Below are 43844 nucleotides of genomic sequence, written 5' to 3'. Positions count from 1 at the left end.
CGAGCGACGCGACGAGCGACGCAGCGAAAAAGGCGGATAAGACGGGCAAGGCAGGCGACACCCACGAGGGCGCCGCCGGCAAGGTCGTCGACGACAAGGCCGACGAGGCCGGTAAGGGCGGCAAGGGCGACGAGACCGACGAGACCGACAAGGGCACCGCCGCCGACGCCCCGGTCGACCAGCCCACCGCCATCTTCAAGACCCCGCGTTCCGGGCCCGCCGTCGACCAGCCGACCACCATGCTGAAGCTGGGCGACGCCTCCCGGGCCCCCAAGGGCGCGGCCGCCTCCACGGACAAGGCCGACGCCGCCACGACCCCGGAGGGCGAGCCCGCCGACGCGGAGCCCACCCCCGCCGCCGAGCCCGGCACCGGCACCGGCAAGACGACCGAAGGCAAGACCGCACCCGGCCCCGGCGGGACCACCGAGGGCAAGACCGCCGCGGCTGCCCCCGAGGACGCCGAACCCACCGCAGCCGAGCCCGAGGACGCCACCCCGAAGGACGCCGAGCCCGAGGACGCCGCCCCGAAGGACGCCGCTCCCGAGGACGCCGGGCCCGAGGGGACGGCCTCCGAGTCCCCGCAGCGCCCTGCCCCCGAGTCCGACGCCGAGCGCACCAGCAAGTTCGTCGCGCTGAAGTCGCTCGACGACCCCGACGTGCGCAAGCCCAAGCCGGCCGAGTCGACGACCGTGCTGCGCAAGGTCACGCCCCCGGCGGCCCCGGCGGCCACCACCAAGACCCCCACGGCCCCCAAGACCCCCGCCTCCGCCTCACCGGCCGCCCGCGCCGAGGCGACCACCGCGCCGCCCGCCGTGAAGCCCGCCGAGGCGACGGCGGTCGTGCCGCAGGTCGGTCCCGAGCGGACGCAGCAGCAGCCCGTGCCGCCGAAGCCGCCGCTGGACCTGCTGGCCGAGCTGACGAACACCCCGCCGCCCCCGCCCACGCCCCTGCGCACGCTGGCCCGGCGGATCAAGATCTGGACGCCGCTGGTCATCCTGCTGGTGATCGTCTTTGCGATCGTGCAGGCCGTGCGGCCGCTGCCGAAGCCCGAGCTGACCCTGACGGCGAAGGACTCCTACACCTTCGAGGGCGGCAAGGTGCAGCTTCCCTGGCCGGGCGAGGGCCAGGGCTGGATGGACGTCGACGACGTCGGCACCGTGGACTCCTTCGGGAAGCAGACGCCCGTGCCGATCGGGTCCGTCGCCAAGTCCATGACGGCGTACATCGTGCTCAAGGACCACCCCCTGAAGGCGGGCGAGGAGGGGCCGGCCATCACGGTCGACGCGACCGCCGAGAAGGAGGGCGGCTACGACGCCGACGGCGAGTCCACGCTGAACACCGTCAAGGCGGGCGACAAGCTCACCGAGAAGCAGGCACTGTCGGCGATCATGATTCCGTCGGCCAACAACATCGCCCGGCTGCTGGCCCGCTGGGACGCCGGTTCCGAGGCCGCGTTCATCAAGAAGATGAACGACACCGCCAAGGCGCTCGGCATGACCGACACCACGTACACCGACGCCTCGGGCCTGAAGGAGACCACCGTCTCCACCGCCGAGGACCAGGTGAAGCTCGGCAACGAGCTGGTCAAGATCAAGGCGCTGACGGACATCACCCGGCTGCCCGAGTGGACCGACCCGTCGGGGCAGAAGTGGCGCAACTACAACACCCTGGTGCCGTACAACCACGCGATCGGCCTGAAGACGGGCAGCACCACCAAGGCCGGCGGCAACCTGCTGTTCGCCGCGACCGAGGAGGTCGGCGGGGAGACGGTGACCCTGGTGGGCGCCGTCCTCGGCCAGCACAAGGCGCCGATCATCGACACGGTGAACGCGGTCAGCAAGACCGCGATGCTGGCCGCCCAGGAGTCGATGACCGCGTCGAAGATCCTCAAGAAGGGCGACGTCGTCGGGTACGTCGACGACAGCATGGGGCACCACACGCCGGTCGTGGTGACCGAGGACGTCCCGGCGGTCGGCTGGGCGGGCCTCACCGTGAAGCTGTCGTTCGCCCCGGCCGACGACCTGCCGCACTCCGCGAAGGCGGGCACCCAGGTCGGCACGCTGACCGTCGGCGACGGCGACAGCGGCGCCGTGAAGGTGCCGGTGGCCCTGCAGAAGGACCTCACCGAGCCCGGCTTCACGGACAAGCTGACCCGGATCGGCTGACCCGGACCGCTGACCCGGAGCGCTGTCCGCCGTATCGGCCGACCAGCAGACGCGGCCCGTATCGGGCGGCCGCCGGGCCGGTCCTCCCGCACCCCGTCGGGGCGCCCCCACCGGGGGGCTGCCCGGCGGGGTGCGTGCTAGCGTCACGAAACGGGACAGGCCGGCGTGCGGGACGCCGCCGAACGCACAGGTCGACAGAAGAGAAGACGGGACGGGGAGTGCCTTCAGGTGGCCACTGCGGAGCCGACACGCGCCGACGACACCGGTCCGGGCCCGGGCACCGGCCCGCGAATACGGGTGCCCGCGGACGCTCCCGCACCGCCTGAGCCCGGGCGGCCCGCCACGGCCGCGCCGCCCGGCCGGTCCGGTTTCCGGGGCCGGCTGGACGCAGCGGCCGGGCTGGTCCGGCGCCACCCGGTGCTGTCGGTCACCGCGCTGTCCGGGGTGCTGCACCTCGTCTGGTTCTTCACGTTCGCGAACAGTGGCGGCGACCTCGCCGCGCAGGACGCGTGGGCCGAGTTCGTCGGCCGCCACCCCGACTCCGCGTACAACCTCGCCTGGTACGGCGGCATGCACCCGGTGTCGTACAGCGTGGTCTCGCCGTACCTGATGTCCGTCCTCGGGGTGCGGACCACGATGATGATCGCGGGGACGCTGTCGGCGGCCCTGCTGACGCTGATCCTGCTGCGCTGCCGGCCGGTCAGGAACCCGGTGTGGCCGGCCGTGGCCGGGGTGTTCGCCTTCCTGTGCAACGCCGCGTCGGGCCGGGTGACGTTCGGGCTCGGCACGGTGTTCGCGCTGGGCGCGGTGGCCGTCGTCTTCTGCTGGCCGCACCGCTGGCGCTACAAGCGGTGGGCGAAGGCGCTGTGCGCGGCGCCGCTCGCCGCGCTCGCCACCATGGCGTCGCCGGTCGCGGGCCTGTTCGTGGGCCTGATCGCGGTGGCGTTGTTCCTGCAGAAGCGGCGGCCCGGCGCGTGGGCGCTGGGGCTGGCGCCGGCCGCGGTGGTCGCGGTGTCCGCGTGGCTGTTCCCGTTCTCCGGCACCCAGCCGATGTCGTTCGGGTCGGCGTCGCTGCCGTTCGCCTACGCGGCGATCGTGTTCCTGGTGGTCCCGCGCGACTGGAAGACCGTGCGGATCACGGCGGCCGTGTACGGGCTCGCGGTGCTCGGGGTGTGGATCGTCAGCTCGCAGATCGGGTCGAACATCACCCGGCTGGCGATGCTGTTCGCGGGGGTGGTGCTGGTGTGCGCGCTGCCGTTCGCGGTGCCGCGCAGCCGCAAGTGGTACGTGATCGTGGTGGCGATCGCCGGGTTCGTCACCTGGATCGGCTTCAAGTCGGTCGACGACGTGGTGCGCACGACGCCGGCCGCGTCCTGGGCGCGGGAGCTGGCCCCGCTGGTCAACCAGCTCCAGGGGGTCGGCGCGGAGAAGGGCCGGGTGGAGGTCGTGCCGGCCCGCTCGCACCGCGAGGCGTCCGCGCTGGCGCCGTACGTGAACCTGGCGCGCGGCTGGAACCGGCAGGCCGACATGGAGCGCAACCCGCTCTTCTACGACGACACCCTGAACTCCGCCAACTACCACGAGTGGCTCCAGCGGTGGGCCGTGCACTTCGTGGTGGTGCCGAAGGACGAGCCGGACGGGGACGGCGGCGAGCGGGAGCGCGAGCTGGTGCAGCGGGGGCTGCCCTACCTGACGCAGATCTGGGGCGACGCCAACTGGCAGCTCTTCCGGGTGACCGACCCGGCGCCGCTCGCGGAGCCGCACGCGGTGGTGCAGCGGGCCGAGCAGGGCGAGTGGACGATCGACGTGCAGCGGGCGGGGCGGGTGCTCATCCGCATCCCCTACTCGCCGTGGCTGAGCATCGTCGACGCGCAGGGCAAGAGCCTGAAGGCGCCGGAGGAGACCGAGGCGTCCAAGCACCGCGAGGAGGGCGAGCCGAAGGCGTTCGCCAACCTGAACGGGTGTCTGTACGAGACGGACGAGGACGCCCAGGGCGACAAGTGGACGGTGCTGCTCGCGCCGAAGGCCGGGACGTACCGGCTGGCGGCGCCGTACCAGCTCCCGCGCGGCACTCCGTGCCCGGACGAACTGAAGGACGACGCCTCGCGGTAGGTCCTCCCCCGCCTCCCCCCAGGGTTCCTCACCTGTGCCTGACTTGTTCACACTGATGAACCGAGGACAGCGTGCCGAACATTTTTGCCTTCCCTTGACCTTCCGCTTACTTGTCGTGTTCACGCGGCCGCACCCACGATGAGCGCCGGGCTGAACCCTGGGAGGGCGCACATGAACGGTCTCGACTGGGCCGTGCTCATCGGCTATTTCGGCGTGATGGTCGCCATCGGCGTGTGGTCGCACAAGCGCGTCGACAACGTCAGCGACTTCTTCACCGCGGGCGGCAAGATGCCGTGGTGGCTGTCCGGCATCTCGCACCACATGTCGGGCTACAGCGCGGTGATGTTCACCGGCTACGCCGGCATCGCCTACACCTACGGGGTCACCTCGTTCGTCACGTGGTCCTTCCCCATCGCGCTCGGCATCGCCATCGGCTCCAAGCTGTTCGCGCCGCGCATCAACCGGCTGCGCTCCCGGCTCCACGTGGCCTCCCCGCTGGAGTACCTGAAGAACCGCTACGACCTGAGGACCCAGCAGGCGCTGGCCTGGTCCGGCATGCTGCTGAAGATCGTGGACGTGGGCGCCAAGTGGGCCGCGATCGCCACCCTGTTGTCGGTGTTCACCGGGGTGTCCCTCAACCAGGGCATCCTCATCACCGGCTGCATCACGGCCGTCTACTGCACGATCGGCGGCCTGTGGGCGGACGCGCTGACCGAGCTGGGCCAGTTCGTCATCCAGCTCCTGGCCGGCGTCGCGATGTTCGTCGCCGTGGTGCTGAAGCTGGACGACAAGGGCATCGGCTTCCTGGAGGCGTGGGACCAGCCGGCGCTGCACGGCCACGACAAGCCGCTGGTGGGGCCGTACGGGACGGTGTTCCTGCTGGCGTTCCTGTTCATCAAGCTGTTCGAGTACAACGGCGGCATGCTCAACCAGGCCCAGCGGTACATGGCCACGGGCAGCGCGCACGAGGCCGAGCGCTCCGCGCGGCTGTCGGCGGCACTGTGGCTGGTCTGGCCGGTGGTGCTGTTCTTCCCGATGTGGATGTCGCCGCTGCTGGTCGACGCGCAGAAGCCGGACGGCTCCGACTCCTACGGCCTGATGACCGAACAGCTCCTGCCGCACGGCCTGCTGGGCCTGGTGATCGTCGGGTTCTTCTCCCACACGATGGCCATGTGCTCCTCCGACGCCAACGCGATCGCGGCCGTCTTCACCCGGGACGTGGCGCCGGTGCTGTCGAAGCAGGCGCGGGCCTGGGGCGAGCGCAAGGGGCTGATCGCGGCCCGCGTCACCACGGTGGTCTTCCTTGGCCTGTCGATGGCGGTGGCGACGCAGGTCAACTCGCCCACGTTCAAGGACATCATCACCGTCGTCATCAAGTGGGTGGCCGGCCTGATGGGCCCGATCGCGATCCCGATGATGCTGGGCCTGCTGCGCCCGTTCCGCCGCTCGGGGCCGACCGCGGCGCTGACCAGCTGGTCGCTGGGCCTGCTGGTCTTCTGGCTGGTCAACTACCCGATCAACTGGAACGTCGACGGCGGGGTCCCGCTGCAGTACCAGGTCTCCGTGCCGCTCGCGGTCTCCCTGGTGCTGTACGTCCTGGTCGGCTACCTCAAGCCGGAGGACACCCCGGAGCGGCTGGCGGTCATCGAGCGCATCAACGGCGGCGGCGAGGGGGCGTCCGCGGCGGTCCCGGAGCCCCGGGAGGCCGTCCCGGCCCCGGTGAAGGACTGACGGCGCGGCACCCGGCCCGCTACACCGCCCTCGGGTAGCGGGCCAGCCAGCCCGGGGACGCGCCGGCGGGGCCGTGCAGGGCCGGGCCCTGGGTCATCTCCATCGCGAAGTCGTCGGCCAGCTCCAGGATCGTCGGACGGCCCTCCAGCTCGGCCAGCCAGGCCGGCGGGAGGGCCGTCTCGCCGTGCAGGGCGCCGAGCAGTCCGCCGGTGAGCGCGCCGACGGCGGCGGAGGCGGCGCCGTGGCCGACCGCGAGGCGCAGCCCGTGCCGTACGTCCTCGGCGACCAGGGCGCAGTACACGGCGGCGGCGAGCGCGCCGGGGGCGCGGCGGTCGGCGCCGGCCAGTTCCTCGACCCGGACCGGGGTGGGCAGGCCCTGGCGGACGGTGCCGAGGCCGCGCTGGAGGGCGTCGGTCACCGGCTCGTGGCCGGGCCGGGCCGCCATCAGGGCGAGGGCGCGCTGCACGGCCCCGTCGAGACTGTCGCCGCGCGCCAGGGCGTGGACGACCAGGGCGTACGCGCCCGCCGTGAGGCAGGCCGCCGGGTGGCCGTGGGTCTGCGCGGCGCACTCGACGGCGAGCTGGGCGACGAGCTGGGGCTCCCAGCCGACGAGCAGCCCGAAGGGAGCGGAGCGCGGGACGACCTCGGGGCCGGCGTCGGCGGGGTTCTTGGGGGCGTCGAGAGTGCCCATGGTGGTGTCGCCGAGGCCGAGGAGCAGGGCCCGGGTGGGCTCGCGGCGGGCGTACAGCCACTCCTCGCGGGCCAGCCAGCCGTCCTCGGCGCGGCGCTCGTCGGGGCCCCAGTCGCGCTGGGTGGCGGCCCAGCGCAGGTAGGCGCGGTGCAGGTCGGTCGGCGGGTGCCAGGCGCCGGTGTCGCGGCGGACCTGGGCGCGGATCAGGCCGTCGACGGTGAACAGGGTGAGCTGGGTGAGGTGGGTGATCGCGCCGCGCCGCCCGTGGGAGGGGAGCAGGTCGGTGACGCCCTCGGGGCCGTGCGCGGTCCGGATCTCCTCGGCCGACAGGGCGTCGACGGGTGCGCCGAGCGCGTCGCCGACGGCCGCGCCCAGCAGCGTGCCGCGCACCCGGCTGCGGAAGTCCTGCTGCTCGCTGCGGCCCCAGACGGGACCCGCTGTCGCACTCACCACGTCCTCCCGGGCCCCGTTCGCACGTACGACGGTTCGCCACTGTAATCGACCGCGAACGCGGAGTTGAGGTGCACCCGACATGGATCTGGCTCAATCCGTACGGGAGACGGCCGTACGGGCTGGGAATGACCTCTTCATGATCAGATCCAGCGCACCCGCCGCGCGCGGCGCACGCCCCCTGACCGTCACCGCCACCGCGCTCACGGCCACGGTCGCCCTCTACATGGCGCTGGTCGCCTTCGGGAACATCACCGACTTCGGCACCAACCAGCAGTTCGTCCGGCACGTCCTGGCCATGGACACCACGTTCAAGGACGACGACCTGATGTGGCGGGCGATCACCGGCAAGGCGCTCCAGGACACCGCCTACATGCTGATCATCGCCTGGGAGACGGCCGCCGCGCTGGTGCTGCTGGCCGGCACCTGGCTGTGGATCCGCCGCGACACCCCGCGCGCCCGCACCCTCTCCACGTACGGCCTGCTGATGGTGATGCTGCTGTTCGGGGCCGGGTTCATAGCCGTCGGCGGCGAGTGGTTCGCCATGTGGCAGTCCAAGGACTGGAACGGCCTGGACGCGGCGACCCGGGTGTTCACGCTGAGCGGTGTGGTGCTCCTCGTCGTGCAGCTCACGACGCGCGAGGAGCCGGCTACGGCACGACCCTGACGTTCGTCCCCGTCGCGCCGAAGGCCCACAGGGCGGTGCCGTCCGCCTTGTGCAGGCGGATGCCGCCCGTGGGGGTGCCGGAGGCGGGCGGCGGGGAGGAGCCGTCGACCGCGTTGGAGAAGGCGATGTTCACGCCCGAGGCCACCGTGAAGTAGACGATGTGCTCGATGTCCACGCCGTCGGAGCCGGTGGTGGCGTCCTTGCGCAGGGAGATCGTGTAGCTGCCGGGCTTGGGGTCGACCGTGCCCGGCCACACCGTGAAGGTGCGCCGGGCCTGGTCGTCGGCGTCCACCAGCCAGACCCGGTCCTGGTCCAGCGAGTAGACGATGCGGCGGCCCGTGCCCGAGCCGTCCGGGACCTCAGCCGCGGTGATCGCGGTCGGGGTGGGCTTCGGCTTCGGGGTGGCCGACGCCGAGGCGTGCGGGCGGGCGCCCGCCGCGGCCGACGGGTGCGTGCCCCCGTCGGCCTGTACCGCCAGGGCCACGACCGCGACGATCGCGCCGGTCGTCAGGCCGGTCACCCAGGCCCACGAGGGAAGCCGTCGGGCAGGCACGGGCACCCATCTCCTCAGTCTCCAGCCCCCGATGCCGGGGGTCGGATCATCGTACTCAGTCCAGGACCGGCAACAGGTCCGGCAGGTGCCCGTCGGACGCCTCGGCCGCCCGTACGCGCTCCTCGGGCACCTCCCCGTAGACCGTCGTGCGGGGCCGGGCCGGGCGGCCGGCCGCCTCGGCGACCGCGATCAGGTCCTTGACCGACTTGTAGGAGCCGTAGGAGGAGCCCGCCATGCGGGAGATCGTCTCCTCCATGAGGGTGCCGCCCAGGTCGTTCGCGCCCGAGCGCAGCATCTCCGCCGCGCCCTCGGTGCCCAGCTTCACCCAGCTCGTCTGGATGTTGGGGATCCAGGGGTGCAGCAGCAGCCGGGCCATCGCCGTGACCGCCCGGTTGTCGCGCATCGACGGGCCGGGGCGGGCGATGCCGGCCAGGTAGACCGGGGCGTTGGTGTGGATGAACGGCAGTGTCACGAACTCCGTGAAACCGCCCGTGCGCTGCTGGAGGGAGGCGAGGGTGCGCAGGTGGCCGAGCCAGTGGCGGGGCTGGTCGACGTGGCCGTACATCATCGTCGACGACGAGCGGATGCCCAGCTCGTGCGCCGTCTCCACCACCTCGATCCAGGTGGCCGCCGGCAGCTTGCCCTTGGTGAGGACCCAGCGGACCTCGTCGTCGAGGATCTCCGCCGCCGTGCCCGGGATGGTGTCCAGGCCGGCCTCCTTGGCGGCGGTCAGCCACTCGCGGATCGACAGGCCGGTGCGGGTCGCGCCGTTGACCACCTCCATCGGCGAGAAGGCGTGCACGTGCATCCCGGGGACGCGCTCCTTGACCGCCCTGGCGATGTCGAAGTACGCCGTGCCGGGCAGGTCGGGGTGGATGCCGCCCTGCATGCACACCTCCACCGCGCCCACCTCCCACGCCTGCTGGGCGCGGTCGGCGACCTGCTCCAGCGACAGCGTGTAGGCGTCGGCGTCGGTGCGGCGCTGCGCGAAGGCGCAGAAACGGCAGCCGGTGTAGCAGACGTTGGTGAAGTTGATGTTCCGGGTGACGATGTACGTCACCTCGTCCCCGACCGCGGACCGGCGGACGTCGTCGGCGACGCGGGCGAGGGCGTCCAGGGCCGGGCCGTCGGCGTGCAGCAGCGCCAGCGCCTCGGCGTCGGTGAGCTTCGTCGGGTCGTCGGCCGCCGTCGCCAGGGCCTGGCGCACGTCGGTGTCGATGCGCTCGGGGACCATCCCGGGCGCGGCCGCCTCGCGCAGCGCCTCCCAGTCGCCGTACACCTCGTCGAAGTCCTCACGCCGGTCGGAGGTGCGGCCCTCGGTGTCGATGGACGTGTGCAGGTCGGTGCGGCCGGTGGGGGTGAAGACCTCCTCCGGCTCCTGCCACGGGCGGCCCTCCACGACCGCGTCCTCCCGGGCGAGCCCGGTCTCCGGGTCGGCGAGCGCCCGCACGTGCGGCAGCAGCCGCGGGTCCAGCCAGGGCTCGCCGCGGCGTACGAACTCCGGGTACACGCAGAGCCGTTCGCGCAGCTCGAAGCCGGCCGCGCGGGAGCGCTCGGTGAGTTCCTCGATCTGCGGCCAGGGGCGCTCGGGGTTGACGTGGTCGATGGTCAGCGGGGACACCCCGCCCCAGTCGTCGATGCCCGCGCCGATCAGCCGCCCGTACTCGCCGTCGACCAGGTTCGGCGGGGCCTGCAGGCAGGCGCTCGGGCCCATGATGTGCCGGGCCACCGCGACCGTGGCGACCAGCTCGTCCAGTTCGGCGTCCGGCATCCCGCGCATCGCCGTGTCCGGCTTGGCGCGGAAGTTCTGGATGATCAGCTCCTGGATGCCGTGGTGCGCGCGGGCGACCTTGCGCAGCGCGAACAGCGACTCCGCCCGCTCCTCGTAGGTCTCGCCGATGCCGATGAGCAGGCCCGAGGTGAAGGGCACCGAGGAGCGGCCCGCGTCCTCCAGCACCCGCAGCCGTACGGCGGGTTCCTTGTCCGGGGAGCCGTAGTGGGGGCCGCCGGGCTCGGACCACAGGCGGGTGGCGGTGGTCTCCAGCATCATGCCCATCGACGGCGCGACCGGCTTGAGCCGCTGGAAGTCCGTCCAGCTCAGCACGCCCGGGTTGAGGTGGGGCAGCAGGCCCGTCTCCTCCAGGATGCGGACGGAGACGGCGCGTACGTAGGCGATCGTGTCGTCGTAGCCGTGCGCGTCGAGCCACTCGCGCGCCTCCGGCCAGCGGTCCTCGGGCTTGTCGCCGAGGGTGATGAGGGCTTCCTTGCAGCCGAGGGCGGCGCCCTTGCGGGCGATGTCCAGCACCTCGTCCGGGGACAGGAACATGCCGTGCCCGGCGCGGCGCAGCTTGCCGGGGACGGTGACGAACGTGCAGTAGTGGCACTTGTCCCGGCACAGCCGGGTGAGCGGCACGAACACGCTCTTGGAGTAGGTGATGACGCCGGGCCGGCCGGCCGCGTCCAGGCCGGCGTCGCGCACGCGGGCGGCGGACGCGGCCAGGTCCTCCAGGTGCTCACCGCGGGCCTGGAGCAGGACGGCGGCCTCGGAGACGTCGAGGGCGACGCCGTCCCGGGCACGTTTGAGAGCGCGACGCAGGGAGTTCTCGGTGGGGCCGGTTCCGGGGGTCGCGGGATTCGTCATCCTTCGAGCATACGGAGGGCTCCGCGGGGTCAGCCGGGAACGGGGTGGGCGGGGTGGGGGTGCGTGGTGGGGTGCGGGTGCGTGGTGGCTTTCGCGCAGTTCCCCGCGCCCCTTGAGGGGTGGGCTGGTGTGCGTTGTCCGGTGCCGGTCGTCGTCGTTTCTTGCGCAGTTCCCCGCGCCCCTTGGTCGGCTGCGTGCAGGTCCGCTCAGACGTACTCGGTGTACTCGTCCAGCTTGTGCAGGACCTCCCTCTCTCCCTCCGGCGGGAGCTGGACGACGACCTCCTCGATGCCCAGGTCCGCGTAGTGGGTCAGTTTGCCGGGGGTGGGGGTGACCGCGTAGGGGACGATCTGCAGGGCGGACGGGTCGCGGCCCGCCTCCGTCCAGGTCTCGCGCAGGCGCGGGACCGACTCGGTCAGGCCGCGGCCGCCGATCGGGAGCCAGCCGTCGGCGTACTCGGCGATGTGCGCGAACAGCTTGGGGCCCGCCGCGCCGCCGACCAGGGTGCGCGGCCCGGTCACCGGGCCGCGGGGCTCCTGTACGGGCTTGGGGTGGGCGAAGGAGGCCCGTACCGCGCCGAACTCACCCTGGTGGGCCGTCGGTTCTTGCGACCACAGGGCACGCATGAGGGCCATCCGGTCCCGGACCAGCTCGCGGCGCGTCCGCCACCGCACGCCGTGGTCGTCGGCCTCCTCGACGTTCCAGCCGAAGCCGAGGCCGAGGGTGAACCGGCCGCCGGAGAGGTGGTCCAGGGTGGCGATCTGCTTGGCGAGGTCGATCGGGTCGTGCTGGGCGACCAGGGTGATGCCGGTGCCGAGGCCGAGCCGCTCGGTGACGGCGGCGGCCTGGCCGAGGGCGACGAACGGGTCGAGGGTGCGGCCGTACTCGCGGGGCAGGTCGCCGCCCGCCGGGTAGGGCGTGGTGCGTTCGACGGGGATGTGGGTGTGCTCGGGCAGGTACAGCCCGGCGAACCCGCGCTGCTCCAGCTCACGGGCGAGGCGGACGGGGGTGATCGTCTCGTCGGTGAGGAAGATCGTGACGGCGATGCGCATACGGCTCTGCCTTTCGTGGGCCCTCGGTGGCCTGCCTGTCGGGTTCATCTGTACCGGTGAGGCGGACGCCTGTCCATACCGACCGGTCGGCATCCGTCGGTGGCGTCGTCGGCGTGGGCTGGGGCAGAGCCTTCCGCCCTGCGTCGATTCCCTTGCGGCCCACCGCAGTTCACGTCCGTCCGCCACACTGCCGGGCATGTGCGAGGACGCTCGGGACATCGGCAGGCGTGGGCTGTTCGTGGCGGGGGCCGCCGCCGCGGTCACGGTGGCGGGGGTGGGCTTCGCCGCCGCCGACGGCGCGGACCGGGAGACGAGGACCGTGCGGGGCACGCTCCCCACCGGCTCCCCCGACTTCGTGTACGTGCCCGTGGAGGTGCCCCGGGGCGTGCGGGAGCTGCGGGTGTCGTACACCTACGACCGGCCCGCCGTCCCGGCCGGCACCGCGGGCAACGCCCTCGACATCGGCCTCTTCGACGAGCGCGGCACCGGCCTGGGCGGCCGGGGCTTTCGCGGCTGGTCGGGCGGGGCGCGTGGCGAGTTCTTCGTCCGCGCCGACGACGCCACCCCCGGCTACCTCCCGGGACCGGTGCGGCCCGGCACCTGGCACGTCGCCCTCGGCCCGTACACGGTGGCCCCGCAGGGGCTGGCGTACGAGCTGACCGTCACGCTCTCCTACGGCGAACCCGGCGCCGCCGTGCGCCCGGTGTACCCGCCGGAGCGGGCCCGGGGGCGGGGGCGGGCCTGGTACCGGGGCGACTGCTACCTGCACTCCTGGCACAGCGACGGGCGCCGCACTCCGGCCGGGATCGGGGCGCTGGCGCGGGCCGCGGGGCTGGACTTCGTCAACACCTCCGAGCACAACACGACGTCCGGGCACGCCCACTGGGCGGACGTCGCCGGTGACGACCTGCTCGTGCTGCTCGGCGAGGAGGTCACCACCCGCAACGGCCACGTGGTCGCCCTCGGCACGGACCCGGGCACCTTCGTCGACTGGCGCTACCGGGCCCGCGACGACCGCTTCGGCCGGTTCGCGCGGCGGATCCGGCGGGCCGGCGGCCTGGTCGTCCCGGCGCACCCGCACGCCACCTGCATCGGCTGCGCCTGGAAGTTCGGGTTCGGCGAGGCCGACGCGGTGGAGGTGTGGAACGGCCCCTGGACGGCCGACGACGAGGTGGCCCTGGCCGCCTGGGACGCCACGCTGGTCGCGTCGGTGCGGACCGGGCGCGGCTGGCTGCCGGCGATGGGCAGCAGCGACGCCCACCGCGACCCGGACGTGGTCGGCCTGCCCCAGACCGTGGTCCTCGCCGACGACCTGACCCGTGGGGCGGTCCTCGCGGGCCTGCGCGCCGGGCGGTCCTACGTCGCCGAGTCCAAGGACGTCTCGCTGGTCTTCGGGGTGAGCGGCGGACGCGGTGAGCACGCCGGGATCGGCGAGCGCCTCGCGGTCGGCCGGGACACCCCGGTGACCGTCCGCCTGGAGGTGTCCGGCGCCCCGGGCTGCACCGTGCGGCTGGTCACCGACCAGGGCGTGCTGTTCACCGGCGGTCCCCTGCCCGCCTCGGGGACGGGCACCGTCGAGTGGCGGACGACGCCGGCGTACGCGGCCTACGTCCGCGCCGAGGTCCGCCACGGGACGACGGCCTCCGGCGCGCCGGGCGCCCTCGCCGCGTTCACCAACCCCGTTTTCCTGGGGCATGCTTGACGAGCCGTCAGATCCCGGTGGGGAACGCGAGGTCGGCGACGACCGCTGCGTGGTCGGAGGGCCACACGCCCTCCACGGGGCCGTCGCCCGCGCGCCGCACCGCCCGGACGTCCCCCAGGCCGTCCGGGCCGGGCGGGCCGACGTGGATGTAGTCGATGCGCACCCCGCGCTTGAGCAGGCTCGCGGTGTACGGGTTGGCCGGGTCCCAGGTCGCGGCGGGCGCCGTCGGGTCGGCGTACTCCCAGGCGTCGACCAGGACCTGGCCCGGCACGGCGGGCGCGGTCTTGTAGCCGCCGTGCAGGCGGATCTCGTCGGAGTCGGGCCAGGCGTTGAAGTCGCCGGTGACGACGGGCGGGAACGGGGTGCCGCCGCGGTGCTCGTGGACGAACTCCCCGAGCGCCCTGACCTGGTCGCAGCGCACCGCCGAGGCGTGCAGCGCGGAGGTCAGGTGGGTGGTGAAGAACGGCACGTCGTGACCGGGGGCGGCGAGCCGGGCGTGGAGCGCGAGGCGGCCGTCGTCGAGGTCGTCCGGGGCCGGCAGGCGCAGCACCCGCTGTTCGGTGACGGGCCAGCGGCTGAGGACGGCGTTGCCGATGTCCACGCCGGGGTCGCCGATGCGGCGCCGCCAGCGCTCGGGGGCCGGTGAGGGCGCCCAGGCGCAGTGCAGGCCCAGTTCGTCGGCCAGCCAGGCGGCGAGGTTCTCCGCGTCGGCGGCCCACACCTCCTGCAGGCCGACCACGTCGGGCCGCAGCTCGCGCAGCACCGCGAGGATCGCCTTCTGGCGCTCCTGCCACGGGCCGAACCGCCACCACAGGTTCCACGTCACGACCCGCATCCGAAGCCACCCGCTCTCGCCGCGCCCTGTCCGGTCACATTGAACCAACCGACCGCCCCGGGTGCCCCGCCGGGCCGTGCGGGAACGTCCGGGATCTTCGCCGGGGCGCGGGGGCTCAGCCCTGGGCCGGGTCGGGGGCGCAGCCGCGCAGGGTGGAGGCGATGACGTCGGTGAGGCCGTCCGCCATGGCCTCCGGGGGGAGGAAACCGCTGACGGCGAGGCCGGCGTAGCCGTGCAGGGCGGCGAAGACGGGGAGGGCGACCCGCTCCATCGGGCCCGAGCGGACCTGGCCCTCGCGCTGGCCCTCGGCGATCACGCCCAGGAGCAGGTCGGACCAGCGGTGCACGGCGCCGCCCAGGACCTCGGCCGCGTCGGCGCTGTGCTTGACCGAGAACATCAGGTCCAGGAGCGCGGCGTTGGTCATGGCGAAGTCGACGTAGGCGCGGGCGGCGGCGTCCAGCCGCTCGGGGAACGAGGCGCCGGCGCCCTGCTGCGAGCCCGCGATGACGTCCGCGAGCCGCTCGAACCCGGTCAGCGCCAGTGCGTCCAGGAGGGCCTGCTTGGTGCGGAAGTGCCGGCTGGGCGCGGCCGGGCTGACACCGATGTCACGGGCCAGCTCCCGCAGCGACAGCGCGCCCGCCCCCCGTTCGCGCAGGGTCTCCTCGGCGCGGGAGAGCAGCTCGGCGCGCAGGTCTCCGTGGTGGTAGGGGCGGCGGCTCGTCATGGGCCCAGCTTAGTGGCGGCGGAGAGCACCGATGTGAACGGTGCCGACATTGTGTGCAGCATTTACATTGTAGGCGTTGCATACATTGTGATCACCGCCTACATTGAAGCCATGGCCACTCACACGCCCCAGACCGCAGCCCGTCCCTGGACCGCCCAGGACATCCCCGACCAGACCGGCCGCACCGCCGTCGTCACCGGCGGCAACAGCGGCATCGGCCTCGCCACCGCCCAGGCCCTGGCCGGTGCGGGCGCCCACGTCGTCCTCGCCGTCCGCGACCCGCGCCGCGGGGAGGCCGCCGCCCGGCGCGTCGACGGCAGCGTGGAGGTCCGCCGGCTCGACCTGGCCGACCTCTCCTCCGTGCGCGCCTTCGCCGCCGCCTGGCACGGCGACCTGGACCTGCTGATCAACAACGCCGGCGTCATGAACATCCCCGAGGCCCGCACCAAGGACGGCTTCGAGATGCAGTTCGGCACCAACCACCTCGGGCACTTCGCCCTCACCAACCTCCTGCTGCCGCACCTCACGGACCGCGTGGTGACGGTGTCGTCCAGCGCGCACCGGATGCCCGGCAGCCCCCGCATCCACTTCGACGACCTCGACCTGGCCGGCGCCTACCGGCCGATGACCGCCTACAGCCAGTCCAAGCTCGCCAACCTGCTCTTCACCCTGGAACTCCAGCGCCGCCTCACCGCCGAGGGCTCCCCCGTGCGGGCGCTCGCCGCGCACCCCGGCTGGGCGGCCACCAACCTGCAGGGGCACGACGCCAGCCCGCTGCGCCGCCTGGCGCTGCTCGCGGGCAACCGGTTCCTCGCCCAGGACGAGGCGGCCGGCGCGCTGCCCACCCTGTACGCCGCCGTGCAGGACCTGCCGGGCGCGAGCTACACCGGGCCCGACGGCGCCTTCGAGATGCGCGGCGCGCCCACCCTGGTCGGCCGCTCCCGCGCCGCCTCGGACCCGGTGACCGCCCGCCGGCTGTGGACCGTCTCCGAGGAGCTGACCGGCGTGACCTTCCCGCGGCTCACGGTGGCGGCGGGCGCCTGACCCACGGCGCTCCCGCCCCGCACGGGGCGGACCGCCGCCCGCCGCACGGCGGGCGCGGCCGTGCGGAGAGGGTGTGGCGGATGTGTGAACTCCCGTCAGGCGTCCGGGCATCGGCCCGGGCCGGCCTGTGATCGGCGTCTCGCCCGGCTGCCGTTTCCGGCATGGACAGGGCAAACTGACCCCGATAGTCAGGACGCCGAGGGGGATCCGATGGACGACCACCGTGTACCGCGTGACGCGCGCGTGCCGGAGCAGCGGCGTCCCGCGTCCGCGGCGGCCCCGCGCTTCGGCGTGCTCGGCCCGGTGCGCGCCTGGCGCGGCGAGGAGCCCCTGCCCACCGGCTCCCCGCAGCAACGCGCCCTGCTCGCCGCCCTGTTGCTGCGCGAGGGCCGCACCGCGACGGCCGCCGAGCTGATCGACGCGCTGTGGGGCGAGGAGCCTCCGCAGCAGGCGCTGGCCGCGGTACGGACGTACGCCTCGCGGCTGCGCAAGGTCCTGGACGCGGGCGTGCTGGTCAGCGAGTCCGGCGGCTACGCGATCCGCGGCCTGCCCGACGGCGCGCTGGACCTGGCCCGGGCGCACCGGCTGGTGGCCGACGCGGAGAAGGCACGGGCGGCCGGGGAGCCGGGGCGGGCGCGCGAGGCACTGAACCGGGCGCTGGAGCTGTGGGACGGCGAGACCCTGGCCGGGGTGCCCGGGCCGTACGCGCAGGCCCAGCGGGTGCGCCTGGAGGAGTGGCGGCTCGGGCTGCTGGAGACGCGGCTGGACCTGGACCTGGAGCAGGGCTGCCACGCCGAGGCGGTCTCCGAGCTGACCGCGCTGACCGCCGCGCACCCGCTGCGGGAACGGCTGCGCGAGCTGCTGATGCTCGCGCTGTACCGCAGCGGCCGGCAGGGCGAGGCGCTCGCCGTGTACGCCGACACCCGGCGCCTGCTGGCCGAGGAGCTGGGCGTCGACCCGCGCCCGGACCTGCGCGAGCTGCAGGAGCGGATCCTGCGGGCCGACCCCGGCCTGTCCGAGCCGGCGCCCGCGGCCGACCCGGGGGTGCTCCGCGTCCGGCCCGCGCAGCTCCCGGCGACGGTCCCCGACTTCACCGGCCGGTCGGCGTTCGTGAAGGAACTCGGCGAGGTCCTGGCGGCCGCCTCCGGCGACGAGGGCAGCGTCATGGCCGTCTCCGCGCTCGCGGGCATCGGCGGCGTGGGCAAGACCACCCTGGCGGTGCACGTCGCCCACCAGGCCCGGCCGGCCTTCCCCGACGGGCAGTTGTACGTCGACCTGCAGGGCGCGGGCCAGCGGGCGGCCGAGCCGGAGACGGTGCTCGGCGCGTTCCTGCGGGCGCTCGGCACGGCCGACTCGGCGATCCCCGACTCGCTCCAGGAGCGGGCGGCGCTGTACCGCTCGGTGCTGGACGGCCGGCGGGTCCTGGTGCTGCTGGACAACGCCAAGGACGCGGCCCAGGTCAGGCCGCTGCTGCCGGGCACCGCGGGCTGTGCGGCGCTGGTGACGTCCCGGGTGCGGATGCTGGACCTGGCGGGCGCGCACCTGGTCGACCTCGACGTGATGTCCCCGGACGAGGCGCTGGCGCTGTTCACCAGGATCGTCGGCGAGGAGCGGGTCGCCTCGGAGCGCGAGGCGGCGCTGGACGTCGTGGCGGCGTGCGGCTTCCTGCCCCTGGCGATCCGCATCGCGGCGTCCCGGCTCGCGGCGCGGCGCACCTGGACGGTGTCGGTGCTCGCGGCGAAGCTCGCCGACGAGCGCCGCCGGCTGGACGAGCTCCAGGCCGGAGACCTGGCGGTCAAAGCCACGTTCGAACTGGGCTACGGCCAGCTCGAGCCGGCCCAGGCCCGCGCGTTCCGCCTGCTGGGGCTGGCGGACGGCCCGGACATCTCCCTCGCGGCGGCCGCGGCGGTCCTGGACCTGCCGCTGCCCGACACGGAGGACCTGCTGGAGTCCCTGGTCGACACGTCCCTGCTGGAGTCGGCGGCCCCCGGCCGCTACCGCTTCCACGACCTGGTCCGGCTCTACGCGCGTGCCTGCGCGGAGCGGGACGAATGGCCGCCCACGGAACGGGAGTCGGCGCTGTCACGGCTGCTGGACTTCTACCTGGCGACGGCGGCCGGGGTGTTCGCGCTGGAACGGCCCGGGGACCGGCTGGTGGACCACCTGGAGCCCACCCGCCACCCGGGTCTGACCTTCACCGACCGCCAGCGGGCCCTGGACTGGCTCTACTCCGAGGCCAACTGCCTGCTGTCGTGCGCCCGCCAGGCCCTCACCGGCGGACGGCTGCGCCGCGGCGTGGACCTGCTGTGGGCCGCGAAGGACCTGAGCGAGTCGGGCGCCAACTCCAAGCAGTACGAGTCCGCCGCGCTGGCCGCCCGGGACGCCGCGGTCACGGCCGGCGACCGGCGCGCGGAGGGCCGGGCCCGGACCGCGCTGACCAACGTGCACCTGGTCGCGGGCCGTTACGACGACGCCGAGGACGAGGCGTGCCGCGCCGTGGCCCTCGCGGGTTCGGTCGGCGACCTCATCCCGCTGTACTGGGCCAGCAACGACCGGGGCATCATCGCCCTGATCCAGGGCCGCAACGAGGACGCCGAGGGCCACCTGCTGTCGGCCATCGAGGGGTCGCGGGCCGACGGCAACCTCCCGCTCGAGGCGAGCGCCCTGTGCAACCTGTCCCGCGTCCACCTCGCCCTGGGCCGCACGGCGGAGGCGATCGCCCTGGCCCAGCAGGGCATCGACCTCTACGACCGCCTCGGGCTGACCCTCCGGCTGGCCAATGCCCGCTACGCGCTGGGACTGGCCCTCACGGAGGCCGGGCGGACGGCTGACGCGCTGGCCGAACTGACCGGGGCCCTGGAGATGTTCCGCACGGACCGCCAGCGCCTGTGGGAGGGGACCACCCACTTCCGCATCGCGCAGGCCCACTTCACCGGGCGGCAGCCCGCGAAGGCGGCCCAGCACGCCGAACAGGCCCTCGCCATCGGGTGCATCGGCGGCGACCGCATGCGGGCCAACGTCCTGACCGCGCTCGGGCGTTCACTGGAGGCGCTCGGCCAGGCCGACCGGGCCCGGGCCTGCTGGCGGGAGGCGCTCGCCCTCTACGAGCAGGTCGGCGCCGCCGAGGCGGACGAGGTGCGCGGGCTCCTCTCCCCCGCCCCGGCCGTCTGACAGCGGACCGACGGGGCGTTCATCGAACGTTTATGACCCGCTGTCATGCTCGGCGCACCGATCCGTCGCGTCGGGGGGCAGACGGGTCGCCGGGGCTCGGCCGCATAGGGTGAGCTCCCGAACGGCCCTTGTCCGGCAGCCCTCGGGGGAGCTGCCGGGCAAGGGCCCCACTGATCCACGGGACCCGGGGAGGGGCTCATGAGCGAAGACAAGAAGATCCAGGACGAGGAGATCGTCACCCTGGACAACCACGCGCCCGCGCCGCCGAAGGACGGCCCGGTCGTCGCCCTCGACAACCACGCGCCCGCGCCGTCCGCCGACACGGCCCTCACCACCATGGACAACCACGCACCGGCCCCGCCGGCCCTGGACCTCGGCGGCAAGTAGACCTGAATCGAGGGGGGAACGGCCGCGGTGGCGCCGAGGGGGAGCCACCGCGGCCGTGGCATGTCCGCAGCCGGGACCGGCAGGACCGCGGGCGTCAGCCCGCCGTGGCGTGCAGGCCGGCCAGGCAGTGGTCGGCCCGGGCCGCCGCACCCGGGCCGGACAGGCCCACCCGGACCGTCGCCGTGCCGTTCGCGGCGACGAACGCGTGGGCGGTGCGCCGCTCCACCCGGTTCGAGGCGGCGTCGAGGAAGTCGACCGTCACGGTGAAGGAGCCGCCCCGGCCGTTGGGGTTGGTGACCCGGACGGTCGCGTACGGCGTCTTCTCCGTGGCGCAGTCGAGGAGTTCGACGTCGGCGTCCCGCAGGGTGCCCGTCGTGGCCGTCGGCTGCGAGGAGCCGCCGGAGCCGCCGCCCGTGCCGCTGGCGTAGTAGTCGTCGTCATCGTCGTCGTGGTCGTAGTCGTGGTAGCGCGACCCGGACGTGCCGCCGGTGGACGAGCTGTCGTGGTCCTGGTGCGAACTGCTGCACCCGCCGCCCCCGCCGCCGTGGTGGCCGCCGTGGCCGCGGCCGGTGGAGAAGCCCGTGAGGGCCAGGACGACCAGTGCCGCCACCGCCGTGAGTCTGAGTGTGTGCCCTCGTCGTTCCATGACCCCCACCCTAGGCACACGCTGTCACGGTCATGTCACCGCGTGGCGACCGGCCCGTACCCGGCGTAGCGTCGGGGTGGAGAGCGGCCCGCCCGCCGCTCCCCCGCAGCGACGGCCGCCGTCCGGACCCCTTCCGTGCCCGGTGCGACGGCCGTCCCCCGCGTCCCCCCCGCGGTGTGCGTCAGGTGCTGCGCGCCGTCCCGGTGCCCTTCTCCGCGTCCAGCGCGTACACGCACCGGTCCTTGCTGCACGCGTACACCACCCCGTCCCTGACCACCGGGGAACCGGTGATCTCGCCGCCGGTGGCGAGCTTCCAGCGCAGCCGGCCGTCGTCGGCCTTCAGGGTGTAGAGCAGGTGGTCGGTGGAGCCGAAGTGGATGCGGCCCTCGGCGACGGCCGGGGCGCCCACGATGTCGCCGCCGGACTGGAAACGCCACTTGGGCGTGCCGGTGACCGCGTCCAGGGTGTACAGGCCCTTGCCGCTGCCCACGTGCACGTGCCCGGCGGTGACGAGCACCGGCTCGACGGAGGAGCGGGCCTCCGTCGCGATGCGCCAGCGGTCGCGGCCGTCGGTGGCGTCGAGGGCGTAGACGGTGCCGAGGTAGTCGGCGAGGTAGACCCCGCCGCCGGTGACGGCCGGGCCGGGCACGAAGGCGGGCGGGGACAGGAAGACCGCCGGCGCCTCGAAGTGCCAGCGCACCCTGCCGTTCCCCGCGTCCACGGCGAGCACGCGGGTGCCGGCGCTGACGTAGACGTGGCCGTCCGGGGCCGGGGTCACGCGCACCGGGACACCGCCGCAGGAGGCGGTGTCACCGATGGGGTACGACCAGCGTTCCTCGCCGCTGCGGGCGTCCAGGGCGCGCAGGCGGGCGTCCTGCCAGACGTAGACCGTGCCGTCGTGCAGCGTCGGTCCGGCCTCGGGGGACTCGAAGTCGGTCTGGCAGCCGGTGATCTCCCACAGCTTCTGGCCGCCGGACGCCTCCCATGCCTGGACGCCGCCGCCGCGGGTGCCGGTGACGAGCGTGCCCCGGTCGGCCTGGAGCGCGTACACCCAGGCGTCCGTCTGCAGGCGCCACAGGTCCCGCCCCTCGCGGGCGTCCAGCGCGAACAGCGTGGGTCCGTCCGAGGCGTGGATGCGGCCGTCCGCGACCGCCATGGACCAGGCCACGTCCCGGGTCTTGAAGCGGCGCCTGCCGGTGGCCACGTCGAGCGCGTGCACCTCGAAGGAGGTGACGTAGACCAGGTCGTCGGCGACGGCCGGGGTGCCCCACACGTCGTTGGACATCCGGAACCGCCAGGGGCGCCAGCCCGCGGTGGTCTCCGGGGGCGCGGCCGGCACGGCGGGTCCGACGGCGGAGTCGGCGCCGTTGACGCCGGGGCGCGGGCGGGTCCAGGTGGCGACCAGGCCGGGGTCGGGCGCGGGTGCCCTGACGGCGGCCGAGGCGCGCAGGTCGGCGACGCGCGGGCCGGGGCCGATCGGCACGGCCGCGCCGGCCAGCCGGACGGGGCCGGTGTCGGGGGCGCCGACGGGCACGGGGACGTGCGGCGCCGGGACGACCGGGTCGTGCGAGGGCGGCGGCGGGACCGCCGGGCGGTGGCCGGCGCCGCTGCGGCCCGCGGTGGGCGCCGGCTTGACGGCCGGGCGGCCGCCGCGGCGGGTCTCGATCAGGGTGACGGCCTTCTCGGGCAGCCACGCCGACGCCGTACCGCTGTCGTCGGAGCCGGACCCGAACAGGTGCGGGGCGAGCTGGGCCTGGAGGTCGGCCGGGTTGGGCCGGGCCGTGGGGTCCATCTGCATGCAGGACTCGATGAGCGGGCGCAGCTCCTGCGGCAGGCCCTCCAGGTCGGGGCCCTCGCGCAGCAGCATGAAGACCGTCTCGACCGGGTTGGCCCCGTGGAAGGGCGGGTGCCCGGTGGCGGCGAAGACGAGCATCGAGCCGAGCGAGAACACGTCGCTCGCGCCGGTCACGCTGCGGGAGTCCTTGGCCTGCTCCGGGGACATGTAGGCGGGGGTGCCGACGGCGACGTTCGTCATCGTCAGACGGGTGTTCGACACACCGGAGGCGATGCCGAAGTCGATCACCCGGGGGCCGTCCTCCACCACCAGCACGTTGGAGGGCTTGAGGTCGCGGTGGACCAGCCCGGCGCCGTGGATGGACTGCAGCGCCTCGGCGACGCCCGCCGCGAGCCAGCGCACCGCCTGCGCGGGCAGCGGGCCGCACTCGTTCACTATCTCCTCGAGGGAGGGGGCGGGCACGTACGCGGTGGCCAGCCACGGCACGGCGGCGCGGGGGTCGGCGTCGACGACGGCCGCCGTGTAGAAGCCGGACACCGCCCGGGCGGCCTCCACCTCGCGCGTGAAGCGCACGCGGAAGAGCTGGTCCTCGGCCAGCTCGGTGCGGACCGTCTTGATCGCGACCCGCCGGCCGGACGCCGAGCGCGCGAGATAGACCAGCCCCATGCCGCCGGCCCCCAGCCGTCCCAGCACCTCGAACGGCCCGATCCGGCGCGGATCGTGCTGCGTCAGCTGATCCACCACTTGCCTGCCACCTCCCCGTACGAGCCGCGTCACCCACTATGTGTACGCGACCGAAGTGCAGCGTCTCACCACCGCACCGCCGCGGCGGCACGCACCCCGATTCTTCCTGGCCGGGCCACCGGTTGCGAACCCGGGGAGAAACGGGGTGTCACCACACCTACCGGGACAATGCGCTCGACCGGGACACCGTCACCGCTCCAGCAGGGCGAACGACGCCCCCTGGTCGTCGGTGACGACGGCGACGGTCCCGTAGGAGGCGGTGAACGGCCCGGCCTGCACCCGCCCGCCGAGCCGGCCCACCGTGCCGAGCGCCGCCTCGCAGTCCTCGACGCCGAAGTGGACGACGAAGTGCGGCGGCATCTGCGCCGGGAAGACGTCGGTGACCGGGGCGCGGCCGAAGTCCGGCTCGGCGTCCGGCCCGAACAGGGCGTCGTGGAAGAGACCGCCGTAGAAGCCGTTGGCCCGCTCGGTGTCCCGGGCGTAGAGCTGGGCCCAGGCGAAGGCGCCGGGCCGGTGCCGGGCGCCGAAGCCCGGGTGGCGGCCGGCCTGCCACAGCCCGAAGACGGCGCCCTCGGGGTCGGTGACCAGCGCGGCCGTGCCCAGCTCGCCGACCGGGAAGGGGGCCAGGACGACCTGGCCGCCGGCCGCGTCGATCCGGCGGGCGGTGGCGGTCGCGTCGGGGGCCGCGAAGTACACCGTCCACACGGTGGGCATCCGGCCGTCCGCCTTGCGGGCGAGCGCGGCCACGGGCTCCCCGCCGAGGCGGGCCCACACCGAGCCGCCGTACGCGTCCTCGAAGGACCACCCGAAGAGCTCACCGTAGAACCGCTTGCCCGCGTCCACGTCGGGAAGCTGGGCGTCCACCCAGCAGGGGACGCCCTCTCCGTACACCGATGCCCTGTTTTCGGCCATGCGCCCAACGTAACGGCGACGGGCGCACCGCGCAGACCAGCGCAAGCGCCGCCACCGGCCCCCGCACCCCATTTGCAGTCGGCCGAATCGCGCTCCGATCACCCCTCGGTAAGCTGACGGCATGACAGGACAAGTGCGTACCGTCGACGGCCGCGTGGCCGGCCGGCGTGGGCAGGCGACCCGGCAGAAGCTGCTCGACTGCCTCAGCGAGATGCTCAGCTCCTCGCCCTACCGGGACGTGAAGGTCATCGACGTCGCCCGGAAGGCCGGTACTTCGCCCGCGACCTTCTACCAGTACTTCCCGGACGTCGAGGGCGCCGTCCTGGAGATCGCCGACCAAATGGCCGCCGAGGGCGCCGCGTTGGCCGGGCTCCTGGAGGGCCGGTCCTGGGTCGGCAAGGCCGGCTGGCAGACCGCGCAGGAACTCGTCGACGGATTCCTGGAGTTCTGGCGCAAGCACGACGCGATCCTGCGCGTGGTGGACCTCGGCGCCGCCGAGGGCGACAAGCGCTTCTACAAGCTCCGCATGAAGATCCTGAACTCGGTGAACTCCTCCCTGGCCGACGCGGTCGCCGAGTTGCAGTCCAGGGGCAAGGTCGACAAGGACGTGAACCCGGCCGCGATCGCCGGTTCGCTCGTCACGATGCTCGCGGCGGTCGCCTCGCACCAGAAAGGCTTCTCGGCCTGGGGCGTCAAGCCGCCCGAACTGCGCCCGAACCTGGCGCTGTTGGTGCACCTGGGCGTCACCGGCAAGAAGCCGTCGAGGTAGCCCCGGCGCGCACGCGCTTTCCGGGACGGTCGTCCCGGGTCCCAAGTCCTGTCCGGCCAGCGGCGGTCCACACGAGTGGGCCGCCGCTCGCCGTCTCACGCGGTCACGGCGCGACCCGCTCCGCCGGCAGCGGCCGGTCCTTGACCACGTGCTTCATCACCAGCGTGGACGTCAGCCGCTGTACGCCCGGCAGGGTGGCCAGCCGCTCGTCGTACAGGCGCTGGAAGGCCGCGAGGTCGGCGGTCGCCACCCGCAGCAGGTAGTCCGGTTCGCCGAACAGCCGCTCCGCCTCCAGCACGTGCGGGATGCCGGCCAGCGCGGTCTCGAACTCGGCGACCGTGTCCCGGTCCTCCTGCCGCATCGACACGAAGACCAGCGCCTCGAAGGTCAGCCCGACGGCGGCCGGCTCCACCACCGCCCGGTACCCGCTGATCGCGCCCGAGCGCTCCAGCTCCCGCAGCCGCCGGTGGCACGGCGAGACGCTCAGCCGCACCCGGGCGGCCAGTTCGGTCACGGTCAGCCGCCCGTCCTGCTGGAGCTCGGCAAGGATTTTCCGGTCCACGTCGTCCATGGGGGAAATCTTGCCCCGAACAGGGGGTGTACGGGCAAACTTCGGAAGCACTTTCGGGCCCTTCGCGCCTAATGTCACCTCCATGGACAGCACCACCCTCTTCTCCTTCCTCGCGCTCGACCTGCTGCTGGTGTGCGTGCCGGGCGCCGACTGGGCGTACACGATCGCGGCGGGCGTGCGCGGCCGTTCGGTGGCGGCCGCGGTCGGCGGGCTGGTCACCGGGTACGCCGTGCACACCGTGCTGGCCGTCGCGGGGCTCGCGGTCCTGGTGGCGGGCTCGCCGGCACTGCTCACGGCGCTGACCGTGGCGGGCGCCGGGTACCTGGTGTGGCTGGGCTGGAGCGTGCTGCGGCGGCCGGGGGTGCCGTCCGGGGAGCCCGGCGGCTCCGGCCCGGACGTGCTGCCCGGCGAGAGCGGGGGCCGGGTGTTCCTGCGCGGGGCGGCGATCAGCGGGCTGAACCCCAAGGGGCTGCTGCTGTACCTGTCGGTGCTGCCGCAGTTCCTGGTGACCGGCCGAACGGGGGGTGGCGGCGGTGCCCACCTGCCGGTGGCGGCGCAGACGGCCGTCCTGGGGCTGCTGCACATGGCGTGCTGTGCCGCCGTGTACGCCACGGTCGGCGTCCTGGCCCGCGCGGTGCTCGGCGCCCGGCCGGCGGCGGCGCGGGCGGTGACCCGCACGTCCGGGGCGGCGATGCTGGGCATCGGGACGTTGCTGCTGGTGCAGCACGCGCTGTGAGGGCCGGCGGCGGGTGCCGGGCGGCCGGGTGGTTCCGCTCGCCCGGGCCGGTGGTGCTTGGCCGGGACTGATCGGTCCGGCGGGGGCGGGGGAAGGGGCGTCTCGGTGGGCGGCGTTGCCCCAGAGACGCACGGACGCGCGCGGACGGGCAGGCGCTTGGGTGCGCGCGGACGACGACCGCTCGACGAACCCCTTGGAGGAGAACGAGATGGCACTGACCCGCGAAGAGCGTGAGGCGTTCCTGGCGGAGCCGCACATCGCGGCGCTGGCGGTCGACGGCGGGACCGGACGGGGGCCGCTGACGGTACCGATCTGGTACTGGTACGAGCCCGGCGGCGACGTGTGGATCATGACGGGGCGCACCTCGCGCAAGTACGAGCGCATCCAGGCGGCGGGGCGCTTCTCGCTGATGGTGGACCGGCTGGAGCCGACGATCCGGTACGTGTCGGTGGAGGGGCCGGTGCTGCGCACGGACCCGGCGACCCTCGAGGACCTGCGGCGGATGTCGGCGCGCTACCTGCCGGCGGACAAGGTGGACGGGTACGTGGAGTTCGCCTGGAAGAACCACGGCGAGCAGGTGGTGGTGCACCTGCGTCCGGAGCGGTGGGTGTCCTCGGACCTGGGCCAGGTGTGAGCGGCCCCGGGGCCCGGGTGTGACGATGAGGGCATGGCTGAGGACGGCAAGGCGGAGGAACGGGACCTGGACGACCTGCTGAGGTCGGTGCGCGTGTGGGCGCCGGGGGTGACGAGCCTGCCGGCGTTCGACGTGGGGGCGGCGCCCGGGGACCCGTCGGCGCTGTTCACGGCGTGGTTCGCGCAGGCCGTGGCGGCGGGTGAACGGGAGCCGCACACCGTGTCCCTGGCGACGGCGGACGAGGAGGGCCGACCGGACGTGCGGATCGTGGTGCTGCACGGCGCGGACGAGCACGGCTGGTCCTTCGCGACCCACCGCACGAGCAGGAAGGGCGGGCACCTGGCGGCCCGCCCGTACGCGGCGCTGGCCTTCTACTGGCCGGCGCTCGGCCGCCAGGTGCGGGTGCGGGGCCCGGTCACCGCGGCCCCGGCCGCCGAGGCCCGCTCCGATCTGCACGCCCGCTCCACCGGCGCCCTGGCCGCGGCCCTGACCGGCCACCAGAGCGAACCCCTCGCCTCCCTGGAGGACCTGCGCGCCGCGTCGGAGGCCGCCTGGGACCGCGCCCGCACCCACCCGGAGACCGAGTCCCCCACCTGGACCCTGTACCGCCTCACCCCGGAGGAGGTGGAGTTCTTCCAGGGCGAGGAACACCGCCGCCACGTCCGCCTGCGCTACTGGCGCGAGGCGGAGGGGACTTGGCGGCGGGGGTTGTTGTGGCCGTGAGGGGGGCGGGGCGCGCGCGGTGTCGCCGCCTGCGGGTATGGACACCGATCAGGCGGCGTGCTCCTCGAACACGACCGTGGGGTGTCCGTCGGCGACCACGTGGAGGTCCACCGTGACGCCCAGGGCGGTCGCGAGCCGGACGAGCAGATCCGCGGTGAGGGGAAGCATGCCGCCGAGTTCGACCGCCTCCACGTCGTCCACCGTCATGCCCAGCCGCTCCGCGAGGGCCGCCTGAGTGAGGTCGAGCGCGACGCGGCGGTCGTACACCAGTTGTCCCAGGGCGAGCGCCAACCGGATCTGCTCACGCTCGGCGACGACTTCCGCGGGCTCGACGTGGCTCACGCCACTGCTGCGGTCCCGCGACAGCTTCCAGCGGGTGTGGCTCACATGTCCTCCCGGAACTCACGAGTGAACTCGTAATGCGCGGGCCCGTGCTCGCCCTCACACACGTGCTTCGCCGACTGGGCGCGCTTGACCTCTGCCTCTTCTCTCATCCTCGTCTTCCGGAAGACGGTGAGCAGCACGATCCGCCGACCGGGCGCCAGCCAGTAGGTCACGCGCGTCGCGCTGCCACCCAGAACGAAGCGCAGCTCCCGCACTCCCTCCCCCAGGTTACGAGAGTGCGGCTCGCCCAGGGTCGTCGGCGACTGGGCCAGTAGGTCTGCCTTCTCCTCCACCTGTCGGTAGTGCTGCGGCGACAAGCCCTCCAGCCAGACGCGCACCTCTGGCTCGAGCTCGATCACATAGAGGTTGGTCACCGGACGAACGTTTGCCGGTGCCCCGGGCGCCTGGGCCCGGTTCCCTGCCGCGTTCACTCGTCCAAGGGCGGGTGCGGCGGTACCGCGGGACCCCCTCCCCGGCCGCCCGCGGTCACGGCTGGTCCGGGTCGCCCGACAGGCGGGCGTGGAGGTGCACGTCGCGGAACGTGTCCTGGCTGCCCGCCTCGAACATCGCCCCGCGCAGCGTCCCCTCGTACCGGAAGCCGCAGCGCTCCGCGACCCGGCAGGACGCCTCGTGGCCCAGGGCGTGGCCCAGTTCCAGCCGGTGCAGGCCGCCCTCGCCGAGCGCCCAGCGGGCCGCCAGGGTCAGGGCGCGGCTCGCCACGCCCCGGCCGCGCGCCTCGGGCAGGACCCAGTAGCCGACCCGTCCGCTGCGCGTCACCCGGTCGATCATGTTGACACCGAGGTGGCCCAGCACCGTCCCGTCCTCCGCGTCGGCGATCCGGAACGACACGGAGGTGCCCTCGGCCGTCTGCCACGCCTTGGCCCGCAGGGACTCCCGGGAGGTCGCGAGGTCCGTCACGGGCCTCAACGGCGTGTTCCACCGCAGGAACTCGTCGTCGGCCTGACCCCGCCACCACACCTCCGCGTCGGCGTCCGACTCCGCGTCCCAGGCGCCGAGCACCAGGCCCTTCCCGCGCAGGACGGGGGGTGCGCCGCCTTCATGGATCGTGTTCATCGGGCCATTCAAACGCCCGGCGCGGCACCGGGGTCAGCCGGGCCTCTCCCCACGTGTGATCAATCCGCAACCAATTGTGGTCTTGACCGAGACCCATCAATCCGGGGCGTGATTACGCTCGCGCTCATGGCCGACGACACGACTCCCGAGGACACCGCTTCCGACGGGCCCGCTCCCGCTCCGCAGCCCGCCGACCGCCCCGTCTACGTCATCGGCGGCGGGCCGGGCGGACTCGCCGCCGCGTACGCCCTGCGCGCACAGGGCGTTCGGGCCGTGGTGCTGGAGAAGTCCGACCGGGTGGGCGCGTCCTGGCGGGGCCACTACGACCGGCTGCACCTGCACACCACCCGCCGCCTGTCGGCGCTGCCGGGGCTGGCGATGCCGCGCCGCTTCGGCCGCTGGGTGTCCCGCGACGACGTGGTGCGCTACCTGGAGAAGTACGCCGAGCACCACGAGCTGGAGATCGTCACCGGCGTCGAGGTCTCGCGCGTCGAGCGCTCCCCCGACGGCACCGGCTGGCTGCTGCACGCGACCGGCGGCCGGCGGCTGACCGGCGCCGCGGTGGTCGTCGCCACCGGCTTCAACCACACCCCGCGCGTGCCCGACTGGCCCGGCCGGGACACGTACACCGGGGAGTTCCTGCACGCCTGCGCCTACCGCAACGGCACCCCCTACGCGGGCCGGGACGTGCTGGTCGTCGGCGTCGGCAACACCGGCGCGGAGATCGCCGTGGACCTGGTCGAGAGCGGGGCGCGGCGGGTGCGGCTCGCGGTGCGCACGGCGCCGCACATCGTGCGCCGCTCCACCGCCGGCTGGGCCGCCCAGTACACCGGCGTCCTGGTACGGCGCCTGCCCGTCGGCCTCGTGGACCGGCTGGCGCGGCCGATGGCACGGCTCAGCGTGCCCGACCTGTCGGCGCACGGGCTGCCCCGCCCCGGCACCGGGCTCTACAGCCGGGTCACCGAAGGGGCGATCCCCGTGCAGGACGTCGGCCTGATCGACGCGGTCCGCACGGGCCGGGTCGAGGTCGTGGCCGCCGTCGAGGGGTTCGAGGACGGCAAGGTGCTGCTCGCCGACGGCAGCCGGATCTCCCCGGACGCGGTGGTCGCGGCGACCGGGTACGTCCGCGCGCTGGAGGGCCTGGTCGGCCACCTCGGCGTCCTCGACGGCCGGGGCAGACCGGTCGTGCACGGGGCCCGCACCCCCTCGGGCGCCCCCGGCCTGTACTTCACCGGCTTCACCAACCCGATCAGCGGCATGCTCCGCGAGCTGGCGATCGACGCGCAGCGCATCGCGAAGGCCGTCGCCCGCGAGGGCGGCGCGAGCCTGTCCCGCCTGCCCGCGCAGGGCCGGCGGGAGCGCCCTAAGCGGTCGCCGGCACCGTGAGCGGCGGCGCCGGGCGGCGCCGGATCACCAGCGCCATCAGGGCCGCCGCGGCGCACAGGGCACCGGAGGCGTACCAGACGACGTCGTAGGAGCCGAAGACGTCGCGGGCGACGCCGCCGAGGAAGGCGACCAGGGCCGCGCCGACCTGGTGGGAGGCCAGCACCCAGCCGAAGACGATGGCGCTGTCCTCGCCGTACCGCTCACGGCACAGGGCGAGGGTCGGGGGCACCGTGGCGACCCAGTCGAGGCCGTAGAAGACGATGAAGAACAGCATCGGCGGGTGGACGGTGGGCGCCAGGAGCATCGGCAGGAAGAGCAGGGAGACGCCGCGCAGGGCGTAGTAGACGGCGAGCAGGCGGCGCGGCTCGAACCGGTCGGTGAACCAGCCGGAGGCGATCGTGCCGACCACGTCGAACACGCCGATCACCGCCAGCAGCGAGGCCGCCGCCGTCACCGGCATGCCGTGGTCGTGGGCGGCGGGCACGAAGTGGGTCTGCACCAGGCCGTTGGTGGAGGCGCCGCAGATCGCGAAGGTGCCGGCCAGCAGCCAGAACGGGCCGGTGCGCGCCGCCGACAGCAGCACCCGCACCGCGCGGCCCGCGGCGCCCCGCACCGGGGCCGGCTTGGGCACGAACTCCGTGGCGCCGTACGGCGTGAGACCCACGTCGGCCGGGTGGTCGCGCAGCAGCAGCCAGACGAAGGGGACGACGGCGAGGGCCGCGAGGGAGACGGTGACCGCGGCCGGGCGCCAGTCGTGGTGGGTGATCATCCAGGACAGCAGCGGCAGGAAGACGAGCTGGCCGGAGGCGGAGGCGGCGGTGAGGATGCCGCTGACCAGGCCCCGGCGCTCGGTGAACCAGCGGTTGGTCACCGTGGCCGCGAAGGCCAGCGCCATGGAGCCCGAGCCGAGGCCCACCAGCAGGCCCCAGCACAGCAGGAGCTGCCAGGCGGCCGTCATCCACACGGTCAGGCCCGAGCCGAGGGCGATCACGGTGAGGGCCACGGCGACCACCCGGCGGATGCCGAAGCGGTCCATCAGCGCGGCGGCGAACGGCGCGGTCAGCCCGTACAGCGCGAGGTTGACCGAGACGGCCGCGCCGATGGTGCCGCGCGACCAGCCGAAGTCCTCGTGCAGCGGGTCGATGAGCAGGCCGGGCAGGGAGCGGAAGGCGGCCGCGCCGATGATCGTGACGAAGGTGACGGCGGCGACGAACCACGCCCGGTGCACTCGGGTGCGGCGGGGTCCGGGGAGGGGGCCGGTGGCTCCGGCCGGCGGGGACACGTCGGTTGTCTGGGTCACGGCACGAGCTTGCGCTGTCCGCGCTCCGTCAACGAGTGGCCCGAGGGACAGTGTTCGTTAGGATCGGGCCATGAGCCGTGGCCCGCAGTCCCCGCCGCCGTTGCGGCCGCACCGCGTCGTCGTCCTCGCGCTGGACGGCCTGCTGCCCTTCGAACTGGGCATCCCGCACCGTATCTTCGGCCGCCCGAAGGACGCGCACGGCCGGCACCTGTACGAGGTCGTGACCTGCTCGGTCCGTCCGCCGGGCCCGGTCGAGACGGACGCCGACTTCGCGGTGCACGTCCCGCACGGGCCGGAGGCCCTGGCCACCGCGGACACGGTGATCGTCCCGGCGTCGTACGAGCTGGGCCCGGTGCACGACGAGGGGGTGCTCACCGAGGAGCTGGCCGCCGCCCTGGCCCGCATCCGGCCGGGCACGCGGCTCGCGTCGATCTGCACCGGCGTCTACGTCCTGGCCGCCGCCGGTGTCCTCGACGGACGCCCGGCGACCACGCACTGGGCGGACGCCGACCGGCTGCAGCGGATGTTCCCGCGGATCAGGGTGGACCCGGACGTGCTGTTCATCGACGACGGCGACGTGCTGACCTCGGCGGGCGTCGCGGCCGGGATCGACCTGTGCCTGCACATGGTGCGCCGCGACCACGGCACGGCGGTCGCCAACGAGGTGGCCCGCCGCACGGTCGTCCCGCCGCACCGGGACGGCGGGCAGGCGCAGTACATCGAGCGGCCGGTGCCCGATCCGCAGCAGGCGACGACCACGGCGGCGCGTGCCTGGGCGCTGGGCCGGCTGCACGAGCCGATCCAGTTGCGCGACATGGCCGCGCAGGAGGCGATGTCGGTGCGGACGTTCACCCGCCGCTTCCGTGAGGAGGTCGGGGTGAGTCCCGGCCAGTGGCTCACCCAGCAGCGCGTCGAGCGCGCCCGGCACCTGCTGGAGTGCTCCGACCTGTCCGTGGACCAGGTGGCCCGGGACGCCGGTTTCGGCACGGCCCAGTCCATGCGCCAGCACCTGCAGGCGGCGCTGGGGGTGACGCCGACGGCCTACCGGCGGACGTTCCGGGCGGCCGCGGTGGGGGCGTGAGCGCGGGGCTTCAGGCGACCCTGGAGCGCGCCGATCGCGCGCCCGGGCCGGGTTCCGGGACCTCGTCCTCGGTCAGGAACAGGTCCTCCTCCCCGAAGTCCGGGGCCTGGAAGGGGTTCGTCGCGGGACGGGGTGAGGCCGCCGCGGCGGAACGGCGGGGCTGCCCTTCCGGAGCGGAGAACAACGAGGTGGGTTCGATGAGAGGTCTCTCTTTCGGTACGGGCCCCTCGGGGGAGCCCGGTGGGCCGTGACCGGGCCCTGCGGGTGCTACAGCTTGGTCATCTTGGCGTACGGGCTCAGGATCCGCATCTGCGTCGATCCGAAGTCGACGAGCGCGGCGATGCCCTCCTCGACCCCGATCACCCGGCCGAGGCCGTGCGCGTCGTGGGTGACCTGGTCCCCCACGGCGAAGAACTTGGGAACGGGCACGACGGGCGCCTTGAAGGGGCTGGTCGGCAAATGACGCTTCGATGCAGCGGGTTTGGTCATCCCTCAGTATGAGCCCACCCGCACCCGCTGCGCTGTGGCCGTCGGCACAACAATGCCGGAGGCGACCGGGGACACACCGCTGACCTGGCCTTTCGCCGAGCCGACGCGGAGAAATTGCCCGGGCTCGACGGCCTTCCGTCCGGCAGGCGAAAGGTTGTCCACAGGCTGTGGACGACATGGTGGGCTTCCCGGCGCCACCCGTGCGCGGCGGAAGGGGCCGTTCGGCTGGCGGCGCGCCGGTGCTCGCCCCGAGCACGGCACCGCGCGCCGCCATCCGGCTCCGGCGTCCTCACCCCCGCTTCCGGCACCGCCGGAGCGGGAGCACCCCCCACCGGTTCCCGTGGACCCCGAGGGAACCTCCGCCGAATCCGCGATCCGCACTCGACGAGGGCTCCCGTCACCGAGCCCCTCGCCGTCCCCTCGCGGCGCATCGCAGACCACAAGCGTGATCAAACGGACACCTGTCCGTCAACACCCGATTGAAGGTTTGTTACCTTTTGCCGCTTTCGCCGGGCCCGCGCACGGAAGCACGCCCGGGCGCACGGCCCCGGCCGCCTGACGGGGTGTCGGCGCCCGCTGCACCGGCCCGCGCGCCCCCTCCCGCACGCCACCGCCCGCGCTACACCGCCTCGTAGGCGAACCCCTCGAAGCCGCCGTACGCGCCGTACGACCCGTAGGTCTCGAAGGCCGGCTCGGGGCACCGCGCGCCGTCCTGGTCCGCGCCCGCGTCCTCGGACGGGTCGCTGCGGTCCAGTTCGCACCAGATCCGCTTGCCCGCGCCCTCCACGCTCCAGCCCCAGCGGTCGGCCAGCCCGTCGACGAGCGCGAGGCCCCGGCCGCCCGTCGCCTCCCCGCCGGCACACCGGGGCACGGGTGCGCGGGAACAGGCGTCGGCCACCTCCAGGCGGACCGTCGCCCCCCCGGCCGTCTCCGGCTCCGGCAGCGACAGCCGCACCACCGCAGGGCACCCGGTGTGCACCACGGCGTTGGTGACGAGTTCCGAGACGAGCAGGACCAGCGTCTCGGCGATCGGCTCGTCGGCCCCTATGCCGGACCCGGCCAGGCGCGAACGGGCCCACTTCCGGGCGCGCCCCACCTCAGCGGGGTCGGGCCGGATCTCCAGCTGCACTTGAAGCACCTGCACCGCTACACCATCCGAACCGGCGGACACACGGCCGCACGGCACGCGAAGAACACGCGACGCACGGGCACCACGACGACGAGGGCCACGATCGTAGCCATTTTCCGCATGGCCAGGACAACGGCCACGGGGAGAGTGACGGACGGTGACTCCCGTACGGGACAGCTTGGTTGACGTTCCGTCACCCCAACAAGGGCTTCGGGCATATTCCCGCGCGAAGGAGTACCCGTGCGGCATACTGTGCGACGCTCACCGAGGGGAGTCGAACAGGCACCACCGGCGGGCTGCGCACCGGGAACCACTCGCATGGCGCCGACGGTACCCGAGCGCTCACCGACTGCGGGCCGTGACGGGAGGCGGGGACGTCTTCACCCGCCCCCGCCACACCTTCACGCTCCGTGACCGTCAACTGCCACGATCGGCGACATCGTTGACGCCCGCCGGTCCACCGCGCGCGGCGCGGCCCGCCCCCACGGCCCGCGAACTGCTGCGGCGCCCGGGCGTGTTGCGCCCGCGATCAGGCCGGGACCGTGAAGTAGCGGGCGAAGGCCGGGACGACGTCCGGCTCGCCGACCTTGCCGTCGCCGTCCGCGTCCAGCGCGCGGGCCGCCGCACGGGCCACGTTCTCGGGGACGCCGAGGGCCCGCAGGGCGCGCACGGTGTCGTCGACCGTGGCGGCCCCGTCGCCGTCGGTGTCGGTGACCGCGAGCGCGGCGTGCAGGAAGGGCCGGGCGATCTCGGCGAACCGGTCCGGGTTGTCGCTCAGGCGCTTGACCGCGCCGTTCACGAACTCCTCCCGGGTGATGCGCTGGTCGCCGTCGCGGTCCGCTATTCCGGCCATGCCCTGCCAGAACGCCTCGGCGCCGGCGTACAGCGCCTGCCCCCGGTCGGACCGGGCCGCCGTGGCGAACTCGGCGAGCAGCGCCTTGGCCGCGCCGCTGAAGTCCTCCCGGTCGATCCAGCCGTTGCCGTCCTGGTCGAAGGTGGCGAACCGGGCGGCGATCCTTCGCTCGTACTCGCTGCTGACCATGTCTTGGGCCGCCTTACGTCGTCACGTGGGGTTCCTCTGGCAGGGAGCGTACGTCGCGCGCGGCGCCCCGGGGGCCGTGGGGCGACGTCTGTGCCAGGACCGGGGGAATCCCGCGACGACGGCGTGGCACGGGGAGCCGTGCGTCCGCCCGGCTCAGGCCGACAGCGGCTCGGTGTCGTCGACCACCGCGTCCTCGATGCAGAGGTAGACGTCGAAGAGACGCCGTACGCCGAGCGCGCCGAAGACCCGGTTCACGTGGGAACCCTCGACGGCCCCGGCGGCCGGCAGGATCAGGCGCAGGCTGCCCTGGCAACTGCGCAGCAGACGGCGGGCGGAGATCAGTACACCGACCCCGCTGGAGTCGCAGAACCGCACGTCGGAGAGGTCGAGGACGAGGCTGTGCCGGCCGTCGGCCACCTCGTCGTGCACCCGCTGCCGCAGCCCGGGTGACGTCACCAGATCCAGCTCGCCCGACACGTGGAGCACGACCCATCCGCCCTGCTCGCCGCCGGTCACTTTGAACGCCACCACCACACCCTTCGCTCGCCGGGGAGGAAGCGGTGAGCGGAACCGGAAGCGGTGCTTACGCTTCCCTTCGCCTCCTTGCAGCGCCGCTGCCCAGCGGCCGTTCCCGGAAACGCCGATCCAGAAACGGGAAGGAAAAGAAGGAGGCTTGTTTCAGTCGTGACCGGTCCTGTTCGATCGGAAGCGGACACAATCGGGCACGCCAAAGAGCGGACGGAGGAGCGGACAAGGCCCTTACCATCCCTCACCACGCGAGGGGCGCACATTGCCACAAAGGGGCGTGCGTTCTTCGACGTGCCGACTACATTCGAGGTGACCGTGGGCGCAGGCTGGACGCGAAGAGACGGGTGAGGGGGCCGCATGGCGAAGAAGGACGCACCGCCCCGCTGGGACCGCAAGATGCAGCAGCGGCTCGCCCGCGGCGAGGCGGCGGCCCTCGGCGAGCTCTACGACCGGTTCGCCTCGCTCGTGCACGGGCTCGCCCACCGCGTGCTCGGCGACGAACGCGCCGCCGACGGCATCACCCGCGAGGTCTTCGTCCACGTCTGGGAACACCCCGAGTCCTACGACCCGAACCAGGGCCCGCTGCGCACCTGGGTCGCCGGCCTCACCCACCGCCTCGCCGTGCAGCGGCTGCGCGACACCGGCGCCGCCGCCCTGGCCCGCGGCGGCCCCGGCACCGCCGAGGAACTGGAGCACCGGGTCCGCCACGCCTCCGTCGCGGCCCGCGCCGACTACATCGTCCAGTCCATGCCGGCCCCGCTGCGCGCCGCGCTCGAACTGGCCTACTTCCAGCGGCGCGACTACCGGCAGGCCGCCGCCGACATCGGCATCACCGAGGAGGAGGCCCGCCGCCGGCTCCGCCTCGGCCTGCAACTGCTGTCCACGGCCCACGACGCCGCCTCCCCCGGCGCGCCGCCCGGGTACGGGGGTGCGGCGTGAGCGGGACCGACGGCTCCGAGGCGTACGACGGCGACGACGCGCACGACGACCACGCAGGGCGGGCCCCCGAAGGCCCGCGCGCGAACGGCGGCGGCGGGCCCGACCACCCGCACCGGCCGCCGCGCATACCGACGCCGCGCACCTCGGTGGAGGACGGCGGACTGCCGCTGCCCGCGGTGCCGGACAGGGAACAGGGGGAGGACGTGCAGGGCATGCGGGAGAATCTCCGGGAGAGCCTGCGGCAGGACCTGGACCGGCTCGGCGAGCTCGCCGGGACCGTGAGCCCGGCGCCGGAGCCGGCGCACCCGGTGCTCAAGTCGCTGCTGGGAGCGTGGGCGCTGGCCGCCTGCTCGGCCGAGGAGACGGCCGCCGTGGAGGCCCACCTCGGCGCGTGCGGCACCTGCGCCGACGAGGCGCGCCGGCTGCGCGAGGCGGTCGGGCTGCTCCAGCGCCCGGACAGCCTCGACCTCGACCCCGGGCTGCGCACCCGCGTCCTCGAACGCTGCCTGGAACGGCGCCCGCCGCGCATCCCGGTGCCCGAGTGGGCGCTGGCCTACGACGCGGAGACCGCGCGACTGGACGCGCTGCTGCAGGACTTCGGGGACTCCGAGTGGCACGCGCCCGTGCGGCTGCGGTGGTTCGGCGACGAGGGGGCGCGCAACCGCCGTACGACGGTCGCCGGGGTCATCGCACACCTGCTCGCGGTGGACGGGCTGGTCGCGGCGGCGCTCGGCCTCGACGACCCGCTGGAGGAGGGCGACGCCCCCGCACCACCGCAGGAGCGCACCGAACGGTACTGGCGCGACGCCCACTTCCCGCCCACACGGTCGGTGCGCGGACCGTGGCGCGAGCAGACGCACGCGGTGGTGCGGACGGTGTCGTTCACCCAGGGCACGGGGCTGCTCGGGGTGTCGTACGGCGGGTTCGAACTGCCCTTGCGGGACGCCCTGGTGGACCGGGCGTTCGAGTGCTGGGTGCACGCCGAGGACATCGCGGACGCGGTGGACTACCCGTACGAGCCGCCCGCGCCGCGGCACCTGCGCGGGATGATCGAGCTGGCGGTACGGATGCTGCCGGGCGCGCTCGCGCAGCGGCGGCGGGCAGGGCTTGCGGCGCCCGGCGGCGAGAGCCGGCACCTGGTGGCCGCGGGCCGGCCCGGGCGCAGCGTCCGCCTGGAGATCGAGGGGCGCGGCGGCGGCGAGTGGCTGGTGCCGCTGGACTCACCGGCCGCGGTGGGCTCCGCGGAGCACCAGGTGGCCCATGTGGCGCTGGACGACGTGGAGTTCTGCCGGCTGGCCGCGGGGCACGTGTCTCCGCGGGAGGCGGCGGCCGGGCAGGCGGGCGATCAGGGGGCCATCGGGGACGTGCTGTCCGCGGTGGCGTCGTTGAGCCGGTTGTAGGGGGTGGCGGGGCGCGTCGGCGGCTGCGGCCGGCCACGGACCACCCGCAGCCGCCGTCGCGACCGCACCCCCGCTCCCCTCAGGCGAACACCACCGTCCGGCGCCCGTTGAGAAGAATCCTCCGCTCCGCGTGCCACTTCACGGCCCGCGCCAGCGCCTGGCACTCCACGTCCCGCCCGACCGCCACGAGCTGGTCCGGCGTCACGTCGTGGCCGACGCGCTCGACCTCCTGCTCGATGATCGGCCCCTCGTCGAGGTCCGCGGTCACGTAGTGCGCGGTCGCCCCGATGAGCTTCACGCCCCGCGCGTGCGCCTGGTGGTACGGCTTGGCACCCTTGAAGCTCGGCAGGAACGAGTGGTGGATGTTGATGATCCGGCCGCTCAGCTCCTTGCACAGGTCGTCCGAGAGCACCTGCATGTACCGGGCGAGGACGACCAGCTCGACGCGCTCCTCGCGGACCAGCTCCAGCAGCCGCGCCTCGGCCTCCGGCTTGGTCTCCCGCGTCACCGGGATGTGGTGGAAGGGGAGGTTGTACGAGGACACCAGTTCCTGGAAGTCCGTGTGGTTGGAGACCACCGCCGCGATCTCCACGGGCAGCGCCCCGATGCTGGCCCGGAACAGCAGGTCGTTCAGGCAGTGCCCGAACCTGCTCACCATCAGCACGACGCGCATCTTCTCGTCGGCCCGGTGGATCTGCCAGTCCATGTGGAATGAGTCACCGATCGCCGCGAAGCTCGCCCGCAGCTTGTCCACGGTCACCGGGGACTCCGCCGAGAAGTGCACCCGCATGAAGAACAGTCCCGTGTCGTGGTCGCCGAACTGCTGGCTGTCCTCGATGTTGCAGCCGGTCATGAACAGGTAGCTCGACACGGCGTGCACGATGCCCTGCTTGTCGGGGCAGGACAGGGTCAGGACGTACTGGTCGGCGGGGGCCGCCGCGGCTCGGGTGGACTGCTCGTTCATGCAGCACAGGGTCCCACACACGGGCCCCGCGCCCCACCGTCGTCCCGCTACGCGGACCGGGTCATGATCTGCAGCACCTCGAGGGTGCGCGGCGGCTGGTCGGGGTCCTCGCCGTCGCTCACCGACATCCGCACGTGCGCGTCACGCGCCGCCCGGACCGCCTCCGGCCAGCCCGCGTGCTCCAGGTAGGCGGACACGGGCGCGTCCGGGCCGACCTGGTGCATGATCCGCAGCACCCGCAGCACCGCCGTGTCGACGAGCGCCGCCTCCTGGGAGTCCCGGAAGATCGTGCCGACGTACTTCTCCGCCGACCAGTTGTCCAGCCAGGTGTCCTCGACCAGGCGGTACACGGCGTCGGTGACGTCGCCGTACCCGTCGACGCCCGCCAGCCAGACGTTCCGCTGGAACACCGGGTCGGAGAGCATGTGCAGCGCCGAGCGCACGTTGCTGCGCCAGCGCCACCACGGCATGTCGTTCAGGGGCATGCCGCCCATGGTGGAGGAGCGACGGCCGCGACGGGAAGAGTTCTCCGAACCTTGCACGGTCATCGATCGTACGTTCCGCCCCGCACCCGCCTCACCGGCCCCCGCAATTCACCTGTGCGTCACCATCCGTCGACCCGCGGTCACTGCGGGGTTAGGGATGTGGCGGAAGCGTGTGGGGACATGACCGGCAGGCGACGTACGCGAAGCACCTTCCTCCCCTGGCACCACCGCTTCACCCGGCACGTCAGACCGTCCGCCCTGATCGCGGGTGCCCTGACCGCCAGTGCGTCACTCCTCGCCGGCTGCGGGGTCATCCCCGGTACCACGGGGGGTTCCGGGGACACCTCGATCACGGTCATGACGTGGGCGCCGGAGGACACCAGCGCCACCAACAAGCCCGGCATGCCCGCCTTCGCCCGCGCCTACGCGCGCTGGGTCAACGCCCAGGGCGGCCTCGGCGGCCGCTCGCTGAAGGTCCTGACCTGCAACGACCGCAACGACTCGGTGGGCGCCGCGAAGTGCGCTCGGCGCGCCGTGAAGGAGGGCGCCGTCGCGGTCGTCGGCTCCTACAGCCAGTACTCCGACTCGTTCTTCCCCACGCTGCAGGGCGCCGGCATCCCGTACATCGGGGGCTACGGCGTCACCAACGCCGAGTTCACCAGTCCCCTGTCGTACCCGGTCAACGGCGGCCAGCCCGCGCTGCTGGCCGGGCTCGGCCGGGAACTCTCCGGTGTCTGCGGCCATATCGCGCTGGTGCGCCCGGACACCATCGCCGGCGACGCCCTGCCCAGTCTGCTGGACTCCGGCCTGCACGCGGGCGGCCACGCCGACGCCACGGACCAGCCGGCGGCCGAGGACGCCACCGAGTACTCCGCCCAGGCCCGGCAGGCCCTCGCCGAGGCCGCCCGCGGCGGCGGCAAGGGCTGCGTGGTCCCGGCGCTCGGCGACCGCACCAGCACCTTCATGGACTCCTTCCGCCGCGACGGCGACGCGTCCTCGGTGCGCACCGCGACCGTCCTCGGCAGCGTCGACCAGACGGTGATCGACGCGACGGGCGGCGCGTCCGGCCCGTACGAGGGCGCGTACGTGACCGGCTGGTACCCGGTCGCGGGCGACCCGCGCTGGAACGGGATGAAGAAGATCATCAACGACGAGGCGTTCACCGACAACCGCATCGACGCCGACGACACCGGGGTGCAGACGACGTACATCGCCTACACCGTGTTCAAGAAGGTCGTGGAGTCGCTCGGGACCGGCCGGGTCACCGCGGACACCGTCCGCAGCGCCCTCGACGACGGGCTGAGGATCGAGACCGGCGGGCTCACGCCGGCGCTGCGCTGGCAGTTCGCCGACCGGCTCGGCTCGGTCGGCCTGCCGCGCCTGGTCAACGCCGACGTGAGCCTCCAGGTGGTGCGCAAGGGCCGGCTGGTGGCCGCCAAGAGCGGCTCCGTCGACGTGACCGCGACGCTGGAGTCCGCCAACCTCGATTGAACCGCCTGAACCGCCTGACCCGGCTGAGCCGCGCCCGCGCGGGGCGCGGCCCGGCCGGGTCAGAGCTGGGTCGGCTGACGCTGGGTCAGCCCGTACTTCTGCGCGATGCCGTTCCAGAGCTGCGCGGCCTTGGTCTTCTGGGCGCTGGCGGTGCCGCTCGCCCGGTTGCCGGCCTGGGTCTCCGGGGTCGTGCGGGCCTGGCCCTTCTTGCACGCCTTCTTGTTGCCGGCGATCTGGTCGGCCCAGGCCGCGTAGTGGTTGTCGGCCTCGGCGGACGCCTGCCACGCCTTGGTGAGCGCGGAGGTCAGCGCCGCGTGGTCGGGCAACCGGTCCACGGTCAGGCCGTCCAGCCGGGTCACCAGGTCGGTGCGCTGGCCGGCCGCGGCCCGCAGGTCGGTGGCGGCCTGCTGGAGGTTGGTGCACGCCTTGACGTCCGCCACCGCGCCGATCACGCTGGCCCGGCTGCTGCCGCTGTCCGCCAGCAGCTTGTCCAGCGCGACCGCCTGGTCCTTAGCCGGATCGGCGGCCGCCGACGCGGACCCCGACTGCGCGGGCGCCGACGCGGACGTGGGCGCGCTGTCGTCGCCGTCGTCGCCGCCGCCCCCGCCGGCCATCAGGGCGCCCGCGCCGATGCCGACGACCACGATGCCCACGCCGATCGCCGCGATCAGCGGCCACCGGGAGCCGGTCCGGCCGTTGCCGCGCCGGCCGCCGTGGTCGTCGGCGTCCTCGTGGACGGCGCGCCGGCCGCCGGGCGGGAGGAACGAGGGCGGCGCGGAGCGGGCCGCGCCGGCACCCGCGGGACCGCCCGGTCCGGGCTCGGTGAAGCGGGGAAGCTGCTGGGTGGAGCCGGCCGGGGACTCGCCCCGGAACAGGTTCGCGAACTCGGCGGGCGGCTGCCGGTCGCCCTCGGCGCCGCCGTACGGCGCCTGGCCCGGCTGTCCGGCGACGGGCGGTATGTACTGCGTGGCCTCGGCGTCGGAGCCGCCGGGCTGCCGCTGGTGGTGCGGCGCCGTGCCCAGGTAGTGGGTCGCCTCGGAGGGCGTCTCCGGCGGCAGCGCGCCCCCGCCGACCGGCGGCAGGTACTGGGTCGCGCCCTCGTCCGCGCGGCCGCCGCCGGGGGGTGGGTACGGCGTGCCCTGGTTCCCGTGCGCCCCGGCGACCGGAGGTATGTACTGCGTGGCGCCGTCGTCCGCCGCGGCGGGCGGCACCGGCGGGAGGTACTGGGTGGCGCCCTCGTCGGCGGGCGGCAGCGGCGCGCCGGGCACGCCGTGGCCGTACGACGGCGGCTGCGCGCCCTCGGGGGGCAGCGGGCCCGGGCCCTGCTGGGGCGCCGGGTGCCACTGGCCGGGGTCGGCGGGCTGGGCGCCGCCCCACTGCTGCTGCTGGTCGGCGGGCAGCGGCCAGGCGCTGCGGCCGGACGGGTCGGCGGGCGGCTGCGCGGCCGGCTCGTGCCGGTCGGGGCCCCATGGCCGGCCCCAGGTCTGGCCGGGGGCGGGCTGCGGGTCGCCGTAGGACGCCTGCTGCCGGTCGCCGTAAGGGGCCTGCTGCGGGGCGCCGTAGGAGCCGTGGCCCGGCTGGTGGGGGTCGGCGTAGGAGCCGTGCCCGGGCTGCGGGCCGGCGCCGTAGCCGCCATGGCCGTCGTCGCCCGGGTGGGCGGGGCCGGCGTGCCGGCCGCCGTACGGGTCGTGCTCGGGGTGTCTGTCCTCGCCGCTCGTCGTGCCCGGCAGCAGAGGCGCGCCGCCGTCCGAGGGCAGCACGATGCCTTCGCGCGGGGACCGCGCCGAGGGCTCCTCGCCCTGTCCACTCTGCGTCACCGGGACTCCTGTGAATGGGGGACCTTCGGAATCGTCGGCTCACGCTACCGGCTCCACGGAACCCCGTGCCACGCAGCTCAGGACGTGACCTCCTTCCCTGTGACGTCGCTAACAGACGCGTGACACAACGGGGGCGCCGTGCGCTGTAGTTGGCCCGCCCGCGAGCCCTTCCCGGGACCCTCCCGCGCGGGCCCCGTGCGGGCCCCCGGCGGCACGCACGGCGCTCCGTCCGGCTACGCGGCGGCGGGCAGGTCCAGGCGGGCCCCGAACTCCCTGACGACCGGCTCCTCGCGGTACGGCTCCAGCCGCTGCTGGAGGTCCTCCAGGTACTCGGCGCCCCGGTTGGAGCGCAGCGTCTCCAGCAGCTCGACCGCCTTCAGGCCGGTGCTGCACGCCTGCTCGACCTCGCGCTGCTGCACCTGCGCGCTGGCCAGCAGCACGTAGCCGATGGCGCGGCGGCGGGCCCGGCCCTCCGGGTGCCCGGCGAGCGCCTGCTCCGCGCAGCGCGCCGCCGCCTCGGCCTGGCCGAGGTCGCGGTGGCAGTGCGCCAGTTCGTCCGCCAGGTACGCCTCGTCGAAGTGCGCGATCCACACCGGGTCGTCCCCGGCGGCCGGGTCGGCCGCCTCCAGCGCGGACACCGCGCGCCCGGCCGCGTCCTGCGCGGCGCGCGCGTCCCCCAGCAGGGCGTGGCCCCGGGCCTCGGCGGCGTGGAACATCGCCTCCGCGCGCGGGGTGACCCGCCCGCGTGCGCCCTCCTGGGCCGCCCGCGCCAACTGGGCGATCTCGCGCGGGTTCCCGAGCTGGGCGGCGAGGTGGCTCATGGACGCGGCGAGGACGTAGCCGCCGTAGCCGCGGTCCCCGGCCGCCTGGGCGAGGCGCA

39 protein-coding genes (1 of these 39 only partly in view) are annotated in these 43844 nt (G+C 74.2%); 17 read left to right on the top strand and 22 right to left on the bottom strand.

From position 1 onward, the window contains the following. From E4U92_RS24505 to E4U92_RS24495, 3 genes are all read left to right on the top strand, one after another. Positions 1–2165: D-alanyl-D-alanine carboxypeptidase family protein (locus E4U92_RS24505; RefSeq protein WP_479681751.1), on the top strand; the 2165-nt coding region annotated here is incomplete at its 5' end. 228 nt (positions 2166–2393) lie between these two features. Further along, positions 2394–4277 (top strand): MFS transporter, encoded by a 1884-nt coding sequence (locus tag E4U92_RS24500; protein WP_137302610.1) that lies wholly within the window; start codon positions 2394–2396, stop codon positions 4275–4277. A 171-nt stretch (positions 4278–4448) separates the two neighbouring features. Next, positions 4449–6008: a sodium:solute symporter family protein gene (locus E4U92_RS24495; RefSeq protein ID WP_137302609.1), complete on the top strand. Its 1560-nt coding sequence runs from the start codon at positions 4449–4451 to the stop codon at positions 6006–6008. Between the two features lie 19 nt (positions 6009–6027). Here the strand turns inward: E4U92_RS24495 and E4U92_RS24490 are convergent, their stop codons facing one another. After that, a complete protein-coding gene (locus E4U92_RS24490; RefSeq protein ID WP_137302608.1) occupies positions 6028–7149 on the bottom strand; it encodes an ADP-ribosylglycohydrolase family protein in 1122 nt (373 codons plus the stop codon). A 139-nt stretch (positions 7150–7288) separates the two neighbouring features. Here E4U92_RS24490 and E4U92_RS24485 point away from each other — a divergent pair, with 139 nt between their 5' ends. Then, entirely contained in the window at positions 7289–7816 is a 528-nt protein-coding gene (locus tag E4U92_RS24485) for a DUF2165 domain-containing protein (RefSeq protein ID WP_137302607.1), read from the top strand. Here the strand turns inward: E4U92_RS24485 and E4U92_RS24480 are convergent. The 3 genes from E4U92_RS24480 to E4U92_RS24470 form a co-directional block, all read right to left on the bottom strand. Continuing rightward, positions 7800–8375, bottom strand: coding sequence for a hypothetical protein (locus E4U92_RS24480; RefSeq protein WP_174864004.1), 576 nt, complete (start codon positions 8373–8375; stop codon positions 7800–7802). The two genes, E4U92_RS24485 and E4U92_RS24480, sit on opposite strands and share 17 nt — an antisense overlap. A 49-nt stretch (positions 8376–8424) precedes the next feature. Then, positions 8425–11010, bottom strand: a complete 2586-nt coding sequence (locus E4U92_RS24475) for a bifunctional FO biosynthesis protein CofGH (RefSeq protein ID WP_137302605.1) — start codon at positions 11008–11010, stop codon at positions 8425–8427. 206 nt (positions 11011–11216) lie between these two features. After that, positions 11217–12062, bottom strand: coding sequence for an LLM class F420-dependent oxidoreductase (locus E4U92_RS24470; protein WP_137302604.1), 846 nt, complete (start codon positions 12060–12062; stop codon positions 11217–11219). A gap of 196 nt (positions 12063–12258) precedes the next feature. On the opposite strand from E4U92_RS24470, the gene E4U92_RS24465 reads away from it, so the two are divergent. Next, positions 12259–13764, top strand: a complete 1506-nt coding sequence (locus E4U92_RS24465; RefSeq protein ID WP_137302603.1) for a CehA/McbA family metallohydrolase — start codon at positions 12259–12261, stop codon at positions 13762–13764. 7 nt (positions 13765–13771) lie between these two features. Here E4U92_RS24465 and E4U92_RS24460 read toward each other — a convergent pair whose 3' ends face one another. After that, on the bottom strand, positions 13772–14599 hold the full coding sequence (locus E4U92_RS24460; protein ID WP_137302602.1) for an endonuclease/exonuclease/phosphatase family protein: 828 nt from the start codon (positions 14597–14599) through the stop codon (positions 13772–13774). Between the two features lie 115 nt (positions 14600–14714). Then, the gene (locus E4U92_RS24455; RefSeq protein ID WP_137302601.1) at positions 14715–15323 is read right to left on the bottom strand and encodes a TetR/AcrR family transcriptional regulator; all 609 of its coding nucleotides are present in this window, start codon (positions 15321–15323) and stop codon (positions 14715–14717) included. Between the two features lie 111 nt (positions 15324–15434). Between E4U92_RS24455 and E4U92_RS24450 the strand changes: the two genes are divergently transcribed. From E4U92_RS24450 to afsS, 3 genes are all read left to right on the top strand, one after another. Continuing rightward, the gene (locus tag E4U92_RS24450; protein WP_137302600.1) at positions 15435–16367 is read left to right on the top strand and encodes an oxidoreductase; all 933 of its coding nucleotides are present in this window, start codon (positions 15435–15437) and stop codon (positions 16365–16367) included. A gap of 210 nt (positions 16368–16577) precedes the next feature. Continuing rightward, the gene (gene afsR, locus E4U92_RS24445) at positions 16578–19538 is read left to right on the top strand and encodes an SARP-family global regulator AfsR (RefSeq protein ID WP_137302599.1); all 2961 of its coding nucleotides are present in this window, start codon (positions 16578–16580) and stop codon (positions 19536–19538) included. A 198-nt stretch (positions 19539–19736) separates the two neighbouring features. Next, on the top strand, positions 19737–19925 hold the full coding sequence (gene afsS, locus E4U92_RS24440) for a regulatory protein AfsS (protein WP_137302598.1): 189 nt from the start codon (positions 19737–19739) through the stop codon (positions 19923–19925). Positions 19926–20019: 94 nt separating this feature from the next. Here the strand turns inward: afsS and E4U92_RS24435 are convergent, their stop codons facing one another. The 3 genes from E4U92_RS24435 to kbpA all read right to left on the bottom strand — a co-directional run bounded on the left by E4U92_RS24435 (position 20020) and on the right by kbpA (position 24022). Further along, positions 20020–20571 (bottom strand): hypothetical protein, encoded by a 552-nt coding sequence (locus E4U92_RS24435; RefSeq protein ID WP_137302597.1) that lies wholly within the window; start codon positions 20569–20571, stop codon positions 20020–20022. A 181-nt stretch (positions 20572–20752) separates the two neighbouring features. After that, positions 20753–23110: a protein serine/threonine kinase AfsK gene (gene afsK, locus E4U92_RS24430; protein WP_137302596.1), complete on the bottom strand. Its 2358-nt coding sequence runs from the start codon at positions 23108–23110 to the stop codon at positions 20753–20755. Positions 23111–23299: 189 nt separating this feature from the next. Continuing rightward, on the bottom strand, positions 23300–24022 hold the full coding sequence (gene kbpA / locus E4U92_RS24425; RefSeq protein ID WP_137302595.1) for an AfsK-binding protein KbpA: 723 nt from the start codon (positions 24020–24022) through the stop codon (positions 23300–23302). 133 nt (positions 24023–24155) lie between these two features. Here kbpA and E4U92_RS24420 point away from each other — a divergent pair, with 133 nt between their 5' ends. Further along, the gene (locus E4U92_RS24420; protein WP_137302815.1) at positions 24156–24791 is read left to right on the top strand and encodes a TetR family transcriptional regulator; all 636 of its coding nucleotides are present in this window, start codon (positions 24156–24158) and stop codon (positions 24789–24791) included. A 103-nt stretch (positions 24792–24894) separates the two neighbouring features. Here the strand turns inward: E4U92_RS24420 and E4U92_RS24415 are convergent, their stop codons facing one another. Continuing rightward, on the bottom strand, positions 24895–25362 hold the full coding sequence (locus E4U92_RS24415; RefSeq protein ID WP_137302594.1) for an Lrp/AsnC family transcriptional regulator: 468 nt from the start codon (positions 25360–25362) through the stop codon (positions 24895–24897). An 82-nt stretch (positions 25363–25444) separates the two neighbouring features. On the opposite strand from E4U92_RS24415, the gene E4U92_RS24410 reads away from it, so the two are divergent. From E4U92_RS24410 to E4U92_RS24400, 3 genes are all read left to right on the top strand, one after another. Further along, positions 25445–26098: a LysE family translocator gene (locus tag E4U92_RS24410; RefSeq protein WP_137302593.1), complete on the top strand. Its 654-nt coding sequence runs from the start codon at positions 25445–25447 to the stop codon at positions 26096–26098. A 208-nt stretch (positions 26099–26306) separates the two neighbouring features. Continuing rightward, entirely contained in the window at positions 26307–26732 is a 426-nt protein-coding gene (locus E4U92_RS24405; RefSeq protein WP_137302592.1) for a pyridoxamine 5'-phosphate oxidase family protein, read from the top strand. A gap of 33 nt (positions 26733–26765) precedes the next feature. Beyond that, positions 26766–27455 (top strand): pyridoxine/pyridoxamine 5'-phosphate oxidase, encoded by a 690-nt coding sequence (locus E4U92_RS24400; protein WP_137302591.1) that lies wholly within the window; start codon positions 26766–26768, stop codon positions 27453–27455. Between the two features lie 48 nt (positions 27456–27503). Here E4U92_RS24400 and E4U92_RS24395 read toward each other — a convergent pair whose 3' ends face one another. The 3 genes from E4U92_RS24395 to E4U92_RS24385 form a co-directional block, all read right to left on the bottom strand. After that, complete coding sequence (locus E4U92_RS24395; RefSeq protein ID WP_137302590.1) at positions 27504–27842, bottom strand: helix-turn-helix domain-containing protein; 339 nt, start codon at positions 27840–27842, stop codon at positions 27504–27506. Further along, positions 27839–28213, bottom strand: coding sequence for a type II toxin-antitoxin system RelE/ParE family toxin (locus E4U92_RS24390; RefSeq protein WP_137302589.1), 375 nt, complete (start codon positions 28211–28213; stop codon positions 27839–27841). The genes E4U92_RS24395 and E4U92_RS24390 overlap by 4 nt, the downstream gene beginning before the upstream one ends. Positions 28214–28325: 112 nt before the next feature. Continuing rightward, positions 28326–28913, bottom strand: a complete 588-nt coding sequence (locus tag E4U92_RS24385) for a GNAT family N-acetyltransferase (RefSeq protein WP_137302588.1) — start codon at positions 28911–28913, stop codon at positions 28326–28328. 126 nt (positions 28914–29039) lie between these two features. Between E4U92_RS24385 and E4U92_RS24380 the strand changes: the two genes are divergently transcribed. After that, complete coding sequence (locus E4U92_RS24380) at positions 29040–30299, top strand: flavin-containing monooxygenase (protein ID WP_137302587.1); 1260 nt, start codon at positions 29040–29042, stop codon at positions 30297–30299. Here the strand turns inward: E4U92_RS24380 and E4U92_RS24375 are convergent. After that, positions 30277–31599, bottom strand: a complete 1323-nt coding sequence (locus E4U92_RS24375) for an MFS transporter (protein WP_137302586.1) — start codon at positions 31597–31599, stop codon at positions 30277–30279. The genes E4U92_RS24380 and E4U92_RS24375 overlap by 23 nt on opposite strands. 70 nt (positions 31600–31669) lie before the next feature. Here E4U92_RS24375 and E4U92_RS24370 point away from each other — a divergent pair, with 70 nt between their 5' ends. Next, positions 31670–32680, top strand: coding sequence for a GlxA family transcriptional regulator (locus E4U92_RS24370; protein ID WP_137302585.1), 1011 nt, complete (start codon positions 31670–31672; stop codon positions 32678–32680). A 267-nt stretch (positions 32681–32947) separates the two neighbouring features. Here the strand turns inward: E4U92_RS24370 and E4U92_RS24360 are convergent, their stop codons facing one another. The 4 genes from E4U92_RS24360 to E4U92_RS24345 form a co-directional block, all read right to left on the bottom strand. Continuing rightward, entirely contained in the window at positions 32948–33169 is a 222-nt protein-coding gene (locus tag E4U92_RS24360; protein WP_137302584.1) for a hypothetical protein, read from the bottom strand. A gap of 619 nt (positions 33170–33788) precedes the next feature. Then, complete coding sequence (locus E4U92_RS24355) at positions 33789–34298, bottom strand: ATP-binding protein (protein WP_168725185.1); 510 nt, start codon at positions 34296–34298, stop codon at positions 33789–33791. Between the two features lie 529 nt (positions 34299–34827). Beyond that, positions 34828–35340: an EF-hand domain-containing protein gene (locus E4U92_RS24350; RefSeq protein WP_137302582.1), complete on the bottom strand. Its 513-nt coding sequence runs from the start codon at positions 35338–35340 to the stop codon at positions 34828–34830. 153 nt (positions 35341–35493) lie between these two features. Continuing rightward, positions 35494–35874: an STAS domain-containing protein gene (locus E4U92_RS24345; protein WP_137302581.1), complete on the bottom strand. Its 381-nt coding sequence runs from the start codon at positions 35872–35874 to the stop codon at positions 35494–35496. A gap of 351 nt (positions 35875–36225) precedes the next feature. Between E4U92_RS24345 and E4U92_RS24340 the strand changes: the two genes are divergently transcribed. Continuing rightward, the gene (locus tag E4U92_RS24340; protein ID WP_137302580.1) at positions 36226–36807 is read left to right on the top strand and encodes a sigma-70 family RNA polymerase sigma factor; all 582 of its coding nucleotides are present in this window, start codon (positions 36226–36228) and stop codon (positions 36805–36807) included. Then, complete coding sequence (locus E4U92_RS24335) at positions 36804–38207, top strand: zf-HC2 domain-containing protein (protein WP_137302579.1); 1404 nt, start codon at positions 36804–36806, stop codon at positions 38205–38207. The genes E4U92_RS24340 and E4U92_RS24335 overlap by 4 nt, the downstream gene beginning before the upstream one ends. A 79-nt stretch (positions 38208–38286) precedes the next feature. Here E4U92_RS24335 and purU read toward each other — a convergent pair whose 3' ends face one another. Continuing rightward, on the bottom strand, positions 38287–39171 hold the full coding sequence (gene purU, locus E4U92_RS24330; RefSeq protein WP_137302578.1) for a formyltetrahydrofolate deformylase: 885 nt from the start codon (positions 39169–39171) through the stop codon (positions 38287–38289). A gap of 47 nt (positions 39172–39218) precedes the next feature. Beyond that, positions 39219–39719, bottom strand: coding sequence for an SCO4402 family protein (locus tag E4U92_RS24325; RefSeq protein ID WP_137302577.1), 501 nt, complete (start codon positions 39717–39719; stop codon positions 39219–39221). A gap of 117 nt (positions 39720–39836) precedes the next feature. Between E4U92_RS24325 and E4U92_RS24320 the strand changes: the two genes are divergently transcribed. After that, complete coding sequence (locus tag E4U92_RS24320) at positions 39837–41147, top strand: ABC transporter substrate-binding protein (RefSeq protein WP_137302576.1); 1311 nt, start codon at positions 39837–39839, stop codon at positions 41145–41147. Positions 41148–41206: 59 nt separating this feature from the next. Here the strand turns inward: E4U92_RS24320 and E4U92_RS24315 are convergent, their stop codons facing one another. Together E4U92_RS24315 and E4U92_RS24305 are read right to left on the bottom strand one after the other, a co-directional pair. Further along, entirely contained in the window at positions 41207–42964 is a 1758-nt protein-coding gene (locus E4U92_RS24315; RefSeq protein ID WP_137302575.1) for a hypothetical protein, read from the bottom strand. A 233-nt stretch (positions 42965–43197) separates the two neighbouring features. Further along, on the bottom strand, positions 43198–43844 hold the end of the coding sequence (locus E4U92_RS24305) for an NsdA family TPR-like regulatory protein (protein ID WP_137302574.1). It continues 739 nt past the right edge of the window; only the last 647 of its 1386 coding nucleotides appear in the window; the start codon falls outside the window, past its right edge; the stop codon is at positions 43198–43200.

The sequence above is a fragment of the Streptomyces galbus genome, from assembly GCF_005280195.1.
GTDB classification, from domain to species: Bacteria; Actinomycetota; Actinomycetes; order Streptomycetales; family Streptomycetaceae; genus Streptomyces; species Streptomyces galbus.
The sequence above is the reverse complement of the archived record's forward strand: the minus strand, read 5'-3'. Positions and strand labels throughout refer to the sequence as shown.

Excerpts from the sequence above, each read along its gene's own strand:
- E4U92_RS24325 (WP_137302577.1), bottom strand. The coding sequence starts at position 39,719 with ATGACCGTGCAAGGTTCGGAGAACTCTTCCCGTCGCGGCCGTCGCTCC.
- E4U92_RS24350 (WP_137302582.1), bottom strand. The coding sequence starts at position 35,340 with ATGGTCAGCAGCGAGTACGAGCGAAGGATCGCCGCCCGGTTCGCCACC.
- E4U92_RS24380 (WP_137302587.1), top strand. The coding sequence starts at position 29,040 with ATGGCCGACGACACGACTCCCGAGGACACCGCTTCCGACGGGCCCGCT.
- E4U92_RS24400 (WP_137302591.1), top strand. The coding sequence starts at position 26,766 with ATGGCTGAGGACGGCAAGGCGGAGGAACGGGACCTGGACGACCTGCTG.
- E4U92_RS24450 (WP_137302600.1), top strand. The coding sequence starts at position 15,435 with ATGGCCACTCACACGCCCCAGACCGCAGCCCGTCCCTGGACCGCCCAG.
- E4U92_RS24470 (WP_137302604.1), bottom strand. The coding sequence starts at position 12,062 with ATGCGCATCGCCGTCACGATCTTCCTCACCGACGAGACGATCACCCCC.
- E4U92_RS24475 (WP_137302605.1), bottom strand. The coding sequence starts at position 11,010 with ATGACGAATCCCGCGACCCCCGGAACCGGCCCCACCGAGAACTCCCTG.
- afsS (WP_137302598.1), top strand. The coding sequence starts at position 19,737 with ATGAGCGAAGACAAGAAGATCCAGGACGAGGAGATCGTCACCCTGGAC.
- E4U92_RS24360 (WP_137302584.1), bottom strand. The coding sequence starts at position 33,169 with ATGACCAAACCCGCTGCATCGAAGCGTCATTTGCCGACCAGCCCCTTC.
- E4U92_RS24465 (WP_137302603.1), top strand. The coding sequence starts at position 12,259 with ATGTGCGAGGACGCTCGGGACATCGGCAGGCGTGGGCTGTTCGTGGCG.
- E4U92_RS24415 (WP_137302594.1), bottom strand. The coding sequence starts at position 25,362 with ATGGACGACGTGGACCGGAAAATCCTTGCCGAGCTCCAGCAGGACGGG.
- E4U92_RS24340 (WP_137302580.1), top strand. The coding sequence starts at position 36,226 with ATGGCGAAGAAGGACGCACCGCCCCGCTGGGACCGCAAGATGCAGCAG.
- E4U92_RS24455 (WP_137302601.1), bottom strand. The coding sequence starts at position 15,323 with ATGACGAGCCGCCGCCCCTACCACCACGGAGACCTGCGCGCCGAGCTG.
- E4U92_RS24495 (WP_137302609.1), top strand. The coding sequence starts at position 4,449 with ATGAACGGTCTCGACTGGGCCGTGCTCATCGGCTATTTCGGCGTGATG.
- afsR (WP_137302599.1), top strand. The coding sequence starts at position 16,578 with ATGGACGACCACCGTGTACCGCGTGACGCGCGCGTGCCGGAGCAGCGG.
- kbpA (WP_137302595.1), bottom strand. The coding sequence starts at position 24,022 with ATGGCCGAAAACAGGGCATCGGTGTACGGAGAGGGCGTCCCCTGCTGG.
- E4U92_RS24370 (WP_137302585.1), top strand. The coding sequence starts at position 31,670 with ATGAGCCGTGGCCCGCAGTCCCCGCCGCCGTTGCGGCCGCACCGCGTC.
- E4U92_RS24410 (WP_137302593.1), top strand. The coding sequence starts at position 25,445 with ATGGACAGCACCACCCTCTTCTCCTTCCTCGCGCTCGACCTGCTGCTG.
- E4U92_RS24405 (WP_137302592.1), top strand. The coding sequence starts at position 26,307 with ATGGCACTGACCCGCGAAGAGCGTGAGGCGTTCCTGGCGGAGCCGCAC.
- purU (WP_137302578.1), bottom strand. The coding sequence starts at position 39,171 with ATGAACGAGCAGTCCACCCGAGCCGCGGCGGCCCCCGCCGACCAGTAC.
- E4U92_RS24485 (WP_137302607.1), top strand. The coding sequence starts at position 7,289 with ATGATCAGATCCAGCGCACCCGCCGCGCGCGGCGCACGCCCCCTGACC.
- E4U92_RS24435 (WP_137302597.1), bottom strand. The coding sequence starts at position 20,571 with ATGGAACGACGAGGGCACACACTCAGACTCACGGCGGTGGCGGCACTG.
- E4U92_RS24460 (WP_137302602.1), bottom strand. The coding sequence starts at position 14,599 with ATGCGGGTCGTGACGTGGAACCTGTGGTGGCGGTTCGGCCCGTGGCAG.
- E4U92_RS24385 (WP_137302588.1), bottom strand. The coding sequence starts at position 28,913 with ATGAACACGATCCATGAAGGCGGCGCACCCCCCGTCCTGCGCGGGAAG.
- E4U92_RS24320 (WP_137302576.1), top strand. The coding sequence starts at position 39,837 with ATGACCGGCAGGCGACGTACGCGAAGCACCTTCCTCCCCTGGCACCAC.